This is a genomic window from Nocardia concava NBRC 100430 (genome assembly GCF_000308815.1).
GTDB classification, from domain to species: Bacteria; Actinomycetota; Actinomycetes; order Mycobacteriales; family Mycobacteriaceae; genus Nocardia; species Nocardia concava.
On the sequence record NZ_BAFX01000203.1, the window covers coordinates 1 to 56,711 of the forward strand.

58 protein-coding genes are annotated in these 56,711 nt (G+C 68.2%); 27 read left to right on the forward strand and 31 right to left on the reverse strand.

The annotated features are described in order from the left end of the window. The 9 genes from ON43_RS40055 to ON43_RS40095 form a co-directional block, all read right to left on the reverse strand. Nucleotides 1-1,005, reverse strand: a 1,005-nt coding sequence (locus ON43_RS40055) for a SulP family inorganic anion transporter (RefSeq protein WP_040816216.1), incomplete at its 3' end; no start/stop codon positions are given. 2 nt (nt 1,006-1,007) lie between these two features. Next, entirely contained in the window at nt 1,008-2,840 is a 1,833-nt protein-coding gene (locus ON43_RS40060) for a phosphoenolpyruvate carboxykinase (GTP) (protein ID WP_040816124.1), read from the reverse strand. Nucleotides 2,841-2,938: 98 nt separating this feature from the next. After that, nucleotides 2,939-3,280: an ArsR/SmtB family transcription factor gene (locus ON43_RS40065; RefSeq protein ID WP_040816126.1), complete on the reverse strand. Its 342-nt coding sequence runs from the start codon at nt 3,278-3,280 to the stop codon at nt 2,939-2,941. A 122-nt stretch (nt 3,281-3,402) separates the two neighbouring features. Next, nucleotides 3,403-4,881: a hydrogenase large subunit gene (locus ON43_RS40070; protein WP_040816127.1), complete on the reverse strand. Its 1,479-nt coding sequence runs from the start codon at nt 4,879-4,881 to the stop codon at nt 3,403-3,405. After that, a complete protein-coding gene (locus ON43_RS40075) occupies nt 4,878-6,344 on the reverse strand; it encodes a proton-conducting transporter transmembrane domain-containing protein (protein WP_040816129.1) in 1,467 nt (488 codons plus the stop codon). The genes ON43_RS40070 and ON43_RS40075 overlap by 4 nt, the downstream gene beginning before the upstream one ends. Further along, the gene (locus ON43_RS40080; protein ID WP_373283536.1) at nt 6,344-6,958 is read right to left on the reverse strand and encodes a hypothetical protein; all 615 of its coding nucleotides are present in this window, start codon (nt 6,956-6,958) and stop codon (nt 6,344-6,346) included. Before ON43_RS40080 ends, ON43_RS40075 begins: the two co-directional genes overlap by 1 nt. Nucleotides 6,959-7,002: 44 nt before the next feature. Then, the gene (locus tag ON43_RS40085) at nt 7,003-7,959 is read right to left on the reverse strand and encodes a respiratory chain complex I subunit 1 family protein (RefSeq protein ID WP_040816217.1); all 957 of its coding nucleotides are present in this window, start codon (nt 7,957-7,959) and stop codon (nt 7,003-7,005) included. Nucleotides 7,960-7,964: 5 nt separating this feature from the next. Then, nucleotides 7,965-9,944, reverse strand: a complete 1,980-nt coding sequence (locus ON43_RS40090) for a proton-conducting transporter transmembrane domain-containing protein (RefSeq protein ID WP_040816131.1) — start codon at nt 9,942-9,944, stop codon at nt 7,965-7,967. Next, nucleotides 9,941-10,417 carry an NADH-quinone oxidoreductase subunit B family protein gene (locus ON43_RS40095; protein WP_040816133.1) on the reverse strand — a complete coding sequence of 159 codons (477 nt, stop codon included), beginning with the start codon at nt 10,415-10,417 and terminating at the stop codon, nt 9,941-9,943. The genes ON43_RS40090 and ON43_RS40095 overlap by 4 nt, the downstream gene beginning before the upstream one ends. A 181-nt stretch (nt 10,418-10,598) precedes the next feature. On the opposite strand from ON43_RS40095, the gene ON43_RS40100 reads away from it, so the two are divergent. Both ON43_RS40100 and ON43_RS40105 read left to right on the forward strand, forming a co-directional pair. Further along, the gene (locus tag ON43_RS40100) at nt 10,599-11,402 is read left to right on the forward strand and encodes an alpha/beta fold hydrolase (RefSeq protein WP_040816135.1); all 804 of its coding nucleotides are present in this window, start codon (nt 10,599-10,601) and stop codon (nt 11,400-11,402) included. 26 nt (nt 11,403-11,428) lie between these two features. Next, nucleotides 11,429-11,776: a zinc ribbon domain-containing protein YjdM gene (locus ON43_RS40105; RefSeq protein WP_040816219.1), complete on the forward strand. Its 348-nt coding sequence runs from the start codon at nt 11,429-11,431 to the stop codon at nt 11,774-11,776. 3 nt (nt 11,777-11,779) lie between these two features. On the opposite strand, the gene ON43_RS40110 is transcribed toward ON43_RS40105, so the two are convergent. Further along, nucleotides 11,780-12,355, reverse strand: a complete 576-nt coding sequence (locus ON43_RS40110) for a TetR/AcrR family transcriptional regulator (protein ID WP_040816137.1) — start codon at nt 12,353-12,355, stop codon at nt 11,780-11,782. A gap of 33 nt (nt 12,356-12,388) precedes the next feature. After that, nucleotides 12,389-13,516: an agmatine deiminase family protein gene (locus ON43_RS40115; protein ID WP_040816138.1), complete on the reverse strand. Its 1,128-nt coding sequence runs from the start codon at nt 13,514-13,516 to the stop codon at nt 12,389-12,391. 218 nt (nt 13,517-13,734) lie between these two features. Between ON43_RS40115 and ON43_RS40120 the strand changes: the two genes are divergently transcribed. After that, nucleotides 13,735-14,469, forward strand: a complete 735-nt coding sequence (locus tag ON43_RS40120; protein WP_051180107.1) for a maleylpyruvate isomerase family mycothiol-dependent enzyme — start codon at nt 13,735-13,737, stop codon at nt 14,467-14,469. A gap of 13 nt (nt 14,470-14,482) precedes the next feature. Further along, nucleotides 14,483-15,064, forward strand: coding sequence for a TetR/AcrR family transcriptional regulator (locus ON43_RS40125; protein WP_040816140.1), 582 nt, complete (start codon nt 14,483-14,485; stop codon nt 15,062-15,064). Between the two features lie 2 nt (nt 15,065-15,066). Here the strand turns inward: ON43_RS40125 and ON43_RS40130 are convergent, their stop codons facing one another. Next, on the reverse strand, nt 15,067-15,945 hold the full coding sequence (locus tag ON43_RS40130; protein WP_040816143.1) for a TIGR03619 family F420-dependent LLM class oxidoreductase: 879 nt from the start codon (nt 15,943-15,945) through the stop codon (nt 15,067-15,069). A gap of 83 nt (nt 15,946-16,028) precedes the next feature. On the opposite strand from ON43_RS40130, the gene ON43_RS40135 reads away from it, so the two are divergent. The 7 genes from ON43_RS40135 (at nt 16,029) to ON43_RS40165 (ending at nt 22,641) form a co-directional block, all read left to right on the forward strand. Continuing rightward, the gene (locus tag ON43_RS40135; RefSeq protein ID WP_040816145.1) at nt 16,029-16,538 is read left to right on the forward strand and encodes a winged helix-turn-helix transcriptional regulator; all 510 of its coding nucleotides are present in this window, start codon (nt 16,029-16,031) and stop codon (nt 16,536-16,538) included. A gap of 43 nt (nt 16,539-16,581) precedes the next feature. After that, nucleotides 16,582-17,097, forward strand: coding sequence for an SRPBCC family protein (locus tag ON43_RS40140; protein WP_040816147.1), 516 nt, complete (start codon nt 16,582-16,584; stop codon nt 17,095-17,097). Continuing rightward, nucleotides 17,097-18,146: an LLM class flavin-dependent oxidoreductase gene (locus ON43_RS40145; protein ID WP_040816148.1), complete on the forward strand. Its 1,050-nt coding sequence runs from the start codon at nt 17,097-17,099 to the stop codon at nt 18,144-18,146. Before ON43_RS40140 ends, ON43_RS40145 begins: the two co-directional genes overlap by 1 nt. Before the next feature lie 90 nt (nt 18,147-18,236). Then, nucleotides 18,237-18,893: a GntR family transcriptional regulator gene (locus ON43_RS40150; RefSeq protein WP_063712723.1), complete on the forward strand. Its 657-nt coding sequence runs from the start codon at nt 18,237-18,239 to the stop codon at nt 18,891-18,893. 56 nt (nt 18,894-18,949) lie between these two features. Next, nucleotides 18,950-20,350 (forward strand): allophanate hydrolase, encoded by a 1,401-nt coding sequence (locus ON43_RS40155; RefSeq protein WP_040816150.1) that lies wholly within the window; start codon nt 18,950-18,952, stop codon nt 20,348-20,350. Beyond that, nucleotides 20,347-21,039 carry a cysteine hydrolase family protein gene (locus tag ON43_RS40160; protein ID WP_040816151.1) on the forward strand — a complete coding sequence of 231 codons (693 nt, stop codon included), beginning with the start codon at nt 20,347-20,349 and terminating at the stop codon, nt 21,037-21,039. The genes ON43_RS40155 and ON43_RS40160 overlap by 4 nt, the downstream gene beginning before the upstream one ends. 12 nt (nt 21,040-21,051) lie before the next feature. Beyond that, nucleotides 21,052-22,641, forward strand: coding sequence for a SulP family inorganic anion transporter (locus tag ON43_RS40165; protein WP_040816152.1), 1,590 nt, complete (start codon nt 21,052-21,054; stop codon nt 22,639-22,641). On the opposite strand, the gene ON43_RS40170 is transcribed toward ON43_RS40165, so the two are convergent. From ON43_RS40170 to ON43_RS45360, 4 genes are all read right to left on the reverse strand, one after another. After that, nucleotides 22,601-24,508 carry a serine/threonine-protein kinase gene (locus ON43_RS40170; protein WP_040816154.1) on the reverse strand — a complete coding sequence of 636 codons (1,908 nt, stop codon included), beginning with the start codon at nt 24,506-24,508 and terminating at the stop codon, nt 22,601-22,603. The two genes, ON43_RS40165 and ON43_RS40170, sit on opposite strands and share 41 nt — an antisense overlap. Continuing rightward, nucleotides 24,505-26,400 carry a serine/threonine protein kinase gene (locus tag ON43_RS40175; RefSeq protein ID WP_051180109.1) on the reverse strand — a complete coding sequence of 632 codons (1,896 nt, stop codon included), beginning with the start codon at nt 26,398-26,400 and terminating at the stop codon, nt 24,505-24,507. The genes ON43_RS40170 and ON43_RS40175 overlap by 4 nt, the downstream gene beginning before the upstream one ends. 7 nt (nt 26,401-26,407) lie before the next feature. Beyond that, nucleotides 26,408-27,553 (reverse strand): DUF7373 family lipoprotein, encoded by a 1,146-nt coding sequence (locus ON43_RS40180; protein ID WP_157514422.1) that lies wholly within the window; start codon nt 27,551-27,553, stop codon nt 26,408-26,410. Between the two features lie 136 nt (nt 27,554-27,689). Continuing rightward, on the reverse strand, nt 27,690-27,866 hold the full coding sequence (locus ON43_RS45360) for a DUF6374 family protein (RefSeq protein WP_157514423.1): 177 nt from the start codon (nt 27,864-27,866) through the stop codon (nt 27,690-27,692). A gap of 102 nt (nt 27,867-27,968) precedes the next feature. Between ON43_RS45360 and ON43_RS40185 the strand changes: the two genes are divergently transcribed. Continuing rightward, nucleotides 27,969-28,850: an RNA polymerase sigma-70 factor gene (locus tag ON43_RS40185; RefSeq protein WP_218003516.1), complete on the forward strand. Its 882-nt coding sequence runs from the start codon at nt 27,969-27,971 to the stop codon at nt 28,848-28,850. A 24-nt stretch (nt 28,851-28,874) separates the two neighbouring features. Here the strand turns inward: ON43_RS40185 and ON43_RS40190 are convergent, their stop codons facing one another. Continuing rightward, complete coding sequence (locus ON43_RS40190) at nt 28,875-29,627, reverse strand: SDR family oxidoreductase (protein ID WP_040816158.1); 753 nt, start codon at nt 29,625-29,627, stop codon at nt 28,875-28,877. A 55-nt stretch (nt 29,628-29,682) separates the two neighbouring features. Here ON43_RS40190 and ON43_RS40195 point away from each other — a divergent pair, with 55 nt between their 5' ends. From ON43_RS40195 to glxA, 3 genes are all read left to right on the forward strand, one after another. Beyond that, nucleotides 29,683-30,291, forward strand: coding sequence for a maleylpyruvate isomerase N-terminal domain-containing protein (locus ON43_RS40195; protein WP_040816160.1), 609 nt, complete (start codon nt 29,683-29,685; stop codon nt 30,289-30,291). A gap of 313 nt (nt 30,292-30,604) precedes the next feature. Beyond that, nucleotides 30,605-32,389 (forward strand): glycosyltransferase family 2 protein, encoded by a 1,785-nt coding sequence (locus ON43_RS40200; protein WP_051180113.1) that lies wholly within the window; start codon nt 30,605-30,607, stop codon nt 32,387-32,389. Beyond that, nucleotides 32,383-34,341: a radical copper oxidase GlxA gene (glxA, locus tag ON43_RS40205; protein ID WP_051180114.1), complete on the forward strand. Its 1,959-nt coding sequence runs from the start codon at nt 32,383-32,385 to the stop codon at nt 34,339-34,341. The genes ON43_RS40200 and glxA overlap by 7 nt, the downstream gene beginning before the upstream one ends. A 21-nt stretch (nt 34,342-34,362) precedes the next feature. Here glxA and ON43_RS40210 read toward each other — a convergent pair whose 3' ends face one another. The 4 genes from ON43_RS40210 to ON43_RS40225 form a co-directional block, all read right to left on the reverse strand. Beyond that, a complete protein-coding gene (locus ON43_RS40210) occupies nt 34,363-35,277 on the reverse strand; it encodes a TIGR03621 family F420-dependent LLM class oxidoreductase (protein ID WP_083914311.1) in 915 nt (304 codons plus the stop codon). 214 nt (nt 35,278-35,491) lie between these two features. Continuing rightward, a complete protein-coding gene (locus ON43_RS40215; RefSeq protein ID WP_051180119.1) occupies nt 35,492-36,457 on the reverse strand; it encodes a glycoside hydrolase family 6 protein in 966 nt (321 codons plus the stop codon). Between the two features lie 268 nt (nt 36,458-36,725). Further along, nucleotides 36,726-37,202 carry an RDD family protein gene (locus tag ON43_RS40220; protein ID WP_040816163.1) on the reverse strand — a complete coding sequence of 159 codons (477 nt, stop codon included), beginning with the start codon at nt 37,200-37,202 and terminating at the stop codon, nt 36,726-36,728. A 104-nt stretch (nt 37,203-37,306) separates the two neighbouring features. Then, nucleotides 37,307-37,810 carry a GtrA family protein gene (locus ON43_RS40225; protein WP_373283534.1) on the reverse strand — a complete coding sequence of 168 codons (504 nt, stop codon included), beginning with the start codon at nt 37,808-37,810 and terminating at the stop codon, nt 37,307-37,309. 78 nt (nt 37,811-37,888) lie between these two features. Between ON43_RS40225 and ON43_RS40230 the strand changes: the two genes are divergently transcribed. Together ON43_RS40230 and ON43_RS40235 are read left to right on the forward strand one after the other, a co-directional pair. Further along, nucleotides 37,889-38,653, forward strand: coding sequence for a class I SAM-dependent methyltransferase (locus ON43_RS40230; RefSeq protein WP_040816164.1), 765 nt, complete (start codon nt 37,889-37,891; stop codon nt 38,651-38,653). A gap of 106 nt (nt 38,654-38,759) precedes the next feature. Beyond that, nucleotides 38,760-39,452, forward strand: a complete 693-nt coding sequence (locus ON43_RS40235) for a type 1 glutamine amidotransferase domain-containing protein (RefSeq protein WP_040816165.1) — start codon at nt 38,760-38,762, stop codon at nt 39,450-39,452. Between the two features lie 57 nt (nt 39,453-39,509). On the opposite strand, the gene ON43_RS40240 is transcribed toward ON43_RS40235, so the two are convergent. The 3 genes from ON43_RS40240 to ON43_RS40250 form a co-directional block, all read right to left on the reverse strand. Continuing rightward, nucleotides 39,510-40,733, reverse strand: a complete 1,224-nt coding sequence (locus ON43_RS40240; protein ID WP_040816166.1) for an acyl-CoA dehydrogenase family protein — start codon at nt 40,731-40,733, stop codon at nt 39,510-39,512. An 80-nt stretch (nt 40,734-40,813) separates the two neighbouring features. Further along, complete coding sequence (locus tag ON43_RS40245) at nt 40,814-41,833, reverse strand: phosphotransferase family protein (RefSeq protein WP_040816168.1); 1,020 nt, start codon at nt 41,831-41,833, stop codon at nt 40,814-40,816. Nucleotides 41,834-41,885: 52 nt separating this feature from the next. Beyond that, complete coding sequence (locus ON43_RS40250) at nt 41,886-42,710, reverse strand: SDR family oxidoreductase (RefSeq protein ID WP_040816170.1); 825 nt, start codon at nt 42,708-42,710, stop codon at nt 41,886-41,888. 150 nt (nt 42,711-42,860) lie between these two features. On the opposite strand from ON43_RS40250, the gene ON43_RS40255 reads away from it, so the two are divergent. Continuing rightward, nucleotides 42,861-43,793 carry an alpha/beta fold hydrolase gene (locus ON43_RS40255; RefSeq protein WP_086008113.1) on the forward strand — a complete coding sequence of 311 codons (933 nt, stop codon included), beginning with the start codon at nt 42,861-42,863 and terminating at the stop codon, nt 43,791-43,793. Here ON43_RS40255 and ON43_RS40260 read toward each other — a convergent pair whose 3' ends face one another. After that, nucleotides 43,794-44,420 carry a TetR/AcrR family transcriptional regulator gene (locus tag ON43_RS40260; RefSeq protein WP_051180121.1) on the reverse strand — a complete coding sequence of 209 codons (627 nt, stop codon included), beginning with the start codon at nt 44,418-44,420 and terminating at the stop codon, nt 43,794-43,796. Nucleotides 44,421-44,516: 96 nt separating this feature from the next. Then, a complete protein-coding gene (locus tag ON43_RS40265) occupies nt 44,517-45,083 on the reverse strand; it encodes a PadR family transcriptional regulator (RefSeq protein WP_040816172.1) in 567 nt (188 codons plus the stop codon). Nucleotides 45,084-45,257: 174 nt separating this feature from the next. Between ON43_RS40265 and ON43_RS40270 the strand changes: the two genes are divergently transcribed. The 5 genes from ON43_RS40270 to ON43_RS40290 all read left to right on the forward strand — a co-directional run bounded on the left by ON43_RS40270 (nt 45,258) and on the right by ON43_RS40290 (nt 49,329). After that, entirely contained in the window at nt 45,258-45,641 is a 384-nt protein-coding gene (locus ON43_RS40270) for a hypothetical protein (RefSeq protein ID WP_174416538.1), read from the forward strand. Nucleotides 45,642-45,743: 102 nt separating this feature from the next. Beyond that, nucleotides 45,744-47,228: a DUF8832 domain-containing protein gene (locus ON43_RS40275; RefSeq protein ID WP_218003517.1), complete on the forward strand. Its 1,485-nt coding sequence runs from the start codon at nt 45,744-45,746 to the stop codon at nt 47,226-47,228. Continuing rightward, a complete protein-coding gene (locus tag ON43_RS40280) occupies nt 47,225-47,626 on the forward strand; it encodes a FixH family protein (RefSeq protein ID WP_040816173.1) in 402 nt (133 codons plus the stop codon). The genes ON43_RS40275 and ON43_RS40280 overlap by 4 nt, the downstream gene beginning before the upstream one ends. Nucleotides 47,627-47,641: 15 nt before the next feature. After that, entirely contained in the window at nt 47,642-48,775 is a 1,134-nt protein-coding gene (locus tag ON43_RS40285) for a hypothetical protein (RefSeq protein ID WP_040816238.1), read from the forward strand. Next, nucleotides 48,772-49,329, forward strand: a complete 558-nt coding sequence (locus ON43_RS40290) for a hypothetical protein (protein WP_040816174.1) — start codon at nt 48,772-48,774, stop codon at nt 49,327-49,329. Before ON43_RS40285 ends, ON43_RS40290 begins: the two co-directional genes overlap by 4 nt. Here the strand turns inward: ON43_RS40290 and dprE1 are convergent. After that, on the reverse strand, nt 49,310-50,698 hold the full coding sequence (gene dprE1, locus ON43_RS40295; protein ID WP_040816239.1) for a decaprenylphosphoryl-beta-D-ribose oxidase: 1,389 nt from the start codon (nt 50,696-50,698) through the stop codon (nt 49,310-49,312). The two genes, ON43_RS40290 and dprE1, sit on opposite strands and share 20 nt — an antisense overlap. Before the next feature lie 49 nt (nt 50,699-50,747). Between dprE1 and ON43_RS45365 the strand changes: the two genes are divergently transcribed. Together ON43_RS45365 and sigJ are read left to right on the forward strand one after the other, a co-directional pair. Continuing rightward, entirely contained in the window at nt 50,748-50,927 is a 180-nt protein-coding gene (locus ON43_RS45365) for a hypothetical protein (RefSeq protein WP_157514425.1), read from the forward strand. Nucleotides 50,928-51,141: 214 nt separating this feature from the next. Then, nucleotides 51,142-52,038, forward strand: a complete 897-nt coding sequence (gene sigJ / locus ON43_RS40305) for an RNA polymerase sigma factor SigJ (protein ID WP_040816176.1) — start codon at nt 51,142-51,144, stop codon at nt 52,036-52,038. Between the two features lie 6 nt (nt 52,039-52,044). Here the strand turns inward: sigJ and ON43_RS40310 are convergent, their stop codons facing one another. After that, nucleotides 52,045-53,601: a bifunctional 3'-5' exonuclease/DNA polymerase gene (locus ON43_RS40310; RefSeq protein WP_245569054.1), complete on the reverse strand. Its 1,557-nt coding sequence runs from the start codon at nt 53,599-53,601 to the stop codon at nt 52,045-52,047. 58 nt (nt 53,602-53,659) lie between these two features. Between ON43_RS40310 and ON43_RS40315 the strand changes: the two genes are divergently transcribed. Then, on the forward strand, nt 53,660-54,367 hold the full coding sequence (locus tag ON43_RS40315; RefSeq protein WP_245569062.1) for an ADP-ribosylglycohydrolase family protein: 708 nt from the start codon (nt 53,660-53,662) through the stop codon (nt 54,365-54,367). A gap of 72 nt (nt 54,368-54,439) precedes the next feature. On the opposite strand, the gene ON43_RS40320 is transcribed toward ON43_RS40315, so the two are convergent. Further along, nucleotides 54,440-54,934 (reverse strand): carboxymuconolactone decarboxylase family protein, encoded by a 495-nt coding sequence (locus tag ON43_RS40320; RefSeq protein ID WP_040816179.1) that lies wholly within the window; start codon nt 54,932-54,934, stop codon nt 54,440-54,442. A 214-nt stretch (nt 54,935-55,148) separates the two neighbouring features. Between ON43_RS40320 and ON43_RS40325 the strand changes: the two genes are divergently transcribed. After that, on the forward strand, nt 55,149-55,652 hold the full coding sequence (locus tag ON43_RS40325) for a WKL family lipoprotein (RefSeq protein WP_051180123.1): 504 nt from the start codon (nt 55,149-55,151) through the stop codon (nt 55,650-55,652). Between the two features lie 53 nt (nt 55,653-55,705). On the opposite strand, the gene ON43_RS40330 is transcribed toward ON43_RS40325, so the two are convergent. Together ON43_RS40330 and ON43_RS40335 are read right to left on the reverse strand one after the other, a co-directional pair. After that, complete coding sequence (locus tag ON43_RS40330) at nt 55,706-56,266, reverse strand: AAA family ATPase (RefSeq protein ID WP_051180125.1); 561 nt, start codon at nt 56,264-56,266, stop codon at nt 55,706-55,708. A gap of 27 nt (nt 56,267-56,293) precedes the next feature. Continuing rightward, nucleotides 56,294-56,680: a hypothetical protein gene (locus ON43_RS40335; protein WP_157514426.1), complete on the reverse strand. Its 387-nt coding sequence runs from the start codon at nt 56,678-56,680 to the stop codon at nt 56,294-56,296. Nucleotides 56,681-56,711: the final 31 nt, after the last annotated feature.

Genomic DNA, 56,711 nt, shown 5'->3' on the forward strand with positions numbered 1-56,711 from the left:
CAGGCCGGAGGCGAGGTAGATGATGGCGGCCAGCACCAGCGCGTGGGTCAGCGCGGCCAGCCGGGTGCGCGCCCCGGAGCGCACATTCACCGCGGTGCGCGCGATGGCCCCGGTGGCGGGCACGCCGCCGAACAGGGGCGCGGCGATATTGGCCAGCCCCTGGCCGAACAGTTCCCGGTCCGGATTGTGCCGGGTGCCCACGGCCATGGAATCGGCGGCCGTGGCCGACAGCAGTGATTCCAGCGCCGCCAGCGCGGCCACCGCCAGCGCGGGCGCGAGCAGCGACCCCAGCTGGTCGAGGTGCACGAATCCCAGTGTGGGAGCCTGCAATCCGGACGGAATCGTCCCGATCAGCGCCACGTCGAGATGGAACAGCTTGGCCGCCACCGTCGCCAGCACCACCGCGAGCAGCGCGAACGGCAGCTTCGGCAGGTACCGGCCGCCGATCAGCAGCACGGCCGCGACCAGCAGCGCGATCGCGAGCGACATCCAGTGCGGCCCGGAAGCGAACTGTCGCACCGCATCCCACGCCGACTGCCACACCTTCTCCCCGTGCGCGTGCGCGATCCCCAGCGCCGACGGGAACTGCTGCAACGCGATGACCACCGCGATGCCCGCGGTGAAACCCTCGATCACCGGGGCGGGCATATAGCGCACCGCGCGCCCGACCCCGGCGATCGCGAGCACCACCAGCACGAGCCCGGCCAGCAGCCCCACGGCCAGCACCCCACTCGCTCCGTGCTGATGGAAGATCGGCACCAGTACCACCGTCATCGCCCCGGTCGGCCCGGTGACCTGGAATCGGGAGCCGCCGAAGACCGCCGCGATCGCGCCCGCCACCACGGCGGTGGCGAGCCCGGCGGCCGCGCCCAGGCCCGAGCTGATGCCGAAGCCCAGCGCGAGCGGCAGCGCGACCAGCGCGACGATCAGTCCGGCCAGCAGATCCACACCCGGGGCTCGCACGGCCGGACGCCAGTCCGACCGGGACGGTAGAAGCGAGGCCACGGTCAGAGCGCCTGCGCCAGACGCAGTTTCAGGGCGGCGAGCTCGGCGCGCAGCGCGTCGGGCAGGCGGTTGCCGCCGATGGTGGCGTACCACTCGTCAATCGACTCGAGCTCGCGCACCCATTCGTCGACATCGACGGCGAGCGCGGCGTCGATCAGGCCGCGGTAGCCCTCGCCGAGACCATCGAGGTCGAGGGACTCCGCGGTCGGAACGAAACCGATCGGCGTCTCGATCGCTTCCGCGGTGCCCTCGAGACGCTCGAGGGCCCACTTCAGCACGCGGACGTTGTCGCCGAAGCCCGGCCACAGGAACTTGCCGTCGGCGCTGCGCCGGAACCAGTTGACCTGGAAGATCTTCGGCAACTGCGCGCCCTCGCGCTCGGCCAGCGACAACCAGTGCGCGAAGTAGTCACCCACGTGATAGCCCAGGAACGGCAGCATCGCCATCGGATCGCGACGCACCACCCCGACCTTGCCCGCCGCGGCCGCAGTGGTCTCCGAAGACAGCACCGACGCGGTGAACACCCCGTGCGCCCAATCGAAGGACTCGGCGACCAGAGGAATGGTGGTGGCGCGGCGGCCACCGAAGAAGATCGCCGAGATCGGCACCCCGCGCGGGTCGTTCCACTCCGGCGCCACCGACGGGCACTGCTCGATCGGCGTGCAATACCGCGAATTCGGATGCGCGGCAGGGGTTCCCGACTCCGGCGTCCAGTCCCGGCCGTGCCAGTCGACGAGGTGGGCGGGAGCTTCCTCGGTGAGGCCCTCCCACCAGACATCACCGTCGTCGGTGCGGGCGGTGTTGGTGAAGATCGAGTTACCCGCCTCGATGGTGGCGATCGCGTTCGGGTTGGTCTTGGCGCCGGTTCCCGGTGCGACACCGAAGAACCCGGCCTCCGGATTCACCGCATACAGTCGCCCGTCGGCGCCGAAGCGCATCCACGCGATGTCATCGCCCACGGTCTCGGCCTTCCAGCCGGGCAGGGTGGGCTCGAGCATGGCGAGGTTGGTCTTGCCGCACGAGGACGGGAACGCCGCGGCGATGTAGTGCGTCTTATCCTGCGGCGAGGTCAGTTTCAGGATCAGCATGTGCTCGGCCAGCCAGCCCTCGTCGCGACCCAGCACCGAGGCGATCCGCAACGCGAAGCACTTCTTGCCCAGCAGCGCGTTGCCGCCGTAACCGGACCCGTAACTCCAGATCGTGCGCGACTCCGGGAAATGCGCGATGTACTTCGTCTTGTCGCACGGCCACGCCACATCGTCGTGTCCATCGCTCAACGGCATCCCCACCGAATGCAGACACTTCACGAACTCCGTTCCCTCGGCCAGCTTCTCCCAGACCGGCGTACCCGAGCGGGTCATGATCTGCATCGACACGGCGACGTACTCCGAATCGGTGATCTGCACACCGTATTTGGGTTCGGCGGCGTCCAACGGTCCCATGCAGTAGGCGATCACGTACATCGTCCGCCCGGCCATCGCGCCCCGGTAGTGCTCGGTCATGACCGTGCGCATATCGACCGGATCCACCCAGTTGTTGGTCGGCCCAGCATCGCTCTCGTTCTCCGAGCAGATGAACGTCCGATCCTCCACCCGCGCAACGTCATCGGGATCGGAGACGCACCAGAACGAGTTCGGCTTCCTCTCCAGCGGCACGAAGGTGCCCTTGGCCACCAGGTCGGCGGTGAGCCGGTCCCATTCGTCGCGGGACCCGTCGCAGTAGACGATGCGCTCGGGTGCGGTCAGCTCGGCGACCTCCGCGACCCAGGACGCAATACCCGGGTGAGCGGTCGGGGCGGACTCGGTGACGACGGCGGCGGTGGGACTGTGGGGCACGGCGAACCCTCTCTTCACGAAACAACTAGGTTTTCATTTTAGAAAACATGCAATCAGTAAAGTCAACGGACCCCCATGGAACGGGGGTGAGACTTTCGCTACGCCGTGTTACCGAGGGCGTTCTCGAGGGCCTCGGCCTGGCCGCTGACGACGCCGGTGAGGATGGCGCGGGCCGCGGCGAGCAGCTCGGCGACCTGCGGGGAGGTGAGTTCGTAGGTGACCGAGAGCCCTTCGCGGCGGGCGGTGACCAGGCCGGCGCGGCGCAGGATGGACAGCTGCTGCGACAGGTTGGCGGCCTCGACGCCGATCTCCACGAGCATCTCCGAGACCGCGTATTCACGCTGACTGAGCAGTTCGAGGACCCGGATGCGCACGGGGTGACCGAGGGTTTTGAAGAAGTCCGCCTTCATCTGATAGAGCGGCCGTTGCATTCCTGGCATGTGCGAGCCACTCCTTCCGGGGACGATGGATCATCCCGCGAACGAACCACCTTGGTGATTGCAGAGTTTAGCAAACAGGACAAAAATTGCCCGGCCGGGTCGGAGGTGCGCACCCGATCGGGTCAGAGGTCATTGCCCGCGTAAGAGAGATTGAAACTCTTGTTGACCAGCGGGAAGTCCGGAACGATCGTCTCACTCATGGCCACCGGCAGCGCGGGCCAGTTGAACCACGACGGATCGACGATCTTGGCCCGGGTGAGCCGATCGGCGTCGTCGACCTCCACCCGGTGCACGAGGGTGCCGCGCCAGCCCTCGACAATGCCCACACCGCTGCCCAGCCGGGCACCGGTGACCACGGGATCGGCGAATTCCGTTCGGCCCCGGTGGTTCACGAGGATCTCGATGATCAGCGCGACCGAGGCCGCGAACTCGTCGCGGCGCACGGTGTAGCGGGCGAGCACGTCACCGGTGTCGGCGCGGATCTCCTCGATCGGCAGCTCGACCATCGGGTGGTCGAGGCGAGCGTCGGTGGTCAGGCCGCTCGCCCGGGCCGGATATCCCAGGCAACCCAGGGCCCGGGCGTCGTCGGCCGCCAGGACGCCGGTGCCGTCGAATCGGTCGTAGATCACCCTGTTGCCGAGCGTCGAAGCGGTGAGCCCGGCCAGCTCGGCCGCGATCGACGCGAGCAGCCCCGGATCGGGGAGTTCGCGCAGCACCACGCCGCCGGGCCGGATCGCACCGCGCAGCAGGCGATTTCCGGTGACGGTCGCGTTGAGCCGCAGCAGTTGCTCGCGCAGGCGCAGGGCGTGCGCATTGGCCAGCCCGAAGCCCACGTCATTGGCCAGCGCGCCCAGGTCGGCGGCGTGGTTGTAGAGCCGCTCGAGCTCGATCACCAGCGCGCGCAGCCGCCGCGCGGGTTCGGGAACTCTGATGCCGCAGGCTTCCTCGACCGCCAGGCAGTGGGCCAGCGCGTGCGCGGCGGAGCTGTCGCCGCTCACCCGTTCGGCCAGTTCCGTTGCGCCGGTGGCGGATCGGCCGTGGAAGAGCCGTTCGAGGCCGCGGTGTACGTACCACAGCCGCGCCTTGAGCCGCACCACCGTCTCCCCCACCACCGAGAAGCGGAAGTGGCCGGGTTCGATGAGTCCGGCGTGCACCGGGCCCACCGGGATCTCGTAGACGCCCTCGCCGCCGACGGTGAGGAAGCGCAGCTCACCGGAGCCGTCGAACGCGGGCGGGGTCTCCGGCGCGTCGGCGCGCATGGGATGCCAGTCCTCGGGCCAGTGCGCGTGCCGGACCAGCCGCCGCGGGCGGGGATGCCCGCGCAGCCCGATTCCGTAGAGGTCGCGCATCTCGCGTTCGAACCGTCCGGCCGGGAAGGATATGTAGGCCAGCGACGGGAGCACCGGATCGTGCACGGGCAGCAGGCATTCCAGTTCGACGCGGCGGTCGGGCCGTCCGGCCAGGAACAGGTAGACCACGCGCAGCGGCGGACGGCCGTCGTCGTGCGCGGCGACCAGGGCGAGGCGGTAGCCCTCCCCCAGCAGTTCCTCGGCGACGTCGGTGAGGTCGTCGACGGCGACCAGGCGGCGGGTGCGGTTCATCGGGCGCTCACCTGCTCGGCGGCGGTGGTGAACAGCTCGGCGAGCGGTCCGGCGGTCACGCCGAGCACCAGGGCGGCGGCGACCCCGATCGCGAGGGCGGTGGTCACGGTGGCGGGAACCGCAATGGCGGGCGCTCCGGTGGGAATGGGCCCCAACAGGATTCGACTGCTGTTGCGGACCAGGGCGGCGAAGGCGATGGCGATCAGCAGCAGCGCCACGCCGAGCGCCCAGGCCAGCCGGGCGTCGGCGAGCGAGCGGGCGATGGCCAGTTCACTAGCGAACAGGGCGAAGGGCGGCAGGCCCAGCAGCGCCACCATGCCGAGCGCGAAAGCCGTTCCCAGCACCCGCGATCGGGCCGCCACCGCGGTGATGGAGGCGATGGCGGTGGAATCGTGGGCGGCCTGCAACGGCCCGGTGGACAGGAACAGCACGGTCTTGCCGACACCGTGCGCGAGCACGTGCAACAGCAGCGCCGCGATGGCCAGCCGGGTGCCCGCCGCCGCGGCGATCGCGACCAGGCCCATGTTCTCCATCGACGAATAGGCGAGCATGCGTTTGACGTCTCGGGTGACGGTGAGCAGCAGCGCCGCGATGGCCAGCGTCAGCAGGCCCAGGATCAGCAGTCCGGTACGCAGATACGCGGTGCCGATCGCCGGATCGGCGACGGCCTTGACCCGCAGCACCACCGAGAACGCCACCGCCAGCAGCACCCCGCTCATGAGCGCCGACACCGGCGCGGGAGCCTGGCTGTGGGCGTCGGCGAGCCAGGTGTGGAAGGGCGCGAGCCCGACCTTGGCGCAGTACCCGATCAGCAGCAGCCCCGCGGCCAGGCGGGTGACGCCGGGATCGAGTCCCGGTGCGCGCGTGAGCAATACGTCCAGATCGAGGGCGTGCTCGGTGGGCGCGCCCGCGTGCTTCGCGGCGAAGTACAGCAGCACGGTGCCCAGGAAGGCGACCACGATGCCGACCGAGCAGATCACCACGTACTTCCAGGTCGCCTCGAGCGCGGCCTTGGTGCGGCGGTGCCCGACCAGGAACGCGGTGGCGACGGTGGTGGCCTCGACGGCGGTCCAGATGATGCCGATGTTGTTGGCGCACACCGCGACCACCATGGCCGCCAGGAAGGCGGGCACCAGACCGGCGTAGGCGCGGGCCCCGCGGGCGTCGGTGTGGCCGTGGGCGAGTTCGGCGTCGATGTAACCGATTCCGGCCCAGGTGGCGAGGGTGCCGACGACGCCGATGACGGTCAGCATGGTCACCGACAGCGCGTCCACGCGCAGCAGGCCGTCGACCAGCACCAGTTCGCGGCCGTGCAGCCGGACGCCCAGGGCGATCGCGCAGCCCAGCACCGCGAGCGCGGCGGCGACGGTGAGAAGCGCTGTGGCGCGCCGCCATCCGCCCAGCGCCCCGGCGATGGCGGCGGCGATGGGCGCGAGCATGGCGGACACGACGATCGAGGTCATCACTCGTGCAGCTCCCGCAACTGGTCGAGGTCGGCCTCGCCGAAGGTGCGGCGCAACCGGCCGGTGAGGATCCCGATCACCATGACCGCGAAGAACACGTCCAGCGAGACGCCGAGTTCGACGATGAGCGGGACGCCGGCGGTGAGCAGGAAGGCGGTGGCCGCGATCCCGTTGTCCAGCATGAGGAATCCGGCCGCCTGGGAGACGGCGTGGCGGCGGGTGGCCATGACGAACAGGGCGATCAGGATGACGGCGAAGGCGGCGGGCACGGCCGCGGTCTCGGGGCCCGGTTCCAGGTTGACCAGCGGCCGGGTCACCGCGAAGGCCACCACGGTCAGCCCCGCCGCGATCAGCAGCGACGCCGAGGTGTTCACCAGCGGTGTGGCCTCGCGGTACTCGCCGCGTTCCGCGCCGACCGCCCGGGCCAGCAGCCAGGGCAGCACCCCGGCCCGCAGGCCGAGCACGACGACGCCGACCACCAGCAGCGGCGGATCACCGTGCTGAATGCCCTGCACGACGGGGATCATCGCGAGCGCGACACCCTGCGCGCCCAGCAACCAGGTGATGGCGCGCAGATCGCGCCGCCACACCACGAACACCGCGGCCAACACCATGGCGCCGGCGGCGAAATCCAGCAGGCTCGCATAGCCGTTGGCGGTCACGCTCCTCCTCGCGCGGTGAAGAAGTTGGCGGCGGTCACCGCGAGCAGGGCCAGCAGGAACGAGCCGGCCAGCAGTTCGGGGACCCGGAACAGCCGCAGTTTGGCGATGAACACCTCGGCGAAGGCCAGCGCCGCCGCCAGGACGACCACCTTGATGGCAATGGCCAGCAGACCGACCACGACCGCCGCCGCACCTGGCGCGCTGCCCGCGATACCCCACGGCAGGAACAGATTCGCCAGCAGCGCCAGCAGCACGGTCAGCCGCATCGCCGAGGCCCACTCGATCAGAGCCAGTCGGGGACCGGCGTATTCGAGGATCATGGCCTCGTGCACCATGGTCAGCTCCAGGTGCGTGGACGGATTGTCCACCGGCAGGCGGCCGGTCTCGGCGATGATCACGATGACCAGCGCGGCCGCGGCGAGCACCGCGCTCAGCGTGGCCACCCGTCCGGGATGGTCGATGGTATTGCGCACCAGCGCACCGAGATTCGAGGAGCCGCCAGGAATCGACAGGGCGAACACCGACAGCAGGATGGTCGGTTCGACCAGGGCGGCGATGACGGTCTCCCGACTGGCCCCCATGCCGCCGAAGGCCGTGCCGGTGTCGAGTCCGGCCAGGGTCAGCGCGACCGTGCCGAGGAACAGCAGGCCCACCACGGCGAACAGATCCGCCGCCCCGTCGAGCGGGGATCCGGTGGCGACCAGCGGCGCGACGGCGGCGATCACCAGCGTGGTGCCCGCGAGAACCAATGGGGCGCAAGCGAAGACGGCGGTGGTACCGGTCGGGATGATGGACTGCTTGCCGAACTGCTTGCGCAGATCCCGCCACGGCTGCCCGACGCCCGCGCCAGCCCGGCCCTCGGCTCGCGCCCGCACCTGCCGCATGACGCCCGCCACCAGCGGGGCCCCGGCCATGACGCCGCCGATCTGGGCCGCGCCCGCGACATAGGACAGCACGGTCATCGCGACACCACCAGCACGATCAGCACGCCCACCGCGCCGTAGGCCAGATACAGATGGACGCTGCCGTTGTGGGCGCGCGCCACCGCGATCGCCGCGAGCCGCACCGCCCGCACCACCGGCCGGTACAACCGCTGTTCGACGGTGTCGGCGATGCGGGCACGGTAGGCGACCTTCTCGACCAGGTACCGGGATTCGGCCAGCGGGGTGATCTCGATATCGGTGTCGGGACGCAGCACATCGTCGAAGACGCGTTGCAGCGGCTCGGCGAACGAGGTCGCGGTGTATTGCATTCGGGGCGTGGGCTGGTCCGCGCCGCAGGCCCACAGGGGCAGGGTCGCGGCGGCCGGATTGCGCCGGGCCCGCAGGGTGGTCAGCGCGGCGACGGCGGCCACGGCGATGGTCACCGCGACGGCGATGAATCCGGGTGAGATGGATCCCGGCATCCCCGGCAGCCGAACGGTCCAGCCGAGCCCGGTGAAGTCCCGCCCGGCGGTGACCGGCAGCTCGGCGAGGGTCCGCTCGAGCACCGGCCCGACCACCACGGGAACCACCGCCAGCACCGCACAGACGCTCGCGCACAATGCCATTCCGGCGATCATCGACGGCAATGCTTCGCGCGCGTTCGCGGCCTCCTCCGAGCGCGGCCGGGCCAGGAACCCGACGCCGAACGCCTTCACCATGGCCGCGACGCCGAGCCCGGCGGTCAGCGCGACCGCGCCCACCGCCAGCGGCGCGGCCAACGTGACCACCGGATCGCGTTGCGCGCCGGTGTGAATGAGCGACTGCACCAGCAGCCATTCGCTGACGAAGCCCGCGCCCAGCGGCAGCCCCGACGCACCCAGGGCCGCGATGCCGAACAGGGTCGTGGTCGCGGGCATGCGGCGCGCCAGACCACCGAGCCGATCCAGATCGCGCAGGCCCGTCGCCGCCAATACCGAACCGGCGCAGAGGAATCCGAGGCTCTTGAAGGCCGCGTGCGCCATCAGATGCAGTAATGCGGCCGCCATGGCGACGGTGGCCGCGGCCGTGGATCCCGCCGCGCCGAGCAGGGTCGCCGCGCCCAGCGCGAGGGTGACCAGTCCCATGTTCTCGGTGGTCGAGAACGCCAGCAGCCGTTTGAGATCCGCCGCCACCGACGCCTGCAGCACGCCGTAGACGGCGGTGATCCCGCCGACGATCAGCAGGGTCAGCCCCCACCAGCGCGGACCCGGCCCGAGCAGTTGCAGGTCGAACCGCACGATTCCGTAGATGCCGAGATTCACCATGGCAGCGCTCATCAGTGCCGACACCGGGCTGGGCGCTTCCGGATGGGCGCGCGGCAGCCAGGCGTGCAGCGGCACCAGACCGGCCTTGGAGCCGAATCCGGCCACGGTGAGCACGAATACGGCGGCCCGGGTCCCCTCGGGCACCGTGGACAGACCCGCGAACCGGTCCGCACCGTGCGCGGCGGCCGAGGCGATCAGCAGCCCGGCCAGGATTGCGGCGAAACCCAGTTGCGTCATGACCGCGTAGAACACCCCGGCGGTGCGGGCCGAGCGGCGATGGTGCTCGGCGAAGACCAGCACCAGCGAGGCGATCGCCATGGATTCCCAGGCCAGCAGGAAGGTGGTCACCGATCCGGCCGCGGGCACCAGCAGCATGGCGGCGACGAAGATCGGCAGCACGGTCAGCGGCAGCGATCCCAGGTGCTCGCGGCGCGCGTAGCCGATCACGTACGCGCCGACGGGAATCGCCACCGCGCCGGTCAGGGCGAGGAAGAAGCCGCCGAGGCGGTCCAGGTGCAGGTACACCCCCGACAGCGGCAGCAGCCAGCCCAGGGACAGGGTGCGCGGTGTGCCGAAGACGCCGATCAGTCCGGCCGTCACCCCGACCAGGCCCGCGAGCGTGGTCGCCGCACCCGCCAGCACCGCGCCGATGGTGTTGTCCCGCAACGGCGTCTCCGCCGCCCGCGCAGGCCCGGCCACGGTCGCGGTCATCGGCCGGTCACCGAGCGCAGCGCGGCGACGATCGCCTCGGGCGGGGGCGGGCAGCCCGGGATCTCCACATCCACCTCGACCAGGTCGCGCACGGCCCCGACCACGCCGTACGCCCCGGCGAGCAGGCCCTGGTTGAGCGCGCAGTCCCCGCAGGCGACCACGACGTTCGGCGCCGGGGTGGCGTCGTGGGTGCGGCGCAGCGCCTCGGCCATGTTCCGGGTCACCACACCGGTGACCAGCAGCCCGTCGGCGTGCCGCGGCGAGGCGACCAGCCGCGCGCCGTAGCGTTCGGCGTCGTACACCGGCCCGAACGCGCCGGAGATCTCGATCTCACAGCCATTGCACGAGCCCACGTCCACATGCCGCAGCTGCAGTGAACCCCGCAGTGCCGCAGGGCCGTTCGCGACCGCCGGCGGTTCGGGAGCGGGCTCGGCCACTCGGCCGATCCGCAGCATCGTGCGCAGCCAGCCCATGGCTGTCACCGCCCGTTCGGGACGGTGGGAGGAACAACGCCTACGAGTACGTCACCCACGGCAAGAACAGTTACCAGATGCGAGCGCCCGGTTCTACTGTTTGCGAAACAAAGAAATAAGGCAATTTCGCACACATGGTACGTTCGGGCGTTCCTCGGACCGCGCTACAGAGAGATCGAACGTGCCCATAGCCACGCTGAACGGCATCCGCCTCAACTACGACGTCACCGGCGCCGGACCTCTGGTCGTGCTGGTCATGGGCACCGGCAGCCCGGGCCGGGTGTGGAAGACCTATCAGGTTCCGGCACTGGTGAAGGCGGGTTTCCGGGTCGCCACCTTCGACAATCGCGGGATCGCGCCGTCGGAGGAGAGCGCGCACGGGATGCGGATCGAGGATCTGGTCGCCGATACCGCGGCGCTCATCGAATTGCTCGGCGCGCCCGCGTATGTGGTCGGCACGTCGCTGGGTGCGCGGGTCACCCAGGAGCTCGCGCTGGCCCGGCCGGAGCTGGTGCGCAAGGCGGTCATGCTGGCCACCACCGGGCGGCCGCATCCGCTGGCGAGCACGCTGAGCAAGGGTGAGCGGGCGCTGGCCGAACAGAGTGTGAAGCTGCCGCCGGAGTACGCGGCCGCGATCAAGGCGATGCTCAACCTGTCCCCGCACACCCTCGAGGCCGACGACTCGGCGCAGCAGTGGCTCGACATCTTCGAGTACTCCGCGAGCGCCGCGCCCGCGCCGGGCGTGCTGGCCCAGATGCGCATGGACCGCTCCAAGAATCGGCTCGCCGACTATGCCCGCATCACCGTCCCGAGCCTGGTCGTCGGATTCGCCGACGATCGCATGCTGCCACCGGTTTTCGGCCGCGAGGTGGCCGACGCGATTCCGGGGGCACGTTTCGTCGAGATCGAGAAGTGCGGGCACTACGGCTATCTCGAACAGCCCGACGAGGTCAACCGGACCATCATCGACTTCTTGAATCAGTGACCGACTCAACCAGTAAGGAGCAGATCGTGACCGACACACTGCCGCCCTGTCCTGCCTGCTCCAGCGAATACACCTATGAGGTCGGCGGATTGCTGACCTGCCCGGAGTGCGCGCACGAGTGGACTCTCGAGGCCGAATCCGGTGCCGCCGACGACGGCGTGATCCGCGATGCCGTCGGCAATGTGCTCGCCGACGGCGACACCGTCACCGTCATCAAGTCCCTGAAGGTGAAGGGCAGCCCGACCGGCATCAAGGCGGGCACCAAGGTGCGCAATATCCGCCTGGTCCAGGGTGTGGGCGATCACGATATCGACTGCAAGGTCGACGGAATCGGCGCGATGCAGCTGAAATCGAGTGTGGTCAAGAAGGTTTGAGCGCTAGCGCGCACCCAGCTCGGCGGCGATCGCGCCGCTGAGCAGCGCGCGGGCCCGGTCGAGGCTGAGCGAGCCGCTGTGCCAGCGTTCGCTCAGCCCCTCGACCAGCGCGGTGAGCCGTTCCGCCACCGCCGCGGCGTCGAGTCCCAGTGCGATGGAACCGGTTTCCTGACCGCGCAGGATGAGGGTCTCGACATCGGAGTTCCAGGACCCGGTGCTGGCCGCGAGCGCTTCGCGCAGCGCCGGATCGAAGACCGCGCTGGCACGCAGCTCCCCCCACGCGACGCTGTTCTCGCGCACCTCGTCGGCGTCCTGCAATTCCAGCAGCAGCATGTGCTCGACCTGCGCGCGCGGCTCGTCGAGATCGGCGAAGGCGCGCTCGGTGTAGGCCTCGGCGCGGTGGTTGATGTGCTCGAGCGCGGCGCGCAGGATGCCGGCGCGATCCTTGAAGTGGTAGTAGATGAGTGCGGTGGACACCCCCGCGGCGGCGGCCAGCTTCTCGACTCGCAATCCGCGCACCCCGTCCTGCGCGATGACTCGGACGGCGGCTTCCAGGATCTGGGTCTGACGGTCTGACACGATTCCTCACTCTAGAGCGACTGCGCGGTCGCCTCAGTCGACGGGTTCCTGCTGTGTGGTGCAGTGGATGCCACCGCCGCCGGCCGCGATGGCGTCGATATTGATCTGCACCACCTGGCGTTCCGGGAACAGGCGCTGCAGCGTGTTCTTCGCCGCGGCATCGGTGTAGGCGTCGCCGAACTCCGGGGCGATCACGCCGCCATTGCAGACGTAGAAGTTGATGTACCCGGCCGCGAAGTCGTCGCCCGCGCCCTTGTAGCGCAATTCCGAAGGCGCTTCGAGGGTTTCGATCTCGAGCGGGCGGCCCTGCGCGTCGACGGCATTGTGCAGCAGCTCGAGGTGGCGGCGGGTGACGTCGTAGTCGAAGGATTCCTCGTTGTCGTCGAGTGCCGCGACCACCACGCCCGGGCGGGCGAAGCGGGCGTAGAAGTCGGTGTGACCGTCGGTGATGTCGTGCCCGGCGATCCCGGGCAGCCAGATCACCTTCTTGATACCGAGCAGATGCTCGAGCTCGGCCTCCACATCGGACTTCTTCCAGCCCCGGTTCCGATTGTTGTTCAGCACACAGGATTCGGTGATGATCGCGGTGCCCTCACCGTCGACCTCGATGCCGCCGCCCTCGAGCACCAGATCGGTGTGCACGGTCTCGACACCGGCGCGGCCGTCGACGAAGGTGGCGACCTTGCTGTCGCGGCGGTGCTGCTGCTTGCCGCCCCAGCCGTTGAAGTTGAAGTCGACACCGGCCTTGGTGCCGTTGCCCTTCACGAATACCGGCCCGGTGTCGCGGATCCACAGATCGTCGATCTCGGTGACGATGAGCTCGACGTTGGCCCCGCCGAGCAGGTTGCGCGCCATGTCCAGTTCGTCCTGGCGCACCAGCATGGACACCGGCTCGAAGCGGGCGATGGTGGCGGCGATGGTGGCCAGGTTCTGGCGCACCTGCGGCAGCAGCTGCTTGCCCCAGATCGCCTCGCTAGCGCCGAAGGCCATCCAGGTGCGCTTGTGCGGCGCGCCCTCGTCGGGCATCACCCAGGAGCGGCCGTCGTCGGACTTGGTGCTGGTATCGCCGCTGAACCACGAGGAGACGGGTCCCTCGCAGCCCGCGAGCAGCAGCCCGCTCATCGTCAGTAGGCCGGATCGCATGAATCCGCGTCGTTGCATCTCGCTCGTCTCCTCGGTGGTCGGACAGGAGGAAACATAATCCTGACTGAATTTTCAGTCAAGGATCGTGGCGGGTGTCACCCCGGCGGTTTCGTGCGGTCGGATGACCCGGGTCGGACTTCCGGGAGTCGTATATCTTTGCGCGCCAGCGTCATTCGCCGCCCGAGAGCCCTAGGCTGAGGCCGAATCAAGATCATCCATTGGAAGGGACTCGGCGCGTGACGGGCTTGGGTGTGGGCTGGCTGGAACCTATCGAGGCGTCCACGCAGCGGTTTCTCGCGACCGTCGAGGCGATGACCGATGAGCAGCTCGGCGGCGACTCACTGGTTCCGCCGTGGACGCGGGGGCACGTCCTCGCCCATGTCTGCCGGGCGGGCGACAGCCTGGTGCGATTGCTGACCTGGGCGCGGACCGGGGTGGAGACACCGCAGTACGCGAGCATGGAGGCGCGGGCGGCGGAGATCGAGGCGGGTGCGCGGCGGCCGGTGGCCGAGCAGCTGGCCGATGTGGCGGCCAGTGCCGAGCGGTTCGCGGAGGCGGTGCGACTGCTGACCCCCGACGCGTGGCAGCGCGAGGTGCGGCCGCGCACCGGGGAACTCCGGACGCCGGAGACGCTGGTGCCGATGCGGCTGCGCGAATTGGAGATCCATCACGCGGATTTGAATGCCGGGTATTGCTTCGCCGATATCCCCGAGCCCGCGGCCCGCTGGATTCTCGACGATATCGCCGACGCGATGATCCGGTCCGAGTCCGGCACTCCGAGTCTTGTCCTGCGGGCCACCGATTCCGATTTCCACCGCGACCTCACCGGGGACCGGCACGCCGCCGCCGTCGAAATCGCCGGCCCGCAGGCCGATCTGCTCGGCTGGCTCAGCGGCCGGATTCCGGCCGAGGAAACCGCGCTGACCGCCGGACGGGCAACTCCGGTCCCGCCCGCGCCGACCTGGATCTGACTAGAATTCAGAGATGACGACCAGTAAGAACACGGTTGTCGGAATACGCGATCAACTCGTGAACGCCGCGTACGAACTCTATACCCGCACCGGGGTGCGCGCGGTGACCTCCGACATGATCGCCGCGCGGGCGGGCGTCTCCAAAGCCACGCTGTACGAACACTTTCCGACACTGGAAGAGCTGGTCACGGTGGTGCTGCAGCGCCGCGAGCAGCTGTGGACCTTCGGACTGATCGAGGAGCAATCGCGGCTGCGCGGCAGTACACCCGAGGAACAGCTGCTGGCCATCTTCGATGTCTTCGACGAATGGATCGCCACCGCCGATTTCGATGCCTGCCTGTTCATCAATGTGCTGCTGGAAATGGGCGCGGATCATCCGTTGGGGCGCGCGGGAATCGAACACCTGCAGACCATTCGCGATATCGTGGCCGCCCGCGCCGAACGCGCGGGACTATCGGACGTCGACAATTTCGCGCGCTGCTGGCACATCCTCATGAAGGGTGCGATCGTGGCCGCCGCGGAGGGCGATCGGCAGGCGGCGCGGCGGGCCAAAGCCATGGCCTTGCAATTGATCCGGCTGCACCGACCCAACTGACGTCACGCCGGATCGAAGCAGCTCAGCTCCGCGAGCGCCGCCAGCTGATCGAGGTACTGCGGGAGCGATTCGTGGCGTACGCGCGGCTGCACGATGGTGGCACCCGCTTCGGCGAGCTCGCCCAGCGCCTGTTCGGCGTGACCGGGTTCGGCCATCGGATCGATGCGTCCCGCAGTACCCACGACCACCTCGAATCCCGTTGTCCCGCAGTCGACTCCATCGAGGCGCTGCCGCAGCGTCGCCGCGTCCAGTCCGGCCGGAATCCAGCCGTCGCCGAGCGCGGTGGCCCGCCGCAAGGCCGCATCGCTGACCCCGCCGACCCACAGCGGCATGCGTGGCTGCACGGCATGTGGTTCAACCACCAGGCCGTCGAAGCTGTAGTACGTGCCCGAATACTTCGGTTCGCGCCGGCCGAGCGCCGCGCGCAGGGCCGCCATGGCATCGTCGGCGCGGCGGCCGCGATCGGCGAAAGACGCGCCCAGCAGCTCGAATTCCTCCCGGGCGGTGCCGACCCCCACGCCCAGCACCACGCGTCCCCCGCTGATCGCGTCCAAGGTCCCGTACCGCTTGGCAATGGCCAGCGGATGGTGATAGCCGAGCACGATCACACTGGTGCACAACCGGATTCGCGTCGTGCGCGCCGCCACGTACGAGAGCGTCGCCAGCGGATCCCAGTACCGCGTCCCCCGCGACCCGCCCAGCATGGCCGACCCCGAATGCTCGGCCACCGCAACATGTTCGCTACAGGTCAGATGATCGAACCCCAGCCGGTCCGCCGCCTCGGCGATCCGCGCGATCTCGGCGATTCCGGCCTCCCGCTCCCAGGCGGCCGAGCGCCCCGGAATGTCCAGCACCACCGGGGTGGAGATCCCCATCCGCATTCTCGTCAATCCTTTCGCGGCAGCCGTGACCTGCACCGATGCCGTCCGGCATGGTCCTGTTGCGAGACCAGTATTCTCGGGGAATGAAGCGTACGTCCTTCGCGCGATGGCCCTGCTCGGTGGCCCGGACCATGGATCTGCTCGGCGACTGGTGGACACCGCTGGTGCTGCGCGAGGCCTTCTACGGCGTGCGGCGATTCGACGAATTCCAGCAGGAACTGGGGATCGCCCGCAATACGCTCAGCGATCGCCTCAAACGGCTCGTCGAGGAGGGACTGCTCGAAAAGCGGCCGTATCACAGCGAACCCGTCTGGTACGAGTACGTGCTCACCGAGAAGGGGCGCGACTTCTGGGACGTGCTGATGGTGATGTCGCGCTGGGGTGACCGCTGGCTCGCCGACGATGACGGTCCGCCGGTCGTGCTGAACCACACCGCCTGCGGTCACGACACCCAGCTCAAGGTGGTGTGCGAGCACTGCGAGCAGCCGGTGCCCATCGAGGAGTCGCGGCTGCGCATGGGCCCCGGCTATCCCGAGCGGTTGCGGGAGCGACCCGACATCGTGGCGCGCTTCGCCCGGCAGGAAACCAAATAACCATCGTTGACCTGCTTAGTCTATTTATGTGACTATCCAGTGCATGGAGTGGACGGGCGCGAAGTACGCCGACGGACCGACAGCACAGGCGGAGATCTGGATCGACGCACCCCCTGAGAGGGTGTGGGCGCTCGTCTCCGATATCACGCTGATGCCGGAATTGAGCGAGGAACTGCAAGCGGCGCAGTGGGTTTCACCGGAGACCCCGCCGGGCGTGGGCGCCACTTTCGTGGGCACCAGTTCGCACGCGGCCCTCGGGGAATGGTCGACGACCTCCCATGTCGTGGAGTGGGATCCGCCGCACGTTTTCGCCTGGGCGGTCGCCGATCCCGAGAACCCGTCCGCCACTTGGCGTTTCACCCTCGAGGATGCGAACGGCGGCACCACGCTGCGGCAGTGGGTGCGTATGGGCCCGGGCCGCTCGGGCCTGAGCGTCGCCATCGACGCCATGCCGGAGAAGGAGGAGAAGATCGTCTTCGTCCGCATGCGCGAATTCGAATCCGCCATGACCACCGTGGTCACCGAGATCAAGCGCCGCGTCGAGGAGGCCACCCGCTGATGCGCACCGCCACCACCGTCGAACTCTCTCGCGATTCCCGGCAGGTCATCGATTTCGTCCGCGAGGCCGACACCATGGGCCTGGATATCTGCTGGGTGGCCGAGGCCTGGGGCTCCGACGCGCCCTCCGCGCTCGGCTATCTCGCCGCCCGCACCGAGCGAATCCTGTTGGGTTCCGGCATCATCCAGCTCGGCACCCGCTCCCCCGTCGCCATCGCCCAGGCCGCGCTGACCCTGGCCGAACTCTCCGGCGGCCGTTTCCTGCTGGGCCTGGGCGCATCCGGCCCGCAGGTCATGGAGGGCCTGCACGGCGTCCCCTTCGCCCGGGCCCTGACCCGCATGCGCGAGACGATCACGGTCATCCGCCAGGCCTGGTCCGGCGAGAAGATCTCCTTCCAGGGCCGAACCATCCGAATCCCCTTGGACGGCAACAGCAAACCGATGCGCCTGTCCATGCCCGCCAACACCGACATCCCCATCTACATCGCCAGCATGTCCCCGAGAATGCTGGAACTCACCGGCGAACTGGCCGACGGCTGGCTGGGCACCAGCTTCGTCCCCGAGGGCTCGAACGCCTACTTCGACCACCTCGACGCGGGTCTGAAGGCCGCCGGTCGAACCCGCGCCGACATCGACGTCTGCCAGGGCGCGGAGGTGGCCCTCTTCGACGACGAGGAAGCCGTCTCCCGCCACATAGCGGGCCGAAAACTGGAGCTGGCCTTCAGCATCGGCGGCATGGGCAGCGCGAAGACCAACTTCTACAACGCCGCCTACGCCCGCCAGGGCTGGTCGGAGGTCACCGAGGCGATCCGCGACCGCTGGCAATCCGGCGACCGTACCGGCGCAACCGAACTCGTCACCGACGAGATGATCCTCGCCACCACCTTGATCGGCACCCCCGACATGGTGAAGCGCCGCCTCCAAACCTGGAGCGACGTCGGCGTCGACACCGTCCGCCTCTACCCCGCGGGCGAAACCGTCGACGCCAAACTGACCAACCTGGCCCAAGCCCTCGACCTCGTCGCCGAGCTCGACCAGACACCCGCATAATCGTCAGCCCTTCCGCCGCAGCAAGTCTCGGACCAGGCACGACAGGCCGTGACGAACCGGTCAGCATAATCTCGTGACATGGTGTCGCGGATGAATGGGGCGGTTTTGCCGCCGAGCCTGGTGGAGATGGCGACGCGGCAGGTGCGTGCCGAGGTGCTCAGCGGGGAGCGCGAGCCCGGAGAGCGGATCGGTGAGGAGGCGCTGTGCGCGCGGTTGGGGACCAGTCGCGCGCCGGTGCGGGAGGCCTTGCGGCTGCTGGCGCAGGAGGGGCTGATCGAGCATCTGCCGCGGCGCGGGTTCCGGGTGGCGGTCTGGTCGGAAACCGACATTCTGCAGCTGTTCGAACTGCGGCGGGTGCTCGAACGGCACGCCATCGAATCCGCGTTTCCGCTTGCGGCCGAGGGGGATCCGCTACACGCGGTGCGGGCCGCGCTCGAGGATATGCGCGCCGCGGATGCCGCGGAGGATCTGTTCGAGCGTGACAATGCCCATCGACGCTTCCACGCCGCCATCGTGGCGCTGGCGGGCAACCGGCAGCTGGATCTGGCCTATGAACCCATTCTGTTGAAGCTGCAGTTGCCGATGGCCCGCAACCTGCGTACCGAGGCGCGGATCGCGCAGCGCCGCAACGGTGTTCGCCGTCATGCCGAGTTGCTGGCGGCGCTGGAGACCGGAGACGCCGCCGTCGCGCGCGCCGCCCTGCTGCGGCACGGGGAACTCGCGTATCTGGATCTCGATATCCGCTAACACAGCGGATACATTGCGACACCTCCGATTTCACACATTCTGTCGACAATCGACAGATGCTGAACCCCGGTCCCACGGTCGCGGAGATTCTGGCCTCGCACGAAAGCGGTAGCGGCTCACCGACGCATACCGCCGCGAGGGTCGCGGACGCCATCGAGGCGCGCGGCGCGGACGGCACCTGGATCACGCCGGTCCCGCGCGAGCGGCTGCTGGCCGACGCGACCGAGATCGAGCGCCGCCCCGGGGCGCGCACGCTGCCGCTGTACGGCGTGCCGTTCGGGGTGAAGGATTCCATCGATGTGGCGGGCTGGCCTACCACGCTGGCGTGTCCCGATTTCGCCTATACCGCCACCGAGACCGCGCCCGCCGTGCAGCGCCTGCTGGACGCGGGCGCGCTGTTCGTCGGCAAGACGAATCTGGACCAGTTCGCGACCGGGCTCAACGGCACCCGCACCCCGTATCCGATTCCGCGCAGCGTCTTCGGCGGCGAATTGATTTGCGGCGGTTCGAGTTCCGGTTCGGCGCGCGCGGTGGCGCTGGGCCAGGTGCCGTTCTGCGTGGCGACCGATACGGCCGGGTCGGGCCGGGTGCCCGCCGCGCTCAACGGGATCCTCGGCTGGAAGCCCTCGCGCGGGCTGATCAGCACGGTCGGCCTGGTCCCGGCGTGCAAGTCGCTGGACTGCCTGACGCTGATGGCGACCACGGTGGCGGATCTGGACCGGGTGTTCGACGTCATTGCCGGCGTCGATCCCGATGATCCGTGGAGCCGGGAGCGCGGACTGCGCTTCGGCGGCGGACCCGTGCGGATAGGGCTGCCCGACGTGACCGAGCTCGAGTTCTTCGGCGACGAACTGTTCCGCGCCGCGCATATGGGTGTGCGGGATCGGCTGGGGCGGCTCGGATTCGACTGCGTGCCGACCACGCTGGAACCCTTCCTGGCGGCGGGCGAGCTGCTCTATCAGGGCCCGTGGGTGGCCGAGCGCCTCGTCGAGTTCGAGGCGTTCCTGGCCGCACAACCGGAGTCGATCCTGCCGGTGATCCGCGAAATCCTCACCGGCGGTTTCCGATTCACCGCCGTCGACGTCTTCCGCGCCCAGCAGCGGCTGCAGGAATTGCGCGCCACGGTGGCGCGGATGTGGAGCGACTTCGACGTGATGGTGGTCCCCACCCTCGGCACCACCTTCACCGTGGACCAGGTGCTGGCCGATCCCATCGCCACCAACACCACCCTCGGCCACTACACCCATTTCGGCAATCTGCTGGATCTCACGGCGATCTCGGTGCCGGTGGGCATGACCGCCGACGGCCGCCCGCTCGCGGCCATGGTCTTCGGACCGGCCCGCACCGACGACACCGTGCTCGCGGCGGCCGCCCGGCTGCTCGACGAGCCGCGCCGCGCCGCGCTCGACGAGCCGCGCCACCCGAACCTCCGTCTCGTACAGAAGGAACGACCATGACGGCAGCGCACCGCATTCCGGCCCAGCCCACCGACTTCCCCTTCGACCCGAGCACCCTCGCACTGCTCGTCATCGACATGCAGCGCGACTTCCTGCTCCCCGGCGGTTTCGGCGAGAGCCTCGGCAATGACGTGGCGCTGCTGCGCACCGTCATCGAACCGCTGGCCGCGCTCATGACCGCCGCGCGGGCCGCGGGCATCCCCGTCATCCACACTCGCGAGGGCCATCTGCCCGACCTGTCGGACTGCCCGCCCGCGAAACTGTCGCGCGGCAACCCCTCCCAGCGCATCGGCGACCCGGGCCGGTTCGGGCGAATCCTGATCCGCGGCGAATACGGCCACGACATCGTCGACGAACTCGCGCCCCTGGCGGGCGAGGTGGTGATCGACAAGCCCGGCAAGGGCGCGTTCTACGCCACCGAACTCTCGGATGTGCTGGAGAGCAAGGGAATCCGCTCCCTGCTGGTCACCGGTGTCACCACCGAGGTCTGCGTGCACACCACGGTGCGCGAGGCCAATGACCGCGGCTACGAATGCCTGGTCGTCTCCGATTGCGTCGGTTCGTATTTCCCGGAGTTCCAGCGCGTGGGCCTGGCCATGATCGCCGCCCAGGGCGGCATCTTCGGGTGGGTCGCCGATTCCGCCGCCGTCCGCGGCGCGCTCACCTTCTCCCCCAGCCCGGCCCAGTGAACAGGAAGTCCCATGTCCGTCGAAACCAAGCTGCCCGGTGAAACCGGCAGTGCCGCACCGCTGTCGCTGCCGTGGTGGACCCGCGGCGACACCAATGCCTTCTTCGGGTTGTCGTTCAACATCCTCGTCAATGTCCTGACCCTGACCACGCTGACCATCGCGGTGGTAAAGATCCCCAGCCACGACGTGCTCGGCACCGTCCTGCCCGCGCTCGGGGTCGCGCTGGTGCTGGGCAACCTCTACTACATGATGCTGGCGCGGCGACTGGCCCGCCGCGAAGGCCGCACGACGGTCACCGCCCTGCCGTACGGGCCGAGCGTGCCGCACATGTTCATCGTCGTGTTCGTGGTCATGCTGCCGATCTACCTGAAGACCAATGATCCGATGCGGGCCTGGTCGGCCGGTCTGGCCTGGGCGTTCATGATCGGCGTGATCGTCATGATCGGCGCGTTCGTCGGCCCCTACATTCGCCGGATCACCCCGCGCGCGGCCATGCTCGGCACTCTGGCGGGCATCTCCATCACGTTCATCTCCATGCGTCCGGCCGCGCAGATGTGGGAGGCGGCCTGGATCGGGCTGCCGGTGCTGGCCATCATCCTCATCGGCTTCTTCACCGATGTGCGCCTGCCGGGCAATGTTCCGATCGGGTTGGTCGCACTGCTGGTGGGCACCGCCATCGGCTGGATCGGCGGCTACATGTCGGTGCCCGATGTCTCCAAGGCCGCGCACGACATCGCGCTCGGACTGCCGGATCTGCGGCTGCACCTGCTCTTCGACGGACTCTCACATCTGGGTCCGCTGCTCGCGACCGCGATTCCGTTGGGCGTCTACAACTTCACCGAGGCCATGAGCAATGTGGAGAGCGCCGCCGCGGCGGGCGACAACTACAACCTGCGCAGCGTCCTGCTGGCCGACGGCTTCGGCGCCATCATCGGCTCCGGCTTCGGCTCCCCCTTCCCGCCCGCCGTCTACATCGGCCACCCCGGCTGGAAGGACGCCGGCGGCCGCACCGGCTACTCCCTGGCCTCCGGCGCGATCATCGGATTGATGTGCCTGCTGGGCCTTTTCGGCATCCTCGCCACCCTGCTCCCCATCCCGGCGATCGTGCCCATCCTGCTCTACATCGGCCTGCTGATCGGCGCCCAGGCCTTCCAAGCCGTCCCCCGCCTGCACGCGGTAGCGGTGGTGGCCGCCCTGCTGCCCAACCTCGCGCAATGGGGTGTCGGCCAGATCGACAACGCCCTGTCCGCGGCGGGCACCACCGCCGACAAGGTCGGCATGAGCGCGCTCGGCCAGGCCGGAGTCGTCTACGACGGCCTGAGAACCCTCGGCGAGGGCGCGGTCCTGGCGGGCCTGGTCCTGGGCACCATGGTCACCTTCATCCTCGAAAAGCGCTTCCGCGCAGCCGCTCTCGCCTCCGCGGTCGGCGCCCTCCTCAGCTTCATCGGCCTCATCCACGCCCCCGAGGTGGCCTGGGCCGCCGCCCCGAAGGTCGCCCTCGGCTACGTCTTCTTCGGCCTCGTCTGCCTGGCCTGCTCGTTCCTCCGCGGAACCCGTTCCGTCACTTCACCTTCGGAAGCCGAGCAACCTCAGCCTTCATAACCGCTTTGGCGGTCGCACAGACGCTCGAACTCCCCACCGGCTTGCCGCTGATCATTACCTCGAGCATCTCGCGGTCGGCTCCGACGGTCCGATAGGGGTAATCGAGCGCGCACGAGGTGGCGGCGTCGGATTCGTCGGCATTGTTTGCCAGCCCTTGGAGGCCGTCGCCGAGGTCGACGGTAGAGGAGTACTTGCCGTAGGTCTTGTCCCACTTCAGGAGTCTGGTCGTCACGGTCGCCGCGCCCTTCCACTCGCACGAATGCGCGGTGACCGTGGCCGGCCGCTCGGGAAGCTGCCCTATCAAGGCACTGAGCTGTTCGCGGGTGATCAGCTCACAGGCATCGAGCGTAGCCGCCGACGCCGGGTCGGACTGCGTGGGGATCGCATGGCGGGACATGACCATCCGGGACAGAATCTCCTGTGCGAAACCGCAATCAGCGGAATCCTCGACCTGGAACAGAATCCCCCAGTGCTGCCCGGACCCCGACAGGTCCACACCGCGATAGCATCCGACACCGATCATCGAACCGCTGTCGGCCAGGAGAGGGAAGCCATCGACCATCGCGCCGGTGGCGGTGGTGGCCAGGGTGGTCGACTCCCCCGCGTGGATCGAGAGAAATTCATTGCCCGAGCCCACAGAACAGCCGAAATTCTCCGAGGTCTGCCAGACCCAGGTCGTCGGGTCGGGCGACATGGTGGAATCGGAAGGCACCTCGGCGGGCAACGACCGACGCGCCCACTCACAGACATCGGCATTGCGAAGCTGGGCCAATGTCGGCGCCGGAGCCGTATGGTGACCGGCGCCTTCGGGATACACCAGCAAGGCTGAACCCGCCGCCACGGCCGCCACTATCGAGACCACCGCCGCGCCGACCCCGATCCGGCGCTTCCGGCGCGTGCGCTCCTCGGCCACCGTGCCCGGCCGCGCCGCAAAGCCTGTACCGGTGCCCGATCGTGAAACCACCAGCGTGGCATCGGGACTGGCGGTGATCCCGGCGAGTTCGGTCGCCTGACGCTGGATCGCGTCCCGCACGGGTGGCGGCCACGGCGCGACACCGTCGGCCAACCGGCCCAGGTAATCGAGCAACTGGCCCGGTGTCGGCCGCCGGTGGGGATCTTTGTGCAGGCAGGCCGCTATCCAGGGCCGCAACTGTGGCGGCACACCCGACAGGTCCGGCTCGGTGTGCACGATATTGAACAGGGTGTAGGCCATCGACGCCGCGGTGAACGGCGCCCTTCCGGTCACGGCCATGACCAGCAGTGATCCCAGCGAGAAGATATCGCTGGCCGGGGTGATCGGTTGCGACAGTGCCTGTTCCGGCGACATGTACGCCGGAGAGCCCAGGGCCGAGCCGGTCTCGGTCAATCCGCTGCGCGCCTCGGTCAGCTGCGCGATCCCGAAATCGATCACCCGGGGTCCGTCGGGGGCGAGGATGACATTGGCGGGCTTGAGATCCCGGTGTACCAGGCCCGCGTGATGGATGTCCCCGAGAGCGACCGCGAGGCCGACCGCGAGCGCACGCACCGCCGGTACGGGCAGCGGACCGTAGTCGTGCACCGCCTGGTCGAGGGGTATTCCGGCCACGAAGGCCGAAGCCAGCCAGGGCGGATCTCCGTCGACGTCGAAGTCGATGACGGCCGCGGTGAAGGCCCCCGAGACCCGGGTGCTGGCGATGACCTCGCGGCGGAAGCGGGCGCGGTATTCGCGCTCGTCCATCAGATGCGCGTGAATCTGCTTGATCGCAACCAGCCGCCCGTCGGGGCCCGCGCCGAGCAGGACGCGGCCCATACCGCCCGCGCCCAGTTTCGCCAGGGTGCGGTAGCGGCCGATCGCGACCGGATCACCCGCGGCCAGTGGCTGCCTCATGATTTCGGCAGCCGGGACAGGACGTCGGCGAGCAACTGCGCCGCCTTGTCGCACGAATCGCTCGTGCCCGTCCACCGGTTGAGGTTGAGCTCCACGACCTCCGCCTGGTTCCCGGTGGTCAGTCGCGCGATGTATTTCAGGTTGCAGTATTCGGTGTGCGTTTCGCTCTGATTGACGTACGCGGTCGCCGAGCCGATCGACCTCGTCTTGATCTCCTCGCCGCTGACGCTGATATCCGGCCGCAACTCCTCACTGAACCGGACGAGGAACGAGAAATCCGATCCTTCGACGAGGCACTGATCGACGGTGTCGGTGCGCCGGGCCGGATCACCCGCGAGGGTCCGGCTGAGGGTGGGATCGAGGAGCAAGCAGGGGTCCACGCGCAGGATCGAATTCTGGGGCAAGTGTTTTCGAGGCGCGTACCGAGCCAGCTGCTCGACGACCGCGGTCAGGGAGGCTTCGGCTGCCGCGCACAGCTCGTCGTCGCTTCCGGTGCCCTGGACCCACATTTCCAATCCGTCCTGCTCGCTGTTCGGGAGGATCATGCCGCGCTCGCAGAGGTGGTCGGGCGGACGGTTGCTTTCGAGGATCGGCGCCCAGGCCACGGTCCGGCCCGTGGGAATCATGTGAGCGAGCACTTCTTTCGACGGCAGAGCTGCGAACAGCGTGAAGTTCTTCTTACCCTTGTCTTTGTCGGTGTAGTCGGTCTCGCAACCGTTGGTACCGAACGTCTCCAGATCACTGCTGCGGGTGCCGAAGGTGTCGCGCAGCGCTCGGTCCATCAGGGCGCAGCCATCCAGCTCGCGTAGTTCCGCGGGAGTGACCGTGAGCGAGGGGTCCGCCATGGGCACCGCGTGCCCCGGGGACCGCGCCCAATGCCCCACTCCGACAGCGAATGTGGACAGGGCCAGCACGGCGACCGTCGCGACGGCCAACCACCTGATGCGGTCGCGGCGGCGAATGCGCAGGCGCTCCAGTTCATCTCGGTAGCTCGCCTCGCGCTCGGCGGTCTGGGCCCACCAGTCCGAGTCGGCGCGGTGCGCCGCGATAGTGGCCCGCACCGGTTCGGGCCACACCGGCTCGGCGGGCAGGTGCGCGGCCGCATCGAGCAGCTGCTGCGCGGTCGGTCGCCGCGCGGGATCCCGTGCCAGACAGGCGTTCACGAGCTCGCGCAGCGACGGCGGGACCCCTTGCGTATCCGGGGGCGAGTGCATGACGTGGTAGAGCACCTGCGGCGTCGAGTTCCCCGGGAACGGGCTCGTGCCGGAGGCCGCCAGGGTCAGGATCGCGCCGGCGGAGAACAGGTCGGCAGCGGGGGTGGCCGCCGCGCCCTCGGCCTGCTCGGGTGCCATGTACGCGGGTGAACCGATGGCCCCACCGGTGGCGGTGAGCTGCGGATCATCACTCTCGAGAGCGCGGACGATACCGAAGTCGATGACGCGCGGGCCATCCTCGGTCAGCAGCACATTGCCCGGATTCAGATCCCGGTGTACCAGCCCCGCCCGGTGGATCTCCACCAGCGCTGCGGCGAGCCCGGTGGCCAGCAGCCGCAGCCCGCCCAGATGCATTGGCCCGCACCGCTCGACCACCGCGCGCAGATCCGGCGCGGCCACGTACTCGGTGGCCAACCACGGGCTTTCCGATCCGGTATCGCTGTCGACGACGGCGGCGGTGTACGCGCCGGTGAGCTGCCTCCCGGCCTCGACCTCGCGGCGGAAACGCAGCCGGAACCCCGGGTCATCGGCCAGATGCTGGTGAATGTGCTTGACGGCCACCAGCTTTCCGGTCGGCGCCCGGCCGAGCAGGACCCGACCCATGCCGCCCCGGCCGATGACGGCGATCATGCGGTTGCGTCCGAGCCAGCGGGGATCGCGCGGCGTCAGGGGTTTCATGCCGTCCTCATTTCGGATCAGCCATGACCGCGTACTGCGCGGCTGCCAACTGCCGCACCTCGGTGCCGGTATTGCCGTACACCACGGCCACGAGGGCGTCGCGGACGACGAGGCAGCGGTAGCGGCGCGGTTCGGTGACGAGCGGGTCCGGCGCGGTCGCCTGCGAGCACGTGATGCCGGACCGTCCGGTCACACCCGGAAGGGACCGATAACGCGAGGCGCTGTCCCGATCGGTGAGCCAGCGGGCCAGTTCCGTCGCGGACGCTGGGTCGCGCGCCCGGAACAGGTGCTTGTTGTAGGACACCGCGATCGCGGTGACCCCGCGCTCGTCGTATTCGGCCGTGTCGGCGGCGGGGCTGGTCGACAGCACAGCGTAGGCGCGGGGGCCGTAGACGGCGAATTTCGTGGCGTCGGGCTGATATTCGCCGGTCTTGACCAGTCGCGGCAACAGGTTGTCCGGGTCCAGCGAGAGTCTCGCCAGGTCCGGCAGCCGCGTCGCGGTGAACGAGGCGAGCGCGATCTGCTGCTGCCCGAACGCGCGTGCCACTCGGTCGGTGAGCTCGCCCAGATCCGGGTCGGGCCGTTCGGCCACCACCCGGATGACGAGCGTCTTCCAAGCCAGCCAACTGCTCAGCATGGGCACGCCGGGCCGCCAGTGGCTCAGCGACCCGGGCACGGAATCGATTGCCACCGGGGCATTGTCGGTCTTGTCGGCGAAGTCGGCGTGCTCCAGGTCGGCAGCGGCGACGATCGCGGTCTGCTCATCGGGAAAGGCGAACACCTCCACAGACAGCGACTTCCCCGGGGTGTTCTTGTCCAGATACGCCCTGTTCGCCGCGCGGGTCTCGAAGCCGCCGAGCAGGGTGTAATGCCCGAGCACCGTCTTCTGCGGGCTGATCTGCGAATCCGCCAGGCCTTGAAAATCGAGGAGCACACCGCCGCCGCGACCGGCCGACAGCTCCGGGTCGACACTCGTAGGCGAGACCATGTGCTCGCCCAGCCGCAGCGATTCCACCAGAATCCCGCGCGCCGCACTCGGTGCCCGGTCGTAGTCACCGTCCACCCGCCGCGCGGGATAGGGACCGTAATCCTGTGTCTCACCAGGGCTTTCGCCGCATCCAGCCGAGACCGCGACCAGTATTACCAAACCCATTGCGGCCATGGACGATCGACGGCACCGTGCACGCATGCGTCACTCCCCCAACCCGAAACTCCCCTTCGGGCCACGAGATTACTGAACACCCGCCCACCGCGCCACGGATATCGGCGCGGACTTCGAGCGCCACCCGCTACTCGAGGCTGTCGGTTTCCTCGAGGAAGATGCGCAGGCCCTCGCCGATCTTGCCCGCCGCGTTCTCGAGCTGTTCGGGCGAGAGGACCTTGCCGAAGGAGGCGGCCTTCAGGAGTTGGCGCTGGACCTCTTTGAGGTTCATCGTCGCCCAGTCGCGGCGGGAGAGTTCCGGCATGGGGCGGTACGATACCTCGAGTAGAACGTTTGTTCGAGTGTCACAGGATGGGTGGTTGTGGTGTCTAGTGGTGACATGCCCGAGAAGGAGATGGGAGCACCCATGACCACGGCCGCTACCGAAGCGTTCGTCACGCACCGGAATCTGCTGTTCACCGTTGCCTACGAGATGCTGGGGTCGGCGGCGGACGCCGAGGACGTGCTGCAGGAGACGTGGCTGAAGTGGACGGGGGTCGATCTGGACACGGTGATCGATCAGCGGGCGTATCTGGTGCGGATCACCACGCGGCAGGCGCTGGGGCGGTTGCGGACGCTGGGGCGGCGCAAGGAGTCGTATGTGGGGCCGTGGCTGCCCGAGCCGTTGCTGACCGCGCCGGATGTGGCCGAGGATGTCGAACTGGCCGAGAGCGTTTCGATGGCCATGCTGCTGGTGATGGAGACGCTGACGCCGACCGAGCGGGCGGTGTTCGTGCTGCGCGAGGTCTTCGATCTGCCCTATGACGAGATCGCCGAGGCGGTGGACAAGACCCTGGCGGCGGTGCGGCAGATCGCGCACCGGGCGCGCTCGCATGTGGCGGCGCGGCGGCCGCGGGGTGCGGTGTCGGCGGCCGAATCGCGCGAGGTGCTCGACGCGTTCCAGCGCGCGGTCGAGACCGGGGACCTGCAGACGCTGCTGGATCTGCTCGCACCCGATGTGGTGGCGCTCGGCGACGGCGGCGGGATCCGGTCGGCGCTGCCGCAGCCGATCATCGGCGCGAACAAGGTGGCGCGGCTGTTCACCAAGGGCTGGTCGACGCTCGGCCCGGACGTGTCGTTCGAGACCTCGATGGTCAACGGGCATCCGGCGCTGCTCATCCGGCGGCTCGGCGAGATCGACACCGTGCTGGCGCTGCGCATCGACGACGGGCTCATCACCGGGCTGTACTCGGTGCGCAATCCGGAGAAGCACACGCACATGGAGCAGGTGACCGCGCTCAGCCGGTGAGCGCGGTCGGCCTGAACCAGGCGCTCAGCCGCGTCCGATGTAGGGCATGCCGTTGGCCATCACGGTCTGGAACGGGACATTGACGTCCAACGGCAGCTCGACCTGCTGGGCCACCACCCGCGCCACGGTCGCGGCGTCGATGGTGGGTTCGGGCCGGATGCTGCCGTCGGCCTGCAGCGAGCCCGACGCGATGCCCGCGGTGAGTTCGGTTGCGGCATTGCCGATATCGATCTGCCCCGCCGCGATATTGTGCGCGCGACCCTCCAGGGCGAGGGCCTTGGTGAGCCCGGTGATGCCGTGCTTGCTCGCCGTATAGCCGACCGCGTGCGGGCGCGGGGTGTGCGCGGAGATGGATCCGTTGTTGATGATCCGCCCGCCCTTCGGGTCCTGATTCTTCATCAACCGGAACGCCGCCTGCGCGCACAGGAACGAACCGGTCAGATTGACGTCGACGACCTGCTTCCACTCGTCCACCGACACCTCGTCGATGGGCTTGGTGGGCCCGAACATTCCGGCATTGTTCACCAGCACATCCAGCCGCCCCCACCGCTCCACGATGTGCGCGAATAGATCGACCACGGCTGCGGGATCGGTGACATCGGCCGGGAACGCCTCCGCCGCACCGGGTCCGGGCGCACTCGCCACCGACTCCTCCAGCGTCGCGGCGGTCCGCCCGACCGCGACGACCTGATGCCCGGCCGCGGTCAGCGCATGGGTGAAGGCCCGGCCCAGCCCGGATCCGGCTCCGGTCACGAGAACGATCTTGGAAGTGGTCACGGCTCCGAGCGTAGGCACCATAATGGAGTCACCGACGACCGCACCGGGGTTTCGCATGGACATCGCAGTGCTGGAGCAGGTTTGGCAGGCATGGGCCCGACGGGTGCCCGCATTGACCGAGGACGAGTGGGCGGCGCCGACCCGGCTCCCCGGATGGTCGGTGCGGGACCTGCTCGCGCACGTGGCGCCGGGTCCGTCGGTGCTGGACCACCTGCGCGGCCCACACGTGGCCGAACCCCTGGTAGTCGACGGTCCGGACATGCTGCGGCGGTTCAATCTTCCCGGCGGCGCGGCGCACACCATGGCCGCCGATGTCGCCGAGCGGGCGCGGCAGGAGGCGGTGGCCGGGCCCGCGACCGTGATCGACTACTTCCTGACCAACGGTCCGGTCATGCTCGCCCTGCTGTCGGAGGCCGAGCCCGCGGCCGGTATCGCGCATCCGGTGCTGGGCAGCGTCAGCTTCCGGGCGCTGGCCGAGGTCGGCGTCGTCGAGGCGACCGTGCATCTGCTGGACCTGATCGCGGCGATCGGCGGGCCGCCCCCACCCGAGGCCGCCCTGCGCCGCAGCGTGGAAATCCTTGCCGCCGTGCCGCCGTCGACGGCATTCATCGAGGCGGTCACGGGCCGCGGGCCCGCCGAGGCGGTGGTGCCGATCCTGCGATAGGCGGGTCGGCGCAGGTCGGGTGAAACAGAATGGGTGCCGGCAGCGAATATCCGGGCACGTGGGGCGGCAGTGCGGCCGAGCACGGGAGAGTAGCCGTTCGATAGCCGGAATGCGTTGCGGCCCAATTGGATCGAACCGCGTGATGGTGCCGGCTCTGCTAATCTCTGGCAGAGGCGTTCGGCGTTGAACGAAAGTTCGTGTGGGGCCCGCTTCAGCAGGGGGGGATACGTTGCTGTCCGTGGTTTTTTCGGGTGTCTACGGTCCGCGTCGGACCGAATCGAACGATACCGAAAGTTCGTACAGTGCACAGGATTTGGAAGCGTCGCGCAGGGTCAAGGCGACCGTCACCGGGGAGGTGCTCGACGGGGTCGGCGATGTGGTGTCGTTCCGTCATCTGGAGGGCAGACGCCGGCGGCTGCTGACGGTCGCGCTCTCGCTGGTCTCGACCGGACTGGGCGGTGGGTATGTGCTGTGGCTGGTCGACAACGGCCTCGGCGCGACCGACAAGTACGAGCAGTTCGGGGCCATCGCCATCATCATGGTGACGCTGGTGGTCACCGTGGAGGTGATCAGATTCGCGCTGGTGCTGGCGATGTCGCTGACGACGGCGCTGGCGCGCAAACCGGTGCCCATCCGGGCCCGCCCGGGCTTGAACGTGGCGCTGCTCATCACCTTCGTGCCGCGCAGCGAGGACATCGCGGTGCTGGAGCGAACCCTGCTGGCGGCCAAGGATATTCGCCATCGCCATCCGGGAGTTTTCGATGTGTTCGTGCTGGACGAGGGGGATCCCGACCACCCCGGCAAGGTGCGCGAGCTGGTGGCCGCGGTCGATCGCCGCCTCGGCAATCGGGTGCGGTATCTGACCCGCGGCGGCCGCGCCGAATACCATCAGCGCAAGGGCCCGTTCGAAACTCGCACCAAATTCGGCAATATCAATGCCGGGCTGGACATGATCCGCACCGATCCGGATCTGCCCCGCTATGACGTGGTCATGGGCATCGATCCCGATCACAAGCCGATGGCCGAATTCGGGGAGCGGATGCTCGGCTATTTCAACGATCCCGATGTCGCGTATGTCGCGGGGCCGCAGGCGTATGCGAATGCCGAGGAGAATGTGGTGGCGAAACTGGCCGAGAGCCAGCAGTTCGTCTTCCACAGCCTGATCCAGACCGCCGCCAATGCCCACGGCGCGCCCATGCTGGTGGGTACCAGTTATGCGGTGCGGATGAGCGTGCTGAGCGAGATCGGCGGTATCCAGCCGTCCATTACCGAGGATATGGCGACCAGTTTCGCCATTCTGCCGCAGCGCAATCCGGAGACCGGGCGGCATTGGAAGGGCGTGTACACCCCGGATCTGCTGGCTCACGGTGAAGGGCCCGCTTCGTGGGGTGATTTCTACAAGCAGCAGAATCGCTGGGCGCGCGGCGCGATCGAGCATATGCTGTTCGGTCCGTTCGTCATTCAGATGCTGCGCATGTGGCGGACCCCCGCGCGGATCGCGCATTACCTGCTGCTGATGGCGTTCTATCCGGTGATGGGGGCGGTGTGGCTGCTGGGTGCGGCGAATGTGGCCATCTTCAGCTGGTTCGGTGTCAGTGGCGCGGTGGTGTCGCCGGACAGCTGGTTCCTGTTCTACGGCTGGGCGTCGGTCAGCCAGATGATGTTGTACACGTGGGTGCGCCGCCACAATGTGAGTCCCTACGAGACGAGTAATTCGTGGGGCGTCTACGGCATGTTCATGAGCGTCATCACCGCGCCGGTGTATGCGAATTCACTGATCAAATGCCTGCTGCGGCGGCCGGTCGGATTCGATGTGACGCCCAAGGGGTCCAAGAGCACCGGTGACGGCTGGTTCACCTTCCGGCTCAATCTGATGTGGCTGGTGTTCTACATCGCCGTCGCCGTGCTCACCACCATGCGCGGCTGGGCGGCCGCGGCCACCCTCATGTGGCCGGTGTTCGGGGCACTGATCTCGGCCGCGCCGATTCTGGTGTGGCGGCTCAACCCGTTGTTCGTGGCCTGGAGTGCGCGCCGGAAGACCAAGCCCGCCACCGAATTCGAGCTCGTCGAAGTCCGGGAGGAGGAGCGGGCGTGCTGAAGAAGACGCCGACCCGATTCGTCCGCTGGGTGGTGACCGTGGTCGTGGTCGGCACGCTGGCGATCGCGACCACCGCGACGGTGGCGGCGCTCTATCACCGATTCCAGCACAATCGGCTCATCAATTCCGATTCCTACAAGGCGCGCTACGGCTATTGGGAGGTCGTCTCGCTGCCAAAGGATGTCGACGCCAATATCATTCACTCGATCGTGCTGCCGACCGGCAAGGTGCTGCTCATCGCGGGCAGCGGCAACGATCATCACAATTCCGATAAGTCCGTCTACAATTCGCTGATCTTCGATCCGGAGACGCGGACCGCCAAGCGCATCGATACGCCGGTGGACCTGTTCTGTTCCGATCACGCCTATCTGGCCGACGGCACCATTCTCATCGCGGGCGGGACGGGCAGTTACGAGGTGCTGCCGGAGAATCTCACCCATGCCGGCGGGTATATGACGATCCGCAACGAGGATCCCGATCACCCCGGAATCCTACCCAAGGGAACGACATTCACGGGTAAGGAGAGCGGGAAGGTGTATCGCTCCGATCGCGATATCACCGTGCCGCCCGCCGTCAAGGATCCGGTCACCTACAAAGTCTCCGCGACCGACCGCAATGTGTACGTCTCGGCCGAGGCCACCGGCACCGACGGCACCTGGGATCGCAACGACCACTACATGATCGGCGGGCTGACCTTCGCCCAGCAGCAGAATCTGTACGGCTTCGCGCCGGAAATGGCGTTGAAGAAGAAGGAATACCAGGGCATCGACGCCTCGTATCTGTTCAATCCGTGGACGGAGACCTACGAGGCGGTGGGCAGCATGAATTACGCCCGCTGGTATCCGACGCTCACCCGGCTGGCCGACGGCAGGGTGATGGTCACCTCCGGGCTGGACGGGGCCGGGCGAATTCTGGACGGGCAGACCGAGATCTACGATCCTGCGACGAAGAAATGGGTCGAGCGTGACGATCTGCGCCGCATTCTGCCCACCTATCCCGCGGTATTCCAGACCGCGGTAGCCGACCGGTTGTTCTTCAGCGGACCGACCACCGGCTGGGGTCCGGCCGAGGAGCATCGCGATCCGGGAATCTGGAATCTGACCGACAATTCGTTCCAACTGGTGCCCGGCCTGCGCGACCCGAACATGCTCGAGACCGGATCCTCGACCTGGCTCGGGCCGGTGCAGGACCAGCGGCTGCTGGTGGTCGGCGGTGGCGGCGTGGGCGATTCGTCCCTGTCCACCGGCCGCATCGACATCGTCGACCTGAAGGCGGCCGCGCCCAAGTTCGAGCCACTCGCGGTACTCCCCCAGGGCACCCGCTACCCGAACCTGGTCCCCCTGCCCAGCGGCGACGTCTTCATCACCAACGGCGCCAACGACTACCGCGGCCGCGGATCCAGCGACATCCTCTCCGCCTACCTCCTCGACCAGCAGGGCGGCCTCCGCCCCATGGCCGACCCGACGGTTGGCCGCGACTACCACTCGACGGCGGTCCTCCTGCCCTCCGGCCAAATCATGACCGACGGCTCCAACCCCCTGTTCGCCGACAAGAAGAACACCCTCCCCGGCAAGTTCGAGCGCCGAATCGAAATCTACACACCCCCATACCTCTACAAACCGGACGGTGGCTCGGTAGCGCGCCCGGTAATCACCAGCGGCCCGGCCGAAATCCGCCGCGGCGAATCCTTCGACTACACGGTGGGTTCCACCCTGGCCGAGGTCCCCGCCGCGGCGGACGTGAAATCCCTGCGCCTACTCGCCCCCGCCGCGATCACCCACGTCACCGACACCAACGAGCGAATCGTCGACCTCCCCGTCACGCGCACCGATTCCGGCCTGTCCGTGGCAGTTCCGGAGAACCCCGCCATCGCCCCATCGGGCTACTACATGCTCTTCGCGGTCAATTCCGCAGGCGTCCCCAGCATCGCCAAGTGGGTCCACCTCAGCTGATGTCAGAGTGCCTCCGAGGGTTTACCGAAGGTCTTCGATCACCTTCGCCAGTGCGGTCATCTGCGCCTCGTTGATCGAGAAATGGGTGACCGAGTATTCGTCGCGGTATCGGCGCAGGGTGTCGGCGATGTCGCGTGCCGATCCGTGGAGGAATCCGGGCAGGTGGCGGAGCTGGGCATCGGAGAAGGTGGGCTGGAACATGCGCGGGAGTGTCAGATCGACCTCGCCGTGTCCCTCGACCTCCACCGCCTGCACCGTCAGCCCCAATTCGATATCGGCGAAACGGGTTCCGGCAGCCTCGCGGACGAATCGGGAGCGGCGGGCGAGCGCGGCGTCGCCGGTCTCGTCGGAGTCGATATCGGAATCGACGGGTATTCCGGCCAACGAGATGGTGTCGGCGTGTTCGGCGGCCACCCGCAGCAGGCGGTCGCCGCCCCCGGCCACCAGCAGCGGAATGCGGTGCTGCACCGGCGGTTGATGATCACCCGCGAACAGCGCCTTGGTGTCGACGATCAGCTCGCGCAGATGCTCGATGCGCTGCCGCCCGCTCGGAAACGGCAGCCCCAGAGCCTCGAACTCCGGTTTCGCGAAATCCGGTCCGGCACCGAGCCCCAACTCGAACCGCCCGTCGGTCAGCTGCGCCACGCTAGCGACGTCCCGAGCCAGCCAAGCCGACCGATAGAACGCCCCATCCAGCACCATGGTGCCGACCCGCACCCGATCCGTCGCCTCCGCCATCGCGATCACCGCGGGAAACGGCGAGATCATCCCCAGATGATCCGGCACCGTAACCACGTCATACCCCAGGTCCTCAGCCTGCTGCGCCTTCTTCCGCCACCCAACCCGCGACTCACCCCCGCCGAGACCAACAGAAAACCGAAACGGCCGCGCTACCACATTATTTCGATCATCATTCACTCCATCGACGGTACTCACACCAACACTGTCGCCCCTTGCACCGACCTTGCACGCACCTTGCGCGCGCGCCGCTCCCCCACCCCCCGATTCCCCACTCCCAGTTGATCTTCCACCACAGCGCGCTCACCGGTTCAGCCGGCGCGACAAGCGGCATGACGGGCCGAAATCTTGATGTGTGGCAAGGCGACAGCCTCGGGCAGCGGCGATCGGTCACCGTATTGGGGGGATGGGTCTAGGAGAGTTGGTCGAGGAGGAGTTGGCGGTCGAATTCGCCGGCGGGTTGGTCGCTGGTGCCGCAGCGGCCGTCGGATTGGCCGGGGGTTTTGATGAAGGCGTGTTCGATGAGGGCGGTGGGGTCGAAGTGGGTGGTGGGGAGGGTTCCTACTTTTTGGCCTTGGGGGTTGCACCAAGCGACCAGGTCTGCGGTGTTGGGGGCGCCGTTGACCGAGTTGTCGATCATTACGAAGAGTTGGTGGCCGTAGGCCTGTTCGATTCGGGTGGCGTAGGCACGGATTTCGGGCTCGGGGCGGCGGTTGGCCACGTTGAGGGAGATGCCGGAGACCGGTTGGGAGGGGCTGACCGCGTGGAGCAGTTCGGCTACGCGGGCCGGGTCGACCCAGGTGCTGTTGCCGACGTCGACGTATACCGCGGTTGACGGATTATGTTGCAGCAGTTGGGCGTACGCGAAGGCCAGTAGAGAGAGGCGGGCCGTGCGGTCGGGCTCGTTCATCTCGGTGGTGTGGGCGAGGGCGTCGGGTTCCAGGATCACGATCGCGGGGTTCGCGCCGATGGCGTCGCTGACGCCTGTGATCCACTGCTTGTAGGCGTCCATTCCGGCCTGTCCCCCACCTGATTCGCCGTGCAGGTCGCGTCCCGGGATGCCGTAGGCGACGAACATCGGGATCGATTCGGTGGTGTGCGCTCGCGCGATGTCCTGGCGGATCGTGCCGACGGTGATATCCAGGTCGCGCGGCAGCCATTCGGCCACCGGGGTCCGGATCAGCCGTTCGAGATTCGCCCGCACCCGGACGTCATTGACGGTCGGCAGGGTGGCGCGCAGATCCGCGTAGTACTTGTCGCTGGATTCCAGCAGATACTCGGCGCTGCCGGGCGCGTTCCGCTGCGGTACGGCCGCTGGCGGCGGCGCGGGTTCTGCGGGCCCCTTGCCGCATCCGGTCAGCAGCAACTCCAGAGCCACAGCGCACACCGTCCCCATCCGGAGGGCCCACGGCCGAACCCAACCCGATCCTCCACGCCGCATGCCCAACAGTATGCCGGTCCCCCACAATAGTTTCCGTGCAGGGCGATCCGACCGAACCGATACTTTTCCTCGATGTCGGCGGCACCCTTCTACCCCGTGGCACGGCGGGCCTTCCTGCCTGACCACGGCCCTGGGCGACGCCCACTTCACCGTCATCACCGACTGGCTGCGGGCCAATCGATAGGGCCCGCAGCCGGTTCGGCGATCAGCGTTTGACGACCTGGGTGCCGTCGGCGAAATTGTCGTGCCAGCCCTGTTTGGTGGGGCTCGCGCTCACCGTCACCGCGATGGCGATCGCCGCGCAGAACCACAGCAGGCCACCGATCCACGGGATCAGGTTCAGCAGCATGTAGGCATTGCGCTTGGCGGAGTCCGCGAGGCTCGGCTTGGCCGCGCCGCGAGAACCGTTGACGTGCAGGCCGAGCAGCTTCTTGCCCGGTGTCGAACCGCTCGCCACCTCGAAGAACACGAAGTAGAGGAACCCGAATCCCGCGCCCGGCAGGATCGAGGCCCAACCCGGCAGGCCCGAGCCCTTGTCCAGGATCCAGAACAGGATGCCGCCGACGATGCCGGCGATGATCCAGTCGATGAATCGGGCGAGCGCGCGGCTGCCGATTCCGGCCGGGGTCACCCCGACGACCGGCCCCGCGTACGGGTCGTAGCCGTATCCACCCGTGGTCATGATTCCTCCTCGTATCGACCACATATCACTCTCATTCCATCCTGCGACCGGAATCCGGCCCGCGCATCAGGGAAGGCCCGGACCCGGACCCTGAACCTGATCACTCAGAACACGAATCCGCGCAGTGCCACGAAGCGTGCGCCGCCGACCGCGGCCATGATCGCGATCACCGCGCCGGCCTGGGCGAGCTCACCGAGCCCGGGGGCCCAGAAGCCGAGTCCGGCCAGTGCCGCGGTGCTGATCAGCAGCCCGATCAGGGCCAGGCCGCCGCCCTCCCACTGCGCCTTGAACCAGCCGACCCGCCCGGCCGCCTGGAAGGTGAGCTGGCGGTGCAGCTCATTGGCGATCACGGTGCTGACGATCGATCCGGCGATATTGGCGACCAGCGGGCCGATTCCGTTCATGGCCATGAACAGCAGCGCGTACGCGATATTGCTCATCCCGCCGACCACGGCGAACCGGATCAGCTGGGCGAGCGCGTGGTCGCCGCGCAGGAAGCCCTGCACGCGGGCGGCCCGCTCGAGTGCCGCCGTACGCAGCGCCGGGTAGGCGTCGGTCCCGATGCTCAGATCGATGGTCCCGGGGGCGGCGAATGCTGTGCTGTTCACGAGAATCACTGTCGCCACCCGCGCTTACACCGCGCTGACACCGGCCTGACACGTCGCTGTCAGGCGCATGCTGGGGTGATGTTCGGTTTGAAAACGGCGGGACGCCGCGGTGAGTACGGGATCGACGGGGACTTCGAGAAGGTGTCGGCGCGCACGCAAGGCGTGATCGTCGCCGTCATCGGCGCGGTGCTGATCGGCGGGACGATCGGGAGCCTGGTGGCGGGCGCGTGGCTCGCGGCGCTGATCACCGGGCTGGTCGCGCTCTGGTTCGCGGCCTTCGTCGGCAGCTATCTGCGCGCCACGCTGGTGGGGAAATTCGAAGTGTGGGAACGGATTCTGGGTGGGCTGGGCTTGCGGGGCGATGAGCACGTGCTGGACCTGGGGTGTGGGCGGGGAGCGGTGCTGTTGCGGGCGGCGCAGTTACTGCCGCGCGGGCGCGCCGTCGGTATAGATATCTGGCGGGCCGATCAAACCGGTAACAGTCCCGAGGTGACCCGGCGCAATGCCGAGCTCGAAGGAGTGGCCGACCGGGTCACGCTCGAGACCGGTGATATCACCCGACTCCCGTTCCCCGACAACAGCTTCGACGTGATCCTCAGCAGCCTGGTCATCCACAATCTCCCGGATGCCGAGGCCCGCCGGAAAGCCATCGACGAGGCCGTTCGCGTGCTACGCCCCGGCGGACGGCTGGCCATCGCGGACCTGATGCACACGCGGTCGTATCTCGCCCGCGTGCAAGAGCTCGGTCTCACCGACATCCACCACCGCGATCTCGGCTGGCGCATGTGGTGGGGCGGGCCCTGGGTCGCCACCCGGCTGCTCACCGCCACCAAGCCCGCCTGAGCCTCCGATCGAATCCTCGATGGCGGCCATAGGATCTCCTATTGGCGGGCAGATATCGGCACTGCCTAGCGTGGTATCCGCAACCGAGGCACGCGAGGAGAGTTCGATGGCAAAGATCCTGTTCGTCATGACCGGCGTCGATTACTGGACGTTGGCCGACGGCAGCAAGCATCCGACCGGCTATTGGGCGGAGGAGTTCGTCGCGCCGTACGAGGCGTTCACGAAGGCCGGGCACGAGATCGTGGTGGCGACGCCGGGAGCGGTGGTGCCCGCGGTGGATCACGGCAGTCTGGCGCCGGAGGCGAACGGCGGGGTCGAGGGCGCGGCGCGCATTGCCGAGATCCTGGATGCGGCGGCCGAACTCACGCGGCCGGTGGATCTCGCGACGGTCGACCTGGCCGATTTCGATGCGGTGTACTACCCGGGCGGGCACGGGCCGATGGAGGATCTCGCGGTCGATCCGGTGTCCGGGAAGCTGCTCAACGACGCGCTCGCGTCGGGCAAGCCGCTGGGCGTCGTGTGCCATGCACCGGCGGCGCTACTGGCCACCGCCGACGTGGCGGGCAGTTCACCGTTCGCCGGGTACCGCGTCACCGGCTTCACCAATGCCGAAGAGACGCAGGCCGGTTTCGCCGACAAGGCCAAGTGGCTGCTGCAGGACCGGCTGGAGGCGCTCGGCGTGGACTTCCGCGTCGGCGAGCCGTGGGCACCGCACATCGAGGTGGACCGGAATCTGTACACGGGGCAGAATCCGGCCTCCTCGGCTCCGCTGGCGGCGGAGTTGTTGCGGGCCTTGTAATTACGAAGGCCCTGTAATTACGCCAGCTTCCGCGCTGTAATTACGCGGCCGGTGTGATTACGCCTTCTTGCCCCAGTTCGGGTCGCGGCGGCGCAGTTCCCACTGCGCGATCGAGCGCTTGTGCACCTCGTCGGGCCCGTCGGCCAGACGCAGGGTGCGCAGGTGCGCGTACATGCTGGCCAGCGGGAAGTCATCGGAGACACCGCCGCCGCCGTGCACCTGAATGGCCCGGTCGACCACCTTCAGCGCGACATTGGGCGCGGCCACCTTGATGGCGGCGATCTCGGTGCGCGCGGCCTTGTTGCCGACCGTGTCCATCAGGTACGCGGCCTTGAGGGTCAGCAGCCGCGCCATGTCGATCTCGATGCGCGACTCGGCGATCCAATCCTGGATATTGGCCCGATTCGCCACCGGCTCACCGAAGGTCGTGCGCGACTGCGCGCGGTCGATCATCAGATCCAGGGCGCGCTCGGCCATGCCGATCGAGCGCATGCAGTGGTGGATGCGGCCGGGCCCCAGGCGCGCCTGGCTGATCATGAACCCGTCGCCCTCGCCGGCGAGCAGCGCGGTCTTGGGCACGCGCACGTTCTCGAAGGTCACCTCGGCGTGGCCCTCGCGGTCCTGGTAGCCGAAGACCGGCAGGCCGCGCTGGACCGTCACGCCGGGAGTGTCGATCGGCACGACCATCATCGACTGCTGGCGGTGCGTGGGCGCGGTGGTGTCGGTCTTGCCCATCACGATGAGCACCTTGCAATTGCGGTGCAGGGCATTGGAAGTCCACCACTTGCGGCCGTTGAGCACGTAGTCGTCGCCGTCGCGATCCATGCGCAGCTGGATATTGGTGGCATCGGAGCTGGCTACGGCGGGCTCGGTCATGGCGAAGGCGGAGCGGATCTCGCCGTCGAGCAGCGGCCGCAGCCACTGCTGCTGATGCTCTGGCGTGCCGAAGAGCGTCAGCACCTCCATGTTTCCGGTGTCGGGGGCCGAGCAGTTGGTGGCCTCCGGCGCGAGATGCGCACTGCGGCCCATGATTTCGGCCAGCGGCGCGTACTCGAGATTGGTCAGGCCCGGACCCCACTGCGGATGCGGGTGGAAGAGGTTCCACAGGCCGCGCTTCTTCGCTTCGGTCTTGAGTTCCTCGACGATGGGCGGCTGGAAGTGCGGGTCGCCGGATTCGGCCATCTGCGCCTCGTACACCGCCTCGGCGGGGTAGACCTGCTCGTCCATGAAGGCGAGCAGGTCGTCGCGATAGCGGAGGGCCTTCTCCGACAGCTCGAACATCGAAAACTCCTGACCGTGGCGTGTTTTCCGATTTCGGACGGTACGTGAACTTGATTCCGGATTCAACTCTGGGTTGCGGGTCAGGACTCCCCGAGCGCGGCCAGACCCGCTTGCAGCAACGGTTCGACACCGTCGCCGAAGTGCTCGAAACCCGAACCGACGGTCTGCCCGTGGGTGAAGCGGAAGTAGATGCCCTCGCTGATCACCGCCAGCTTGAACGAGGCGAGCGCGATATAGAACCCGATCCCGGACAGGTCGCGGCCGGTGCGGTCCGAATAGCGTTCCCGCACTTCGGATTCGGACGGATATCCGGGCGCGAGGGCGACATCGCTGACACCGGTCAGGCCGACGTCGCTCATGCGCTGATAGACCAGCAGCAGGCCGATATCGGTGAGCGGGTCGCCCAGGGTGGCCATCTCCCAGTCGATGACGGCCGCGACCTCGTCGGCGTCGTCGACGAGGACATTGTCGAGGCGGTAGTCGCCGTGCACGATGCCGGTGGCCGATTGCGCCGGAAGGTGTTCGGCCAGCAGCTCGTGCAGTTCGAGGGCGGCGGGCAGCTCACGGCTGTAGGAGGCGTCGAGCTGCTTCTTCCAGCGGCGGACCTGGCGTTCGAGGAAACCGTCGGGGCGGCCGAAGTCGCCCAGGCCGACCGCGACGGGGTCGACGGTGTGCAGGGCCGCGAGGGTGTCGATGAGGCCGGTCGCGATGCGGTGGGTCCGATCGCTGCCCAGGGGCTTCAGCTCCGCGGCGGTGCGGTAGGGGGTGCCGAGGACGCGCTCCATGACATAGAAAGGCGCACCGATGATTTCGGGGTCCTCGCAGAGCGCGTAGGTAGCGGGCACGGGGACGTCGGTGTCGGCCAGGGCGGTGATGACGCGGTGTTCGCGGGCCATGTCGTGGGCGGTGGCGAGCACATGGCCCAGCGGGGGTCGGCGCACTATCCAGGACGCGGTGCCGTCGCTGACCTCATAGGTCAGATTGGATTTCCCGCCCGCGATCAAGCGGCCGGTCAGCGGTCCGTTGACCAGGCCCGGCCGAGTCTCGGCCAGCCACAACGCAAGTCGTCCGAGGTCGAGGCCAGGTAGCTCGTCACTCAATTCGTCTCCCGATATCTTCGTTGATACCCAGTGCTCTCGAGGTAACCGCGACTCAGTGGCCGTCGGTCTGCTCGAGCAGGCGTGCCTGGTAGTGCCGCATGCCCGACAGCCAACGGTCGTAGTCGGCACCCTTGCGACGGTACATATCGAGCACCTCCGGATGGGGCAGGATCAGGAATCGCTCGTCATCGACGGCCGCCAGCACCAATTCGGCCACCGAATCCGGAGTGAGCACCGCGCCCGCCGACGTGACGGCCCGCGTCGCCGCCATGCCGAGCGCGTCCCCGGAGTTCTCGCCCGCCCGCAGCAGCGGGGTCTCCACGCCCATCGGGCACAGGCAGCTCACGCGAATCCCACGGTCGCCGTAGGTCACCGACAGCCATTCGGCGAATCCTACGGCCGCGTGCTTGGTGACCGAGTATGCGGCCGAACCGATCTGGGTGAGCAGGCCCGCCGCCGACGCGGTCCCGATGAAATAGCCCTCGCCACGCTCGAGCCAACCCGGGACCAGCAGCCGGGCCGCGCGAATGTGGGCACTGAGGTTCACATCGAGGATGGTCGCCCAGTCCTTGTCCTCCCCCAGCCCGACCGGCCCGATCACGCCTGCATTGGCGAAATACAGATCGACCGGACCGAATTCGGCTTCGCAGCGGGCGATGAGCGCCTCGATGCAGGCCGGATCGGAGACATTTCCCCCCACCGCGACGGCCGCACCCGGGAATTCCGCCTCGAGGCCCGCCACCACCGCGTCCGCCGCCGCGGCATCCAGATCGGCGACCACGACCCGCGCACCCGCACGCACCAGCCGCGCGGCCAGCGCGCCGCCGATGCCGCCACCGCCGCCGGTGACAATGGCGTTCCTGCCCGTGACCTGCACGTAGAGCTCCCTCCGGCCAATACCGGCAATCGATTTCGCCGCCTCGGGCTGGATCGGGTGGGCCGGTTGATGGAAATATGAAATCTACGTCGGATTCAAGTTGACGGTCGGTCCGGCGTCAACCGACAACGGTCGCGAGGTGAACAACCGGTGCAGACAGCACAACTGGTGGACGAGTGGAAGCGGCTGGGCAGCAGGCTCGTGCCGACCAATGGGATCGAGTTGAATGTCGTCGAGCACGGCGCGGGTGTGCCGGTGGTGTTCTGCCACGGCTTTCCGGAGCTCGGATTCTCCTGGCGGCATCAGGTTTTCGCGGTGGCCGAGGCGGGATACCGGACGTTGACACCGGATATGCGCGGGTACGGCGGCAGTTCGCGGCCGGAGGCGGTCGATCAGTACGACATGCTCACCATCTGTGACGACCTGGTCGGATTACTCGACGCCTACGGGCTCGAGGACGCGGTCTTCGTGGGCCACGACTGGGGTGCGTCGGTGGTGTGGCATCTGGCGCGCGAGCATCCGGAGCGGGTGCGGGCGGTGGCGGGGCTGAGCGTGCCCGCGACGCCGCGCTCGTCGGGGCCGCCGACGGCGATCATGCGGGCGCGGCTCGGCGAAGACTTCTACATGATCTGGTTCCAGGAACCGGGCGTGGCCGATCCGGTGCTGAACGCCGATGTGCGACGGATCCTGTTGCAAGACGGCGTCATGAGCGCGAAGTCCTTCCTGAACACGGGCGACCCGTTGCCGCCGTTGCCCGGGTGGGTCAGCGAGGCCGAATTCGAATACTACGTCGACGCTTTCACCGCGACCGGATTCACCGGCGGCCTCAACTACTACCGCAATCTGGATCGCACCTGGGAGCGCACCGCGCACCTCGAGGGCGTGAAGATCGGCCAGCCGTCACTGTTCATCGCCGGATCCGCCGATCCGGTCATTCAATTCACGCCGCTGCACAAGATGTCGGCGCTGCTCAGCGACCTGCGCGCGACGGTCATCCTCGAGGGCGCGGGCCACTGGATTCAGCAGGAGCGGCCGGACGAGGTCAATACCGCACTGATCGACTTCCTGCGTGGACTGGATTGATCACTCGGATTTCAGCTGAATCGCATTGATCCAGAGCTCGGTGAGCGTGGTGACCAGCTTCTCGAACGGGATGCGCTGGTGCTGAACGAAAACCAGGTTCGCCATGCGGCTGACCATGCCGGAGAGCGCGTGCGCGGTGATCATGGGATCCAGCTCCGCGCTCGCCCGGCCGGAGTCCTGCAGGTCGCGGATCATGCGGGCATTGCGCTGCGCGAACGCCTTTCCGCGTTCCACCCGCAGGCGGCGGAAGTTCTCGTCGATGTGGGCGACCTGTTCGAACAGGGCCATCAGGCGGGCATTGCGCTTGTAGGACAACAGGTAATCGCGATTGGCGGCCTCGATGAGCGCGCGCGGATCGGTGATGCCGCTGCGCTCGCGCACATGCGGGTGCAGCATCTCCTCCGAGACCTGCTCCACCAGCGCGGCGAAGATCTCTTCCTTGCTGTCGAAGTAGGTGTAGAACGAGCCCGAGGCCATGCCCGCGGTCTTGGAGATATCCGCGATCTTCGCGTCGAGGTAGCCGTCGCGTTCGAAGACCTCGCGGGCCGCGGCGATCAGGGCGCTGCGGGTCCGCTCACCCCGTTTGGTGCGTGGGGCACCACGGCGCGATTCGCTCTCCCCTGCCATCGGTTCGGACGCCAACGCTGATCACTGCCTGTTCTTCGGTGGACAACTTGCCAGGCGGCCACCGTATCAATCCACGCGGCAAACGGCAGGCGACGGCTACCCACCCGTCGCCGCGATCCGCCGATCCAATACCGGCAGTACGAACTCGGCCCACCGAATGTTTTCCTGCTCGAGCGCGATTCCGCGCAACAGGCTCAGATAAGGGCCGATCCGCTCCACCTCGGTCAGATAGGCCTGTTCACTGCGGCCATCGAGCAGCCGCCCGCGCAACCGCTCATACCGGGCCAGCTTCGCCTTCGACCACTCCAGCTTGTCGGCGACCGCGGCGCGGATAGCCGGGGCATCCCCGGTATCCATGGCCTGAACCTTGACCATCATCTCGTCGCGAATGGCGGTCGGTTTAGCGGGCTCGGCAATGAACTCATGCAGCGCCGCCCGCCCAGCAGGCGTGATCGCATGCACGCGCTTGTTCGGTCGACGCTCCTGCTCCACCACCCGCGTCTCGATAAGCCCCTCCGCGGACATGCGCTCCAGCTCCTTGTACAGCTGCTGCGGGGTCGCGAGCCAGAAGTTCGCGACCGAGGCATCGAACCCCTTGGCCAGGTCGTACCCGGAGGCCTCGCCCTCCAACAGGGTGGCCAGAACCGCATTGCGAAGCGCCATCGGCCCAGGCTATCAGCGGCGCGGATTATTCAACTTCTTGTTCACTCTCCCGGCGACGGTCACCGAACAAGGGGCAGAACTGCGTAACTAATTGAATACAGCGCACCCGGCCGTCGCCGACCTGGCCGATACACCGGCCGACACGCGGATGTGAAGGCCGTGGAGACTGGTGTCGTGGATGATGCCGAGCGGTTGATCGTGATCGACGCCGCCAATGTGGTCGGGTCGCGGCCGGATGGCTGGTGGCGGGATCGGGCCGGGGCCGCGCGGCGACTCCTCGCTCAGCTGGATGTCCTGCGCGATCGACTGCCCGCCACCACCTCGGTGACCGTGGTGCTCGAGGGGGCCGCCAAGGCTGCGGCGGACGGTGACTACGAGCGGTTACGCCTGGTGCTGGCCGACGGCTCCGGTGACGACGCCATCGTCGATGTGGTCGCGGAGGCCATCGCGAACCGACCGGTCACTGTGGTTACGGCCGACCGCGGATTGCGTTCCCGCGTCGAATCATTGGGCGCCACCACCGTCGGCCCCACCTGGCTCCTGGAATCCCTCGCCTGACCACGCTGATGGGCCACTCGGTGTTCGGTAGGGGTGGACCCTGACTCGGCATCCCCCGTGGGTGGGATTTCTCGCGGCGGGTTTTTGGGTAGTTTCGGAATGGTGCAGCCGCCGTTGATCGTTCGCCTGCGCGGCGCATACCTGGTGGCGGGTGTGCTCGGCGCGCTCTTGCTGGGACTCGTCGTGATGACCGCTCCCGCCGCCCGGGCCGATGGCGCCGTCAGCGGGGGTGACCTCAGCGTGGCGCAGTCGCTGGGCGGGCGGGAGTTGACGGTGATCGTGCGGCGCAGTGAGCCAGGGCCGTTGCGGGTGGATGTGGTCACGCATACCGGGACCGCGGCGGGGACGCTGGCGCTGACCGCCGTTCCGGTCGATCAGCATGCCGAGACTTCCTCGGGGGCCGTGGAACTCGGGAGTCAGCCGGGGGTGTATTCGGCGACCTTGCGGGTGGATCATTCCGGGCCGTGGGAATTGACGGTCTCCGATGGTGAGCGCACGGCGCGGATTCCGTTTCTGGTCGCGGCGCGGGTGGTGACGCCGTGGGAGCGGGCGGCCTACGGCGGATTCTTCGCCGCCGGGGTGCTGCTGCTGGTGGCGTTGGGGACCGCGGTGCTGTCGAAACGCGGGTGGCCGACGCTGATTCCGGTGGGTGCGTTGATCGCGGCGCTGACCGTCGGGACGACGGGGGCGGTGTTGTCGGCGAGTGCGCCCCAGCCGCGGGCGGCGGGGAGCCTGCTCGATCCGACGTCGGGGAATATCGGGAATCCGTTCCCGGAGCGGGATCTGCCGCTGACCACGAATTACTCACGGCCGCCGGTGAATCTGACGGTGCGCACCGCGCGAGCGACGGGAACCACCACGGAATTGCAGCTGTCGCTGACCGATTCGGCGACGGGGCGGCCGGTGGACGATCTGCTGGTCACCGATGACGCGCTGCTCCATCTGATGGTCGTTGGGCCGGGCGGCAGGTTCTGGCATCGACATCCCATCCGGATCGCCCCCGGGGAGTATCGGGTCGATCTGGGGCTCAGCGAATCCGGCGATTATGCCGTGGCCGCCGAGATCGCACGGCGCGGCGGCGGGGTGCAGCTGCTGCGGGGCTCGCTGCATATGGGTGGTGAAACCGCCTCCAGCCCAGTGGATCCCACGACCGGTGCGGCCGGCCCGGGCGCGCCTGCCGCCGGACCGGGAATCCCTGCGACCGGATCCGGCACGCTCACCGCCACCGAAGCCGTCGCGGGTGAACCGACCACGCTCACCGCCGCCTATGGCGGAGCCGCCGACCTACAGCCCTGGCTGGGGATGCTCGGCCATCTCATCGCGGTCGGCCCGCTGCCGGACGGCGTTCCGACCGGCACCGCCGCGGCAACGGTCCCGATCTGGGCGCACGCGCACGCCATGACGGCGCTGCCCTCCGTCGGCGCGCAGCCGCCCGATGAGACCGTCGCCGCCTACGGCCCGAATGTGGCCTTCACCTTCACTTTTCCGCAGCCCGGCCGCTATCTGGTGTGGGCGCAAGCCGAACGGGGGTATTCCGTCATGACCCTGCCCGCCACCGTCGACGTGCGTGCGGGAGGCCCGCGATGACCGCGCGGCGCGGCGTGCTGATCGCCACCGTCCTGCTCGTGGCCGCCCTGGCGACCTGGTGGCTGTGGCCCTCCGATGACTCGAAACCGGTGTCGCGCAGTGCCGCCGGGCCCTACCTGGTGGCGTTGCGGGTCGATTCCGCGCGTACCGGCGACAACACCGTGGACCTCGACATCACCGATCAGCGCGGCGATTCCGCGACACCGGATCGGGTGTCGGTGGAGCCGGCCATGCCGCAGATGGGGCACGCACTGCCGCCGAGCACCGCCACCGCCGTCACCCCCGGCCACTATCGCGCGACGGTGAATCTCCCCATGCCGGGGCAGTGGGAGATCGCCGTGAAACTCTCCGGCGCACCGGGATCCGGTAGCGCCGTCTTCTCCGTCCAGGCCAACTGATTGCAGGAGCAGCACATGGACCTCACCGCCAACGGGCGCATAAAAGCCGCCGAGGCGAGCGCACCCGTCACCCTTCGCCCCTGGCTACCCGCGGCCATCCTGTTCGCGGCCAGCCTCACCTTCTCCATCGGTTCCACCTGGGATATCCAGTGGCACTCCGATGTCGGGCCCGACACCTTCTTCACACTGCCGCACCTGTTCATCTACGCGAGTGCGGCGGTGGCCGGATTCACCGGGCTGACGGTCATTCTCATCACCTCGGCGGCCGGGCGCGCCGGACGACGTGTGGACGGTGAACTGGGCGGGCCGGGCATCGGCGTGTTCGGGCGCACCTTCACCGCGCCGCTCGGGTACATGGTGGCGGCGCTGGGCGCGGCCTCGTTCCTGCTGTACGGACTGTGGGATCTGTGGTGGCACAGCCTCTATGGCTTCGATGCCGTCATCGATTCGCCGCCGCACATCGGATTGTTCCTGTCCAGCACGGTGATCTCGGTGGGCACGGTGATCGTGTTCGCGGCGGCCCGCTCCCATACCTGGGGACGCATCGGGGCGCTGCTCTCGCTCGCGCATCTGGCGACCAGCTCCACCGTGACCGCGCTGGCGGTGCAGCGGCTCAGCGCCGGGACCATTCGCTGGACGGTGGCGGTCACCGCGTTCATGGTGATCCTGCTGCTGATCGCGGGCGCGGGCTTCATCCGCTGGGGCGCGACCATCACCGCCGTCGCCGCCTCCGCCACCCAGGCCGTGTTCTGGTGGTTCGCGCCGTGGGCGGCGCGCGCCTACGCCGATTTCGTGGGATTGCCGATGCGAGAACACATTCGCGGCATCCCCGTCACCCCTGCTTTGATCCCGTTCTGCGTGATCCTGGTCGGCCTGGTGATCGACGTCCTGATGCGCTGGACCTCCCCCGATCCGACGCGCACCGCCCGCCTGGTCCCCACCCTGGTCGGCGCCCTCGGCGGCGCGATCATCGGCGGCCTCAATCCCGTTCAGGTCGTGCTGATCTATGACGCCCACTACCCGCGCGGCGAGGTCATCGTCGCCACGACCGTCGCCGCCGCCGTCCTCGGCGCGCTGGGCGGCTTCCTCGGCTGGCGCTTCGGCACCATGCTCCGCCTGACCGCTCCGAGCCAGGAGACTCTCGCATGATCAAGCGCCTGTTCGCCGCCGTCGCAACGCTGCTCGCGGTGTTCGCTGTCTCGATGGCCGCCGCCGGTCCGGCCTCGGCCTACGAGCCGGTCAATATCGTCCACACCGAACGCGTCCAGGCGGGACCGTATTCGCTGACCGTCGGTTTCAGCCAATGGCCTTTGCGGGCGATGCAATCCCTGGATTTCACCTTCATCCCGGATGGCGGTATCGCCGACAAGTCCGGCACCCTCACCGAGGTTCAGCCCAACGGCAAGACCCGCCGCATCGAGCCCCTGTCCCGCCACCCGCGCAAACGCGAGGACTGGGGCCTGGACGTCCGGTCCCTCGACCAGCAGGGAGCCTGGACCTTCCGCTTCGCGATCGACGGCCCCCAAGGCCCGGGCAAAGGCGAGCTCACCAACCTCACGGTCCTCGAACAGCCCGGTCCCCCAATGGGTTTGAGCTGGGCGATCAGCACCGTTCCGCTGATCGGCCTGATCGTCTTCCTGGCGTACGCCTGGCGACGCACCCGCCGCCAGGCAGCGGTTGCCCCTATCCCCCAGCCCGTATAGCGGCACCATCCTCGACGAGGTGGAGACGGCGGGACAGGTCGGACGCGAAGATCCGTTCGGGGTCGACGGCGTCCCGGATCCGTCGCCACTCGTCGAGGCGCGGATACATCGCACGGATCATCTCGGGCGTCGTGCGGGAGTCCTTGGCGAAGTAGAGACGGCCGCCCGCATCGAGAACCCGGCGGTCGAGTTCCGAACAGAACTCGGCCAGGCCGGGTTTCAGCGGGAAGTCCAGGCTGAGCATGAATCCGGGGTGCGGCCAGGACAGCGGGGCCGGATTGCTCGAACCCATCCGCTTGAAGACGTTCAGAAACGAGCGGTGCCCCGAGTGCGCGATGGCTCGAACCGCCTCGGCCAGTTGCTGTTCCGCGCCGAAGGGCATGGAGAACTGATACTGCAGGAAGCCGCGCCGCCCGTAGGCGCGGTTCCATTCACCCAGCAGGTCCAGGGGGTGATAGAACTGCGTCAGATTCTGGATCCGGCCGCGCGCGTGCTTCGGGTAGAACCGGTGGGTGACCTCGGCGGCCATCCGAATGGTGAGGTTGTTGACCATCCCGTTCGGGAAGATGTCGGGCACCGTGAACAGTTGCGGCGCATCGAATCTCAGCGGATCGCGGCGCAACTTCGCCGGCAGCTGATCTAGCGTCGCCAGCGACCCGCGACTGAACCCGGCCCGGCCGAGCTTCGCCCCGGCGCTGATGGTGTCCGGCACCGACATCGAATACTCATAGCCATCATCCGACCCGCCGGTGAGCAGCTCCATAGTCTCGTCGAGATTGGCCGTGCGGTCGTTGTCGACGATGAAATACGCGGTCTCGGTGTGCTTCATCCGAACTCGGGCCCGCACGATGATGCCGGTCAGCCCCATCCCGCCGACCGTCGCCCAGAACAGCTCGGACTCAACGCCATCCGGTGTCAGGGTCCGCACCGCCCCATCCGCGGTAAGCAGATCCATCGACAGCACATGGTTACCGAAGCTCCCATGCGAGTGATGGTTCTTGCCGTGAATATCGGAGGCGATGGCCCCGCCCACGGTCACCTGCCGGGTACCTGGCAAGACCGGCACCCACAACCCCTGCGGCAGTACCGCTCTCATCAACCTGTCGAGACTGACCCCCGCGTCCACATCGACCACACCGCTGTCGGGATCGACGTGATGAATCCGATCGAAGGCCGTCATATCGACAACCAAGCCGCCACCGTTCTGCGCGGGATCCCCGTAGCTGCGCCCCAGACCACGCGCGATCACCCCACGGGCACCCGCCGTACCGACGGCCCTTGCGACGGTGTCGAGATCAGGTGTCGAAAGCACCTGCGCCACAGACGATGCGGTCCGTGCCCACCCGACGAGCGGCCGTTGTTCGATCATCGATCCCCCTTTGATGAAATTCACGGTGGCCACCGTAATGGCGTCTCCTGTGAGGACCCTGACAGCTCGCCGCCGCCTCGGCGATCGGTGTCCCTACCCGAGAATCCGCCAAGCCACCGGCGCAGCCACCATCAACACCCCCAACACGATCATCAACGCGACAACCGTGCTCACCAAGCAGCCACCACCGCCCCCGCCCGCCAACCGCCCCGACTCCCGCGCCGCCTGATTGGCCCGCCGAGCCGCCTCGGCCCCCTGCCACCCCGGATAGTTCATCGCCATTCCTCCCGTTCGCGAATCCCATGACCTCCCAAAACTATTGGACACCCCTAACCCCCGAATCCGCCGAACTACTCATCACGCCTACTCACCCCTTCCCGTCCAGTGACCCAGGTCACAGTGTTGGGATGTCACGTTGCAGGGGTTGGTGGTGTCCTGAGGGCATGAGCACTGAGGAGCATGCTGAGCGGTTCACCGTCTTGCGGCCGTTGTTGTTCACAATCGCCTACGAGATTCTCGGGAGCGCGAGTGAAGCCGATGATGTGTTGCAGGACAGCTATTTGCGCTGGGCGGGAGTGGATCTCGCGACGGTGCGGGATACGAAGTCGTATCTGGCTCGGCTGGTGACTCATCAGGCGTTGAACGCGCTGCGGAGTAGTTCGCGGCGGCGGGAAGACTACGTCGGGCCATGGTTGCCGGAGCCGTTGTTGCTGGATGAGCGGGATGCCTCGGCGGATCTGGTGCTGACCGAATCGGTGTCGATGGCGATGCTTGTCGTGCTGGAGACACTGACGCCCGATGAGCGGGCGGTGTTCGTGCTCCGGGAGGTGTTCGGGTTCGATTATGGGGAGATCGCCACGGCGATCGGGAAATCCATCGGGACGGTTCGGCAGATCGGGCATCGCGCGCGGTCGCATGTGCAGGCGCGGCGCAAGAGGTTCGAGCCCATTGATACGGCGGAGATCGAGCGGGTCACCCAGCAGTTCATGACCGCGGCGGCGACCGGTGACGCCACCACATTGATGTCGCTGCTCGCCCCGGATGTCGTCTGGACCGCCGACGGCGGCGGCAAGGTGCTCGCGGCCGTGCACCCGATTATCGGGGCGGAGACGGTCGCCTCGTTCCTGCTCAACCGGTTCCGCAAGCTGGCGACGGCGCCGGGCAACCGGATCGACCTGGTCAATTGCAACAACCTGCCCGCGATGGCGCTGTACAGCAACGACCAGCTGCTGGGCCTGTACTTGATCGAGATCCGCGACGGGATGATCACCAACTTCTACGCCCTGCGCAATCCCGACAAGCTGGCCACCGTGTCGACCCCGCGTCGCATCAGCCGATAGCGCGGCTCATTTCGCGTCGGCGTAGCACTCGACTATCGCTGTGGTGAACGGGAATCGGACCGGGGTGGGGCCGAAGGCGAGCTGGCCCGCGGTGTCGGCGGCGGTGGCGATCACGGCGGCGACCGTTTCGGCTTCCGCCTCGGGGCAGTGGACGATGACCTCGTCGTGCTGGAAGAAGACCAGTTCGGCGCGGAGGCCCGCTTGGTGCATCGACTGGCGCAGGCCCGCCAGCACGAGCAGGGTCCAGTCGGCGGCGCTGCCCTGGACGACGAAGTTGCGGGTGAAGCGGCCTCGCGCACGGGCTCTGGGAGTGTTGGCGCTGTAGGCGGACCCGTCCTCGGCCTCGAACGACACCGCGGGTGGGCAGGTGCGGCCGAACCAGGTGCGGACCAGGCGGCCCTCCTCACCGGCGTGGGCGGCGTCGTCGACATAGGCGACGGCGGCCGGGTAGCGGCGGCGGAGTTCGGCCATGTGGGTGAGGGCATCGCCGGAGGTCTGGCCGTAGATCGCGCCCAGCATGGCGATTTTCGCCTGGGCACGGTCGCCGCCGAAGGCGCGGGCCGCGAGGTCCGCGTAGAGGTCCTCGCCGCGACCGGCCACCTCCATCAGGCCCGGATCGCGGGAGATCGCCGCCAGCACGCGGGGTTCCATCTGATCGGCGTCGGCGACCACCAGCCGCCAGCCCGGATCGGCGCGAATGGCGCGGCGGACCAGCTTCGGAATCTGCAGCGCGCCACCGCCATTGGTGGTCCAGCGGCCGGTGACGGTGCCGCCGGGCAGGTATTCGGGACGGAAGCGGCCCTCGTGCACCCACTGGTCGATCCAGGACCAGCCGTGCGCGGTGTACAGGCGGTAGAGCGACTTGTAGGCCAGCAGCGGCGCGACCGCGGGGTGGTCGATCTCCTGGAGCTCCCATTTCCTGGTGGAGGACAACAGGATTCCGGCGCGCGCGAACGCCTTGATGATGTCATTGGGCAGATCCGGCCGGACCCGGACGCCCTCGCCGAAGGCACGCGACACCTCATCGGCCAGCTCGGCCATGCGCCGCGGTTCGCCGCCGCCCGACATGCGTTCTCCCAGAACCGAATCGAGCAACTCCCGGTGCAGATCGGCGCGCCAGGGAATCCCGGCCCGCGACATCTCGGCGGCCACCAGCATGCCCGCGGATTCGGCGGCGAACAGCATCCGCATGCGCTCGGGATGTTCGGTCCGGGCGGTGCGGGCGAGCTGACCCGCGTAAACCTCGACCAGCGCGTCGAATTCGTCCGCACCCGACGGCAGCGGCACCGGACCCGATTCGAACAGGGTCGGCTCGGTGTCGGCCGCCCGGGCGGGCGCGTCCGGCGGCACCGGCAGGCGGCGCAGTCGAGCCCAGGCCGCCGCCAGCGAGCGCGGCTGCCCGGACTGCCCCTCCTCATGCCCGATGAGCAGAGCCTCCGCCGCCTCGACGTCATAGCACCGATCGACCCGCACCCCGGCCGCCAGCAACTTCCGATAGCTGCCCGCCGTCGACCGCCACACCCACCGCTCCACCTCCGGCCGCGCACCCACCGCGGCGGCCAACGACGGCTCCTCCACCACGGGTCCGGCAGGCCGCCCATCGGCCCCAGCGGACAGACCCGTGCCCCGCCCTCACCCGTCTCCGCGACCGCCCATCTCATGGACCCGAGTCTTCCAGCAGGCACAGACAACTCCGCGCACCCGCGCTGGCAGTTCCCGTGCACCCGCGCGTGCCGGGGTTGCGGGCGGCGGGTTCGATGGCGTCGGCTCGTGGGGCAATGGCGCGGCCATGCGGGTCGCACCGCTCGGGGCGTATTTCGCGGGGCAGCCGGATCGGGCGGCGGCGCAGGCGGCGCTCACTGCGGAGGTGACGCACCGACATCCGGAGGCGATCGTCGGGGCGATGGCGGTCGCCGTGGCCGCCGCCCAGGCCGCCGCGGGCCGTGGAAAAGGCTGCGCGCCAGAGGAATTGCTGCGAGCCGTGGAGCCCTATTTGATCGACGGCCGCACGTCGGCCGGTATCGGCCGGGCCCGCGAGCTGCTGGGCCGGACGGTCGCCGAGGCCGCTTACGAACTCGGCAATGGCTCCCAGGTCAGCGCCCAGGACACGGTGCCGTTCACGCTGTGGGCGGCCGCGACCTTTCTGACCGACTATCCCGCCGCGATCACCGCCTGCGTCGAGGCGGGTGGTGACGCCGACACCACAGCCGCGATCGTCGGCGGAATCGTGGCGGCGCACACCGGAATCGGTACCCGGGGCGACCGGCGCGGTATCCCGGAGGCCTGGCTGGCCGCGCGGGAGCCGCTACCCGCCTGGGTCGTGAACTGACCGCTTAACTGGCCTGACCACTTACCCGGCCTGACCGCTTAACCGGCCTGACTACTTACCCCGCCTGAGCGCTTAACCGGTTTGGCCGGTAACCGCCGCGAACATGCCGGGCTCGTAGGAGCCGCCCTTCTGATGCAGGATCACCGCCATCCGGTTGGCCGCGTTGATCATGGCGACCTGCGCGACCAGCGCGGCGATCTGGTCGTCGTCGTAATGCTTGCGCACCCGCGCCCAGGTCTCGTCGGAGACGCCCTCGTGGGCGTCGGCCAGGCGGGTGCCCTCCTCGGTGAAGGCCAGCGCGGCCTGTTCGGCCTCGGTGTAGACGGTCGATTCCCGCCAGGCGGCAACCAGATTCACCCGCAGCGCGGTTTCACCGGCGGCGGCCATGTCCTTGGTGTGCATGTCCACGCACCATCCGCACCCGTTGATCTGGCTGGCGCGCAGGCTCACCAGCTCCTGGGTGGAGCGCGGCAGGCTCGACTGCGTGAGCAGCATGCCGATATTGGCGAACCGCTTGGCGACCTTGACGCCGAATTCGTTGGCCATCAGGTCCAGTCGGGCTTCCATTGTGTTCTCCTTCGTTCTCGAGTGACGCCCATGAGGTGCCGGCCGACCGTTTTCCGTGACGCCGATGACCTGTGACACGCGACACACCCGACCCGCGACACCGGCGCTCAACTCTGAGAACTTGGTGTGGCTTCTGTGAGGATCCCGGTCGAATAACCGTCCGGTCGGGTACCGGCGCTGACTTCCGGGCGCCGGACCAGTAGCGTCGCCGATCGTGAAGAAGCATCAGAAGTTCGGGCGCATCGCGATCGCCACGCTGGCGGTCGTGACCGCGCTGGGGGTGTCCGCGTGTGGCAGCGGGGACAAGCCGGGCACCAAGCCGGCCAAGACCACCACCTCGAAAGCCGTCGCCGCCCAGTCCAACTACCCGCCCGTCCCGACCGCGGCGGACCTCAATGCGGAGCTGCAGAAGGTCACCGACCCGAGCGTCCCCAACGAGCAGAAGCTCGACGCTCTCCAGGGCGTCTCGGCCGACCCGACCCTGCCCACCCGCTTCGCCGACTTCTACAAGCAGAGCGGCGCCACCGTGACCGTCACCAACGTCACCGACCTGGGCAACGGCACCATCACCGCCGATGCCGACGTCTCCGTCAGCGGCGGCGCGCCGCAGAAGGCCGTGGTCCCCTTCGTCGCCGAGGACGGCAAGTGGAAGGTCCAGAAGGACTGGATCTGCAACATGCTCTCCCTGGGCAACCAGACCTCCCCCGCCTGCTCCTGATTCGGATCAGTGCCCGCCCGGGCCGGATTCTCGGCCCGGGCATGCGCGGTCTGTCAGCGAACGATCGGCTTCGCCTGCGCGAGAATCTCATCCACGGTCTGCTCGACCGTCAGATCCGAGCTGTCGAGCCAAAGGCCCAGTCGCGGTGTGGTTTCCCGCAACCCGGTATCCAGATCCGCCACAGTGAAGGTGCCGTACGCATTCTTGGCGCGCCCGGCCTCCCGCCGCTCCACCGCCTCCGGCTTCGGCGCGAGCACCACCACATACAACGGATCGGTCCGAATCTGCTCGATCAGGTACGGCAACATCTCCCCGAGCACCACATCCTGCACCACAGCCGTAAACCCTTCCCCCACATACCCATCCGCCGCCTGCGCCGCCAGCCGATGCCGCAACTTCAACTGCGCCACCGCTTCCTCGCTGGGCTCCGGCGACATCTCCTCGCGCCCACCCACCACAAACCGCCGGAACACGTCTCCCCGCACATGCGCCGACTTCGGCAACCGCTCCGCCAGCGCCTGAGCCACACTCGACTTCCCCGCCGCCTGAATCCCGGTAATCAGATACACCGCCGGACCACGCGAATTATCCGCAATCCCTTCCAATTCGGTCATATCCGAACGATAGCCGCAAGCCTGCCATCAGGGCCTTCGGGGCAACCGAAGCGGAGTGGTCGTGAACCAGAAGTCGGTCACGCTGGTCAGGTCTTTCGCATGCACGACAAGGGTGCCCGGCTTCGCTTCCGCGATAGCTTTCTCGACGACATCATCCGCGGTTCGGCGGCGGGCCGGATCGCTGAACCGCCAGGACGGCACCCAGACCTGCCCCGTGTCGGAAAGCGTTTCTCCGGTCAGCTCGGCTATCCGATCGATCACCCCGGCGGCCACCTTCGACAGCAGGTAGAGCCGGGAATCGGCATCGTCAGGTTCGAGCCGTTCGCCCAGGAGTTGGAAATACCACGATGATTTCGGGTGGGACAGATCGATGAAACCTTCGAGAGGGCCGTCGTACCACCCCAGTACGAGCACCCGCTGAACGATCAAAGCCTCGGGACGCATG

Coding starts and splice junctions, on each gene's coding strand:
- ON43_RS40065 (WP_040816126.1), bottom strand. CDS start 3,280: ATGCCAGGAATGCAACGGCCGCTCTATCAGATGAAGGCGGACTTCTTC.
- ON43_RS40070 (WP_040816127.1), bottom strand. CDS start 4,881: ATGAACCGCACCCGCCGCCTGGTCGCCGTCGACGACCTCACCGACGTC.
- ON43_RS40075 (WP_040816129.1), bottom strand. CDS start 6,344: ATGACCTCGATCGTCGTGTCCGCCATGCTCGCGCCCATCGCCGCCGCC.
- ON43_RS40080 (WP_373283536.1), bottom strand. CDS start 6,958: ATGGTGTTGGCCGCGGTGTTCGTGGTGTGGCGGCGCGATCTGCGCGCC.
- ON43_RS40090 (WP_040816131.1), bottom strand. CDS start 9,944: ATGACCGCGACCGTGGCCGGGCCTGCGCGGGCGGCGGAGACGCCGTTG.
- ON43_RS40095 (WP_040816133.1), bottom strand. CDS start 10,417: ATGGGCTGGCTGCGCACGATGCTGCGGATCGGCCGAGTGGCCGAGCCC.
- ON43_RS40115 (WP_040816138.1), bottom strand. CDS start 13,516: ATGCAACGACGCGGATTCATGCGATCCGGCCTACTGACGATGAGCGGG.
- ON43_RS40125 (WP_040816140.1), top strand. CDS start 14,483: ATGACGACCAGTAAGAACACGGTTGTCGGAATACGCGATCAACTCGTG.
- ON43_RS40130 (WP_040816143.1), bottom strand. CDS start 15,945: ATGCGGATGGGGATCTCCACCCCGGTGGTGCTGGACATTCCGGGGCGC.
- ON43_RS40135 (WP_040816145.1), top strand. CDS start 16,029: ATGAAGCGTACGTCCTTCGCGCGATGGCCCTGCTCGGTGGCCCGGACC.
- ON43_RS40140 (WP_040816147.1), top strand. CDS start 16,582: ATGGAGTGGACGGGCGCGAAGTACGCCGACGGACCGACAGCACAGGCG.
- ON43_RS40145 (WP_040816148.1), top strand. CDS start 17,097: ATGCGCACCGCCACCACCGTCGAACTCTCTCGCGATTCCCGGCAGGTC.
- ON43_RS40150 (WP_063712723.1), top strand. CDS start 18,237: ATGAATGGGGCGGTTTTGCCGCCGAGCCTGGTGGAGATGGCGACGCGG.
- ON43_RS40155 (WP_040816150.1), top strand. CDS start 18,950: ATGCTGAACCCCGGTCCCACGGTCGCGGAGATTCTGGCCTCGCACGAA.
- ON43_RS40160 (WP_040816151.1), top strand. CDS start 20,347: ATGACGGCAGCGCACCGCATTCCGGCCCAGCCCACCGACTTCCCCTTC.
- ON43_RS40165 (WP_040816152.1), top strand. CDS start 21,052: ATGTCCGTCGAAACCAAGCTGCCCGGTGAAACCGGCAGTGCCGCACCG.
- ON43_RS40170 (WP_040816154.1), bottom strand. CDS start 24,508: ATGAGGCAGCCACTGGCCGCGGGTGATCCGGTCGCGATCGGCCGCTAC.
- ON43_RS40175 (WP_051180109.1), bottom strand. CDS start 26,400: ATGAAACCCCTGACGCCGCGCGATCCCCGCTGGCTCGGACGCAACCGC.
- ON43_RS40180 (WP_157514422.1), bottom strand. CDS start 27,553: ATGGGTTTGGTAATACTGGTCGCGGTCTCGGCTGGATGCGGCGAAAGC.
- ON43_RS45360 (WP_157514423.1), bottom strand. CDS start 27,866: ATGCCGGAACTCTCCCGCCGCGACTGGGCGACGATGAACCTCAAAGAG.
- ON43_RS40185 (WP_218003516.1), top strand. CDS start 27,969: ATGACCACGGCCGCTACCGAAGCGTTCGTCACGCACCGGAATCTGCTG.
- ON43_RS40195 (WP_040816160.1), top strand. CDS start 29,683: ATGGACATCGCAGTGCTGGAGCAGGTTTGGCAGGCATGGGCCCGACGG.
- ON43_RS40220 (WP_040816163.1), bottom strand. CDS start 37,202: ATGACCACGGGTGGATACGGCTACGACCCGTACGCGGGGCCGGTCGTC.
- ON43_RS40230 (WP_040816164.1), top strand. CDS start 37,889: ATGTTCGGTTTGAAAACGGCGGGACGCCGCGGTGAGTACGGGATCGAC.
- ON43_RS40235 (WP_040816165.1), top strand. CDS start 38,760: ATGGCAAAGATCCTGTTCGTCATGACCGGCGTCGATTACTGGACGTTG.
- ON43_RS40240 (WP_040816166.1), bottom strand. CDS start 40,733: ATGTTCGAGCTGTCGGAGAAGGCCCTCCGCTATCGCGACGACCTGCTC.
- ON43_RS40260 (WP_051180121.1), bottom strand. CDS start 44,420: ATGGCAGGGGAGAGCGAATCGCGCCGTGGTGCCCCACGCACCAAACGG.
- ON43_RS40265 (WP_040816172.1), bottom strand. CDS start 45,083: ATGGCGCTTCGCAATGCGGTTCTGGCCACCCTGTTGGAGGGCGAGGCC.
- ON43_RS40280 (WP_040816173.1), top strand. CDS start 47,225: ATGACCGCGCGGCGCGGCGTGCTGATCGCCACCGTCCTGCTCGTGGCC.
- ON43_RS40285 (WP_040816238.1), top strand. CDS start 47,642: ATGGACCTCACCGCCAACGGGCGCATAAAAGCCGCCGAGGCGAGCGCA.
- ON43_RS40290 (WP_040816174.1), top strand. CDS start 48,772: ATGATCAAGCGCCTGTTCGCCGCCGTCGCAACGCTGCTCGCGGTGTTC.
- dprE1 (WP_040816239.1), bottom strand. CDS start 50,698: ATGATCGAACAACGGCCGCTCGTCGGGTGGGCACGGACCGCATCGTCT.
- sigJ (WP_040816176.1), top strand. CDS start 51,142: ATGAGCACTGAGGAGCATGCTGAGCGGTTCACCGTCTTGCGGCCGTTG.
- ON43_RS40320 (WP_040816179.1), bottom strand. CDS start 54,934: ATGGAAGCCCGACTGGACCTGATGGCCAACGAATTCGGCGTCAAGGTC.
- ON43_RS40330 (WP_051180125.1), bottom strand. CDS start 56,266: ATGACCGAATTGGAAGGGATTGCGGATAATTCGCGTGGTCCGGCGGTG.